This is a genomic window from Bacillus sp. ISL-75 (assembly GCF_018613095.1).
Genome location: NZ_JAGGQX010000045.1, coordinates 1 through 51,622 on the forward strand (window position 1 = coordinate 1; position 51,622 = coordinate 51,622).

Below are 51,622 nucleotides of genomic sequence, written 5' to 3' on the forward strand. Positions count from 1 at the left end.
AGCCGTAGAATCAGTATTGACGTTTAGTGACCATTTTCATTCTCTGTGGTGAAGCGCTGATTTTTGCGCTTCATGGATGGCTAAAGGGTGCGATGCTTTGACAAGGCATCGCCTATTTTTGTTTGATTAACGAAGCAGATTGTGAAGTGTTGTACTTAAAGTAACGGGTTTAGTTCAAGAAAGTAAGGCATCCGATTATTCGGATGCATACTTAATTATTCCATGTAAATAAACTGAGTCTTCTCTCTGTACATATTCTCTTAATTTAATTTTTTCTTCTGTTTCTAATACTCTAACCAATTCTTGAATCTTTTTTTCATCTTCTTTTGTAGTAGGAATCTCTAATGAAAACATATTACCTCGACTACCGTTTAGTAATTTTTTTAATAACTCAACTTTATTCATTGGGTCATCCCCTTTATCTGTTATATTCGACATAAAGGCACTTTTTTTCCTTTGAATATCTTATATTGTTTCAAGTTTTACCGACTTTCCACTAAAACATCTGATTACAGGAACCCTGACAGGAATGGGGTAGTTTTTTTATTAGCTTTTTTTATAACCACCTTCTACCAATCTAATCATATCACGCCCTGATGTCTTTTCTGTTTCATGATAACCTTCTTCATCACGTAAACTCAAGTACCAGCTGCTATTGTCATCTTCATTTAACCTATATAATTTATTGGTAAAAACATTTGTATAAAAATCTCCATTTCTTAGCCTCATACTATCCCCCTCTCTAATGTATATAAACTGTATTATGCCCAAGATACTGACCTGGAGCCATTAAACATATACAGTCCAAAAATCCTGGATATACAGGGGAAAGAAGTGAAAATCAAGCGGTAGGGACAGAGCATGGATAGTTGTTCAAAGTAAGAAGTCGGGCAACGGAATTTTTCCTTATTCAGCTAAAGGGTGCATTACTGGAACAGCGGTAATGCTTTTTTCTTATTCAAGTAACGGGAGTTAGTTCAACAACTATGAGGTAAAGAAGCAAGGCATTGTTTTCTTATTCAAGTAACGAAGCAGGTTAGCATTCCTGTAGATCGTTAAATATCAGGTTTGAAAAAAATAGAGCCCCTCAGTAAGATACGAGTATAGAGTCTAATCTAACTCAGAGTCTTAAGGAGGAAGCCCTAATATGAATTTTAAAATGCAAGACAAACAAAATCAACTAATTGAAAGAATTTCCGATACACATCTTATTGTTGGTGTTGATATTGCTCAACAACTACACGTTGCAAGAGCAGTTAACTTCCGTGGAATTGTAGTTGGAGATCCTCTTATATTTGAAAATAATGAAGAGGGGTTCGTTAAACTATTAAACTGGATTCAAGACTTAAAAAAATTAAAACACTTAAATGCAGCAATAAATATAAATATTATTAAAGTGAATTCCTTTGAGAATGCATCAGCTATAAATGTTGGTCAAAACCTTTTGGCTGAATGGCATAATTCAGACAAGAAAAATATGGGGTTAGGGCAAAATATGGGAGATGGAAGCAACTTTCTTGGTACGAGGAGCAGTATTGATGATCGGGATCAGTTTGATGCCAATTCCTCTTTTGAAACAGCTAATCTGCCTAACCCCTTATGAATGACACCATGACATTTGCGCCGGTTGTACTCAATATTTTAGGTATTAAGATTAATGCCATTGACCATGGAGCAGTTCTCAATCTTGGTCCAAGTCAGCACCTGGATCTATTTGTTTCATACAAACGGAACCAAGGAATTGGGGAACAAAATGGAGGTCTATCCCCTTTAAATTTTCCAAGCGTTGCTTTATTTGATCCTGATGGCAGCGATAGTGCTACCGTTAAAAATAGTGTGGTTTAAGACATTCGAGCCTCCGAAAAAATCAAAAAGTTCTTCCTCAAGATACAAGAATACTAATCTTGTATGTTTTTATTGAATACCCTCTATTAATCTTATCTTCTAAGAAGTGAACAGCACTCTAAGTGTCTGCAGTGCTGATTGTAAATAAGAAATAAATGATACGTAGCTTAAAGTCTCGGGAAAACCCAATTACAAGAATTGTACATTCGATGTTTGACGGATGCAGGGGAAATTAAAGAATGTAGGACTAATAATAATAGCAACTGAGTTAATTCAGTTGCTATTATTATTAGTCATTTTAATGTAAAAACAAGTGTAAAAACAATGTGAATTCAGTTGATAATCAGTGTTTTCTCCCCATAAACTGAACCCCGTTACCTAATTGGCCTTTATTTGACTATTACTTATCCAACCATTCCTTCCTGGAAATGGTACCGGCATATCAGTTCATATGTACCGGGCTGTTTCGGTTTCACAGTAATGTTTTTTTCTTTTCCTGGCTGTACCTCGGCGTCAATTCCGAGCTTTTCCACTGTGAAGGTGTGCTCTTTCTTACCTTTGTTTTTCAATATCAACGTTGTGGTTGTTCCATTCGGAATAGTGATGCCTTTCGGATTAAAGTAATCATCGTTCAACACGACCTCAATCGATTTAACCGTCTCCATAGGCTGAGTTACAACACCGGATTCGGCAAATACGCCGAGTGAGCCTAAAGTTGTCACAACGGACAATCATTTCGGTGATATGTATCACGTTTTATACAAAACTTTCCAGTAACCAATATTCCCAAAATTACATACCGTATATTGCCTTGTGTTTTAAATATGGAAGGAGCAGAGTACGAATGTATATTTACCCATATCACTATCCAGTCTATCCTCCATTGCCTGTTTACCCGCCTCAATTGATGGTGCATACATTCCCAAGGAGTTATCCGCCAGTTGATGTTAAAATATTTGAGGAGTCAGTCAAATCATTTCGGCAATTAATGGCTCAAGGAAGTATTTTACTTGATCGATTAGGAGATTCAGACTTTGCTCGCAAAATGATGACTGCTGCCCAGCAAGGGAAAAAAGCGGATGTTGATCATTTAATTAGTAGCATTGGATTAAGAGTCCCTGTGATAACTACATTTACGCCAAGTGGCGTCATCTTCGAACTCACCACACAACCAAACCAAAATAATCCTGCCAGCTGCTGCACTTTAAAGGTGTCCATGAAATGGGGGAATTAATGGTTGGAAAGAGACCTATACATTCCACGTGGAAAAAACTAATCTCCCCAAAAAAAGTGGTATCCCAAACAAATGAGGATACCACTACTCTTTTCATTTCTAGCTAAACCAACTTCATATTGAAAACATTTACATGGATTTATATTTAGAGTAACAAACATGAATAAAGACACTTCGGCACCGAATCGTCTTTTTCGTATTATTTAGCATTTGTACTATATTTAATTTTTAAAGTTAATATTGTTACAGCTAAAATTAACGTTACAGCGTTTGCAACAATTATTGGAATATCATTTACAAATAGTCCATACAACAGCCACATTAAAACTCCGCTTGTGAACAAGCTGTACATGACTAATGATATTCCTTCTGTATTTTTCTCTTTGATTGTTTTAATTGCCTGTGGCAGGAAAGAAAGGGTGGTTAAAATAGCTGCAACATAGCCAAAAACAGGTATTAGCTCCTGCATTCTTTTGTCTCCTTATCTCCATATATCGTTTAAAGTCCATGAATCTAATTTTATTAAGTTGGCTACTCCTCCCTCACTATATAATTCTACTGAAGTACTTAACGGGTCAGGATAAATACGTGTTGTCATTACTGTTTCTCCATCATTGACAAACAACTCTAACGATGACCTGTCAATAAATAGGTGGAGTTTAATAGAATCATGATTTCCATGCACAACACTTGTTCTAATTCCGCCTTCTCTTTTGCCCGAGTACTTTCGGTCCACATAAATTTTACCATCTTTGACATCATAAATTACAGAAGTTTTTTCTTGCCCATCCAATGAACAGCGAACATGGAGGCCAAACTTTTCAGCAGAACATTCCTTTAAAGAAAACTCTGCAATAATTTCCAGGCATTCCCCGTGGATATGTTCCAAAATTATTTTTTCTGAAATGTTCGTTTGCGGTACAAAAATGTATTCATTCCGTAACTTCTGCAACTCTTCAACAGGGACCATAGATAAGTTGCCATGTTGACAAACGTTGTTGATGATTCTGTTCCATGAATATCCCTCACTTTTTTTATCTACAAAAAAAGAAAAACGATGAAGCCATTTAACACATTGGTTTTCATCGTTCCCTTATACCTATTTATTGACTTTAACTATCAAAAACTATAGTTCTTTCAAATGCCAAACAAAACTTTGAAAGTCTCCCTTTATTTCCACCGGAATAGCGAGTCCAACATAAGAGAGTTCATCCCCGCCAAATACTTGATCAGTACCGTCAACTCGATATTGTTTTGAATGATCAATTCCCTTTAGCCTTAAAACTGCAGTTGGTGCAGCTGGTTCTGCCAAAACCCGGAAATAATAGACGATTGCTTCTGTCTTGTCCTTAGTAGTGAAAAGCCAAGATGTCTCATTTCCTTCAAATGGACTTTGCAATCGATAAAAATCACCAAACTGGATTAATTGACGAATTTCCTTATAGTGAGAAACTTGCTCTTTGACAATTTCTTTTTCATCCTCTGATAGATTCGATAAATCAAGCTCATAGCCTAAATTCCCAGACATCGCTACATCGCCACGCATCTGTATAGATGGACTGCGATGAACCTGATGATTCGGAACAGCAGATACGTGTGAACCCATGGTAACAATCGGGTAAACAAGACTTGTGCCATATTGAATTTTTAACCGTGAGACAGCATCCGTATTGTCACTTGTCCATGTCTGCGGCATGTAATAGAGCATTCCCGGATCAAATCTTCCTCCTCCGCCCGAGCAGCTTTCGAATAGAACATGCGGGAAGGAAGATGTGATAGATTCCATCACCTTATATAATCCAAGCATATAACGGTGCGCTGTCTCTCTTTGTCTTTCAGGAGGAAGAGCAGCCGAACCGATTTCGGTCATATGGCGGTTCATATCCCATTTCACATATGAGATTGGGACACTTGCTAAAATATTACAAACTCTCTTTGTAATTTCATAGCAGACATCCTCCCTTGAGAAATCGAGTATTAATTGATTACGACTCTCCGAACGATTGCGCCCTGGAACATGTAGGCACCAATCTGGATGTTCTCGGTATAGATCACTGTCAACAGAAACCATTTCCGGTTCAAACCATAGTCCAAAATCCAGTCCCAGCTCCTTGACACGAAGAGCGAGATGATTCAAACCTTCGGGAAGTTTCTGGCGGTCAACGAACCAATCTCCCAATGAAGTTTTATCATCATTTCTCTTACCAAACCACCCATCATCTAGGACAAACAATTCGATTCCTAACTCACGTCCTGTTTCTGCAATATCTAAAATCTTGTCCGCATTAAAATCAAAATAAGTTGCTTCCCAGTTGTTCACTAAAATTGGGCGTTCTCTATCCCGGAAATTGCCTCTTACTAAGCGCGTACGGTACAACTCATGAAACGTCCTTGACATACTGCCTACACCTTCTGATGAATATACCATAACAACTTCTGGTGTTTGGAAGGCTTCATTAGGTTCAAGCGTCCAGTTAAAATCAAAGGGATTGATCCCCATAGTGACTCTCGTGTTCCTAAATTGGTCCACTTCCGCCTGCGCCAGGAAATTACCACTGTATACAAAGTTAAAGGCATATACTTCTCCTGAATCTTCTGTTGTGCCTTTCCTTAACAAAGCAATAAATGGATTATGCTGATGACTGCTTGCACCTCTTGTGCTTTCAACTGACTGGATTCCATGACGGAGCGGCAATCGTTCAATATGTCGTTCCTTTACATGGGCACCATGAAGATGTAAAAACTCAAAATCGGCATCCCTGAAATCAACACAGAGACTGTGCGCACTTAACAACTTTAGTGACTGACTCCCCTCATTGATAAATCGTACCGAACGTGTAATGACATTAAACTGCTCGAAAACGGTATAACTTAGGATCACCTTCAGGCCGATTAAGGAATCTTCCATTGTAATTTCAAGTGTTTCCGCCTCGTTGTCACTCTCTGTATACGTTGCAGGCAGCCCCTCCAAAGGAGCTTTCCCCTTAAAAATCGAATGGGTTTGGTATCTTAGGTCAGTTATGGTTGAACCGTTTTCGAGCTGGATTTGATAAGCAGGCTTCCTAAAATCTGTATTCCCATACTGTGGATACTCTTGCGGAAGCGTATCAAGGGAGAAAGTCCTGTCATCTTTATGCTGATAAGGGTTTCCTGAGAAACCGCGGTCTAAAAACTGCAGAAAATTAGAATGACGATAGGTGTTGATTTTTCGGCCCCAATAAAGGTGCACTAAATATCCTTCATGGAGAATTTCCATGACATAACTTGTATCCTTGGCCTGTAAATGAAACGATTTATTTTTTGAATCAAATTGGATTCCCATAAAAACCTCAACTCCTAAAACTGTTATTTAATAGCTCCCTTTACCACACCGCCGATAATCCATTTTTGTGCACAGATGTAGACAATGACCATTGGTGATAGAGCTAATAGGTATGATGCAAATGCTAAATTAAAGTCCGTACCAAACTCAGACTGGAAAATATATTGAACCAAAGGAAGAGTCGCATCTGCAGGATCATTTAAGATGATCAATGGCAGCATAAAGTCGTTCCAAGCCCATAAGCATGTTAGAATTCCAACAGTTGCATTAATCGGGGTTAACAACGGGAAAATCACTTTCCAAAATACTCCCCAAGTACTGCAGCCGTCTACGATGGCCGCTTCCTCCAGTTCCTTTGGAATCGAACGAATGTATCCTGTGTAAATAAAGATATTTAATGCAGCTCCATAAACAATGTATAAAAAGATCAGTCCACCTTGATTATCCATACCAAAAGCGGCTGTCTGTTTTACCAGTGGTAGCATAATAATCGGAAATGGGATAAACAAGGCACTGACAAAATAGTAATATAGACCTTTGAAAAATTTGCGATGCAAATTTCTGGCGATGGCATAAGCAACCAATGAGTTTGTTAAAATCGTAAAAACAACTGTAATTACTGTAATAAATGCACTATTTTTTAATGCTGCAAAAAAGTTAGTAGATTCAATCGCCTTTTTAAAGTTATCGAAATGAAAACCTAAAGGAAGAGAAAGGACAGATTGCGCGAGCTCATCAGGTGTTTTTAACGCAATTGAAACTGCAATATATAATGGGAAAAGTATAAATAATGATCCTAATGCAATTAGAATCGTAACTGGCCAATTCGTCTTTTGTTTCAACATTACATATCCATCTCCCTTCTTTGGAGAACCTTGATTTGAAATACAGAGACGATAACAATTACAATAAAATAGATAACGGAGTTGGCTGATTGGTAAGCAAATTCTCCGCCTTGGAAGCCACCTTTATAAATGAGAAGTGAAATGGACTCCGTGGCACGGCCTGGTCCGCCACCTGTTAAGGCAACTACCTGATCAAAAACCATTAAGAAGCTTTTCATAGAAAGCACCATATTGATTGTGAAGAAAGGAGCAATCATTGGAAATGTTATCTTCCAAAATTCCTGCCATTTATTCGCTCCATCTAGACTTGATGCTTCGTATAATTCTGTTGGAACTGTCTGCAAACCTGATAAATAGAGAATGACATTGAAGGCACATGCTTGCCATACAGCTACAATGACGATTCCTATCCATGCAGTATTTTCACTCCCTAGAATATTAGTCGATAAAAATCCAAGATCCAGTTTATCGCCTATTTGTGGGATTACATTAGAAAATATAAAATTGAAGATAAAACCAACAATTAACACGCCAAGGACATTTGGTAAAAAGTAAGCAGCCCGAAAAAAATTCTTTCCTTTAATTTTTGCATTTAGTCCCATGGCAATCATTAGACTCAAAACGTTAACGAGTATCGTTGAAATAATAGCAAACTTAAAGGTAAATAAATAAGAATTTAAAATGTTAAAGTCCTTAAATAGATTCAAATAATTTTTGAATCCTACAAAGTCGTAAGTGAAACTTAAGCCATCCCAGTTTGTAAATGAATAATAAATGCCTTGAATAGCTGGAGATGTATGAAAAATAGCAAAAAGGAGAAGTGCAGGTACTGTCATTAAATAAAAAGGTAAGTTTTTGAGTTTCATAGTTTTCTTCTTTTCTTTTATCTTAACAGAAGGAATACTACCGTTTTTCAAGGCGAAATCTTCTTTACTCACTTCTTTCACTCCTTTATAAAGATGGAGAAATTAGGATTCCCCCAATTTCTCCATGATTAAATTATTATTTACGGTTTGCTACCTTTTCCCATTCAGTATCTAGAGTTTTCAAGTATTGATTAACATCTTTTTTCTGTGTAAGTACCTGCAATTGTTTTTCAAGGGCAACGGCAGTTGGTACATAGTGGTCAGGGAAGTCAACTACAGCGCCTTTTGCAAAGCTTGCTTTTAATCCTTCTAACTCAGGTGCTTCCTGTACGATACCTGTTTTAGCTGAAAAGGCGTTTTGCTGTGTAAGATATTCTTTCATATTTTCATCACTCAAAAGAAATTCAATAAACTTTTTAGCTTCTTTCGGATGCTCAGTCGTCGCAGATTGAGCAAGTAATAAATCTACACCTGATACAACTTTTGATTCTCCAATTGGGTAAGGGAATACGCCCACCTCAATGTTTGGATTCGCTTTTTTAATTTCTGGAATCGCCCAAATACCTTGTAGATACATAGCAGACTCACCTTTTGCAAAGGCTACGTTTCCATCATTATACGCTTTACCATTCTGATCTTTATGGCCATATTCGAGCAGGGTTAATAGCTTTTCAGCTGCTTCCTTGTGCCCTTCTGCAAATTTCGTATCTCCCTTATCTAACTTTTTAAAGAAGTCATCTCCCTGTGTGTTTGCTGCGAGAACATTGTAAGCAGGTAAGGCTGTCCAAGCATCTTTAAAGGTAAAGTAAAATGGAATTTTCCCTGCAGCTTTAACTTTTTCCGCTGCCGCGATAAATTCTTCCCATGTTGTTGGTACTTCAATGCCTAATTCTTTGAAAATAGTTTTGTTATAAATTACTGCATTGGCATTTGCTGCATAGGGAATTCCATATACTTTGTCCTGTTTTGAAATATCCTTTAACATGTCAATATACGCTGGCTGAATATCATTTAATGTGCTGTCTTTCGAAACATCTTTAAAAGCTCCTGCCTTTGAAATCTCTGCATAGGATACATCCCCGCCCATCCCAATAACATCAGGAAGATCACGTTTGGCTACCCGTGTTTTTAATACGGTTACAGCATCCGGTGGATTAGTAACAACAATATCAATATTGGGGTTTTCTTTTTCAAATTTTTTGGCTAATTCACTAAATGTACCTTTTGCTTCAGATTTGTACTCTAAAAATTCAATTTTCACCTTTCCATTTGAACCACCTGAAGCTTCCTTACTGCCACACCCTGCAAGAACAGAAAGCGCGATCATACCAGTTGCAACTAACGAGATTGATTTTTTCATCGAGAATCCCCCATATTTTGATAGATTTTCATTTTATGAAAACTTTATTTAATGAAAGGATTGGCAGCGATTACAGAATTTGCTGATAATCACTCCCATCTCCCTCCTTGAACCCGTTTTATTGTTTTTTTGCGCTGACACTATCACGTAAAACTAATTCTGTTGGTAGAGTAACCTTCAGTGGTAGGGTTCTCCCTTTCAAACGATCATATAGAAGCTTCACAGCGGTTTTCCCCATTTCATCGCCATGTACTTTCACAGTAGAAAGACGCGGATTCATATAGGCGGCGGCTTCGATATCATCAAAGCTAAAAACCGAAACTTCTTCGGGAACTTTGATCCCTGCTTCATGCAAGGCACGAAGGACACCCAATGCCATTGGATCACTTCCAACAACAATTGCACTTGGCATCTGCCCACTTTCTACTAATTGTTTCGTTAATAAATGACCACTGGATGGGCCCCAATCTGCTTCAAATACTTTAGCCGGGTTATAGTAGCCCTTCTCTTTCATTATTTTTTCGAATGCACTTTTCCTTGTATCCTCTTTTTCAAGTGTTATATTACTATTCACACCATAGACCATTCCTCTTCCGCCTAAATAGGCAATATCAGTATGACCAAGACCAATTAAATGCTCCAAAACTTGATGGGTAGCGCCTTCAAAATCTGAAATTACAACATCCACATTCAAATCTTGGGGAAGATAGTCTACTGCAACGATATTATTATTTTCATAGTAAATTTCTTTTAAATCTTTAATATCAACGTCCCCCATAACAATAAGACCATCTAAACCACTTAAGCTCTCCGCTGTTATGTTGCTTTTACCAACCATAAATGTCGAGGCGATATTAAAGGAATATTGATTACAGGTGTTTTCCACCCCCAGCCGTATTGACTGAAAGTACGGGTCAATAGTTTCATCATTCAACATGATCAGGCCAATATTAAATGTTTCTATTGGTTTATCCGCTTTTCCACTTTTTTTTCTTAATGGTTTATAATTTAGCTCATTGACGATTTCGATGACCCTTTTCCTCGTATCCTCGGATACAGAAAGAGTAGGGTCATTGTTTAGTATTCTAGATACGGTTGCCGTTGAAACACTGGCATGCTCCGCAATATCTCTAATCGTTGCCATATACTCACCTACAACTTTATTTTGTTTAGTTAAGTTAACTAAATTTATATTAACAATATACCATGTTATGCGCTTTCAATCAACTTATATTTTAAAAAAATCAATTTTTTCTAAAAATAATCAGTTTTTCTTTAGTTAACGTAACTTAATAATATCCTCATATTTACTAAAATAGAAAAAAGGTAAAATGACTAGTTCATTTTACCTTTAAAAAATACATAATATTAATTTGTTCTTTGTTTAATTATTTATTCATCATTCATTAAATCCCAATATTTATAGGACTCTCAAAAATGAGAAAAGGGGCAAATGCCCCCATGTTTTACTTCAGTATATATACCCTTGTTTCATAAGGTTTTAATGTGAAATTTTTCGATAATTTCTTACCCACAACTTCATAATTGTTAAGGACCAGTTTAGAAGTGGAATAAGATAAACTACCTGGGACACGAAACCTTGTTGATTTTTCACTAAAATTGTTAATAACAAGTACTTTTTGTTTACCTAATCTGCGCGAATACACAAACAGTTTCGGATGATTCGCAGCTATTAAGCTGTAAGTACCATAAACAAATACGGGATTCTCTTTTCTTAAGCGAATCAATTTTTTATAAAAAGATAAAATCGAGTCAGGATCGTTTAATTGTGATTCAACATTTATTTCTGTGAGGTTTGGATTCACACCCAGCCATGTTTGATTGCCAGTAGTGAATCCTCCCATGTTAGATGAGTCCCATTGCATCGGCGTCCGAGCATTATCCCGGCCCTTTTCCCAAATAACTTTCATAATTTCTTCATGGGAACGTCCTTTGGCGGTTTCAACATGATAATAGTTAATCATGCCAACATCGTTGTAATCATGAATAGACGGGAATTGGACGTTCGTCATCCCAATTTCCTGACCCTGGTAAATAAATGGAGTCCCTTTCATGAGGAAATATAGCGCTCCTAGCATTTTAGCACTCTCTTTCCAAAACTCCCGGTCATTACCCCAGCTAGAAACCCGTCGTGGCTGGTCATGGTTTTCGATAAATAAGGCATTCCATCCTCTGCCTTCTAAACCTGTCTGCCATTTGGTTAAAACCTTTTTTAATTTACGAACGTCAATGGATCCTTCTGCATCCTTATCCCATAAGTCTAAAAATTCGAATTGGAAAATCATATTGAAATAGCCGTTTTCTTCACCCACCCATTGATCAGCTTCATTAAGCCCGACGCCATTTGCTTCCCCAACGGTCATGATGTCATAGTTTTTAAATGTTTTTTGAGAAAATTCTGTGAGGAATTCATCAATTCCATCCACATTCATCATTTTAGGAAAGCATGGCACGTAATCAAGATTTTCTGGGTTAGGCATATCAGGGAATCCTGGTTCTTTTTTTATATGTGAGATCGCATCTACACGGAAACCGTCAATTCCTTTTTCCAGCCACCAGTTTACCATTGTTTCTAGAGCATTTCTTACCTCAGGGTTTTCCCAATTCAAATCAGGCTGACGTGCAGAGAAGATGTGCATGAAATACTGTTCTGTTTCTTTATCATATCTCCAAGCAGGCCCACTGAAAATCGACTCCCAATTGTTCGGCGCTTTTCCATCTTGGCCATCTCTCCAAATGTACCAGTCACGCTTCGGGTTGTCCTTAGAGGAGCGTGACTCAATAAACCAAGGGTGTTCATCGCTCGTATGATTGATGACCAAATCCAGGATTATTTTCATTCCACGCTGATGAACTCCGTCAAGCAACTCATCAAAGTCTGCCATCGTTCCGAATTCTTCCATAATATCCTGGTAATCTGAAATATCATAACCATTGTCGTCATTCGGTGATTTATACATCGGCGACAGCCAAATCACATCAATTCCTAGCTCTTTTAGGTAATCTAATTTGGCTGTTACACCTTTTAAATCACCAATCCCGTCCCCATTGCTGTCCATGAAACTTCGAGGATAGACTTGATAGGCGACACTTTCTTTCCACCACTTTTTGTTCACTTGTGCACCTCAGTTCGTTCAACTTTCTATACCACATTTCAGTTATTTGTTCACAAGATGTGGCAGCTTCGATTTCAAGTAATTGATGCTGATTTCAATACTTTCAAACGGCGTACGGCGGCTCATATCCTGTTCGACCACCCACCACTCTACACCGGCTTCTTCTCCGGTATTAAGTACTGCTTCAAGATCAACGCCACCTGTTCCAAGTTCTGCAAAAAATTGTTCTTCATCCGTGGTCATATCTTTTAAATGAATGAGCGGTGTTCTATTTTTATAACGATTGATCCATTCAACAGGTTTTTCACCGGCTTTAGTCAACCAATAGATATCAAGTTCAGCTTTTACCTGGTCGATGCTTGTATCATCAAAAATGGCTTCTAATGCCATTCTTCCATCCGACAAGCACTCTAGTTCAAAATCATGATTGTGATAACAAAGGGTAATACCTTCTTTTCGGCATATTTCACCCGCATGATTTAATAAAGAAATAAGCGCTTGATAATCCTGTTCACTTCGGCGATCTGGCATCAAGTAAGGGCAGACAATATACTTACTTCCTAATATTTTCATATCCTCAATGACTTGAGACAACTTGGTTTCCAATTGTTCAAGCGGGACGTGGCTTGCTGCAGCGCGAAGGCCAAGCTCATCTAATAACGATTTAACTTCTTTCGCTGTCAATCCACCATAACCAGCGAATTCCACTCCATCAAAACCGAGCTCTGCTACTTTTTTCAATGTTCCCGCAAAATCTTTTTCACTTTCTTCCCGTAAGGTATACATTTGGACGGCAACTGGTATATTCTTCATCATTACACCCACCACATTTGGGAAACTGGTTCCTCAATTAAGATTGATTTTAAATTGGTTACTGCCCGATTGAACCCTTCGTTAATAGACATAATTGGGTCTTCATGTTCGATGCTGACCACATAATCATAGCCATAGGTTCTTAGTGCACTCATCATGTCTGACCATTCTTTGATGCTATGTCCACAGCCAACCGAACGGAAGGACCAAGCCCTCGTTTTCACTTCTCCATATGGCTGCATATCCGTTAATCCATACATATTCACGTTTTCCTGATCAATGTATGTGTCTTTTGCATGAAAATGGTGAATCGCATTTTCTTTTGCTAAAATTTTAATTGCTGCAACTGGATCAATTCCCTGCCACCATAGGTGACTTGGGTCTAAGTTAGCGCCAATGGCATCACAGGTTTCCTCACGCAGCTTCAAAAGTGTATATGGTGTGTGGACTAAAAAACCTCCGTGTAGTTCAAGTCCTATTTTCACGTTGTGCTCCTTAGCAAATTGGCCAACTTCCTTCCAATAAGGAATCAGTTTTTCTTCCCATTGCCACTTTAACACGTCGCCATATTCATTCGGCCAAGGTGTTACAGGCCAATTTGGATATTTCGCCCCTTCATGATCTCCTGCTGTGCCTGAAAAACAGTTAACAACCGGCACTTCGAGAAGCGAAGCAAGTTTAATGGTTTTTAAGAGTGTTTCGTGCGAGTTTTGAGCAAATTCTTTTTCAGGAGAAATCGGGTTTCCATGACAGCTGAATGCACTGATTACCAGACCGCGTTCCTCTACCTTTTGGATATACTCACGTCTAGCTTCTTCACTTTCCAATAACCCATCTAAATCACAGTGGTTGTTTCCAGGATAGCATCCCGTTCCGATTTCAACTGCATGTAGTCCGGCTTCTTTAACTGTATCAAGCATTTCCTCGAATGATTTTTCAGCAAATAATACGGTAAAAACTCCAAGTCTCATAATGAATTCCCCTCTCTATAACTGCTCGCACTTTATACTATTGATCCTTGATAGGTTGTAGACATCAAAAGAGAGATGGCAGCCTGGTAAAGTCCACCACCCTTTATACCTAATGCAAAATTAGGATAGCTCGCTCACTTTAACAATTTGTTTTGTTTCACTTGATTGAAGGGCTGCTAAAATTACCTCTAGCGATTTTTTTCCTTCCTCACCAGGAACAGGTGTCTCTTGATTATGAATAACAGCATCTACAAAATGGTTGATTACATGTGTCGTACGTTGGCCGCCCGCAGCATTCGACTGAATTTTTCCAAGCTGATAATTTACGACTTCACCGTTGGCATATTGAACGACAAGTGAATTAGTTGGATCATCCTCTAACCGTAGAATGGCTTTTTCACCATAAATAATCGTTGAATTATCTTCCTTACTGACATAAGCCCAACTTGCTGCAAGTGTTCCGATAATCCCGCTTTCTGTTTTTAATACACAAACCGCATTGTCATCAACATCAGCAAATTCTTTGGCACTTGTTTCAACGAAAGAACCCACCTCAGTAATTTCTTCACCTAGTACATACCTCAGTAAATCGGTCTTATGGACACCTAAATCGCCCATTGCACCAACGAAGGCTTTTTCTTTTTCAAAAAACCAGCTTTCTTTCCCATCTACACTCCATCCCTCTGGACCGCCATGCCCGAATGCTGTGCGAAAACTATAAATTTTGCCGATTTCCCCGCTTGCAATCAGCTGACGTGCTCTTTGATGGGAAGGGACAAAACGCTGATTATGAGCAATCATTAACTTCTTGCCACTTTCTTTGGCCGCGGCAATCATTGCTTCGGCTTCTTGTTTAGAAGTTGCCATTGGTTTTTCACAAAGAACATGAAGGCCGGCATTTAAGGCGGCAATCGAAATTGGGGCATGAAGATAGTTTGGTGTACAAACGCTGACTGCATCAACCGTTCCGCTGCTTAATAACTCTTCATAGTTTGTGTAAGCAGTGACTTCATATTTCTCTGCTATTTCCTTAACCCGGCTTTCATTGATATCACAAACAGCCACTAGCTCTACATTTTGGTTCGCTTTATATTCAGGTAAATGACGATGCTGGGCAATACTGCCACATCCGATTACTCCAACTTTTAACTTTTTCATTATTTTTGTCCCCCTTTGATTGGTTCTAATGGTTTCGCATTTCCGTAGACAGGACGTTCCCTTTTGACAGGCGCAGCCCATTTTACCGCATTAATAATAACACGTTGAATTTGTTCGTTATGGTAGGTTGGATAGGTTTCGTGGCCCGGTCTGAAATAAAATACTTTCCCATTTCCACGTTTGTATGTACAGCCACTGCGGAATACTTCGCCGCCTTCAAACCAGCTTGTAAAAATAAGCTCATCTGGCTGTGGGATATCAAAATGCTCCCCATACATTTCTTCTTTTTCTAATTCAATATATTCATTGATTCCTTCTGTTATCGGATGGCTTGGACTCACAACCCAAAGTCGTTCTTTTTCATCAGCTTCCCGCCATTTTAAATCACAGCTGGTTCCCATTAATGTTTTAAAGATTTTTGAAAAATGGCCGGAGTGGAGAACAATCAGTCCCATTCCATCTAGAACACGCTGTTGTACTTTCTGTACTACTTCATCTTTCACTTCTCCATGTGCTAGATGTCCCCACCAAACTAATACATCGGTAGCAGCTAGTACTTCATCGGTTAAGCCATGTTCCGGCTCATCAAGAGTAGCCGTTCTTGTTACGATTCCTTCAGACTGAAGGAATTGGGCAATCGCACCATGGATCCCGGTTGGATAAATATCTCGTACGACTGGATTTTTTTGTTCATGACGATTTTCATTCCATACAGTTACTTTCAACATGATGAACGACTCCTTTTAGTTGAATACTTTACAGTTAATTTTAGAGATTAATAGAATTTATGAAACGGCTTACATTGACAGATAGGGTGGAAAATATTGAACCTAATAATCCTTTGACGTTAAATTTAAAAAAATTTAGGTGAGAAAAACCCAGAATAATTAATAGTCCATTTATAATTGGTTTGTGATAGATTCCAAAAGAGCTCAAACTCTATCACTGGAATTTTGATCATACTTATCCCCCACTTTCTTGGAACATTACTTATTTGATTACATCTTATATTGTATATCTACAAATAAACATAGATGATATAATTAAAACATCTACTATTTTGCTATTTTTCTATTTTGTTAGAATAGAGGGAGCTTATGACGACGAACATATTTTTTTGCGGCTATTCCTTTCACACAAATGGATATCATTCACAACATAAATCCGGATACCCTTCGTATCTTTTCAGACTGCAAACAGAAGGTCTCTGCGAAGTAGTCGTGAAGGGGAGAAAAATGGAACTTGCGAAAGGTGACCTACTGCTCATTAAACCTGGGGATCACTATGAACTGCTTGTCAAAGAGGGGCAAAACAGTGGGGATTATCACTTAGTTTGTGAAGGCGCGTGGATGGACGAATGGTGGAGCCGTTCTGAAAAGCCGGATGTTTCCCGAATCGATTTGGATGAAAAGCTGTTGACCTTATGGCGCCAGATCATGATTGAAAAACGCCGTCCATCATCCAGCCAAAACGAAGAGCTCTCCGGCTATTTGCTGCGAGCGCTCTGTTTATCTCTGGAACGGGCTATCAGCGAAACTGGCCGATCCTTCAGTCACCCGTATACGGTGACACGGATGATGCGTTACATTGAGGAGCATGCCACGATCGCCTTTAAAGTGGAGGATGTGGCGCAGCATGCTGGGCTCAGCGTCTCAAGGTCCGTTCATCTATTCAAAAGCAGCGTTGGGAAAACGATGATGGAATACGCGCAGGCAATCCGCTTATCCTCGGCCATTGAGCGGATGAAATACACTACACTGACACTTGAACAGATTGCTGAAGACTGCGGCTTCGGAACTTATCCTTACTTTCATAAGGTATTTAAAAAGAAATACGGCGTTGCTCCTGGTGCGTACAGGCGGATAGAATACTAGATTAAATATTTTCCTATACATGTAATGTTTTAATAAAATTAGAAAAGCTAGAAATCACTGAGTTTCCCACTTCACATCAGTATTTCTAGCTTTTCTATTATTTGATACAATCCACATTTATATATCTAAAATAGGATTTTCCCGTCCATTACCCTATCAAAGTCTTTGATGACTTCGTTTGTCTCTGCTGATTTAAAAATCGTTTCCATCAATTGTAAGACACGCAAAACTTCCTCATTTTTGATGATTGGTTCTGCTTTTCCTTCAACTACAGAAATCACATTGTCATAAAAGCTTTCCATCGTCTTATCTACTTTCGGTAAATCCGATGTACTGACAGCTTTTTCAGACGGAGGTGCCATCGTTTTCGTCAACCCTTGCCCGGCTTTAATCGGTTTCGGAGCTTCTACCTCCACTCCCCGATTTTGTCTCACGATTTTACCGTTAATATCCCAATCATGGATGACTGCCGTTCCTGTTGTTCCTTTTGCGTACCACCGCGGCAGTTGAATGAAGTTTGTTGTTCCCACTTCCACTAAAGAGGTGGTGCCGTTTTCAAACGTGATAAACACTTGAAAACCATCGTCTACTTCGTTCCCTAAAATATAACTTAAATTGGCATAGACACTCGTAATCTTACTGTCGATCATAAATAGAAGTTGATCTAATAAATGGACACCCCAGTCCAGCAGCATCCCCCCGCCATAAGCCTTCTGATGGCGCCAGTCTCCCGGAATCCCGTTTGCTCCTTGTACCCGTGATTCAATATGAAAGACATCTCCGATAATCAGTTCATCGTATACTTTTTTTATCGTTAGAAAGTCTTCATCCCATCTGCGGTTTTGGTGCACAATAAACGCTCTATCATTCATTTTTGCAGCCTGCATAATTTCGATTAACTCTTCACTGTATATAGTGACCGGCTTTTCACAAATTACATGCTTTTTGGCGTTTAAGGCTGCGACTGCGATTTCTTTATGCACATCGTTAGGAGTGGCGATAAGAACAAAATCAACAGAATCGTCGGTTAAAACAGCAGTTAAACTTTCATATACCTTGTATCCATCAGCCAAGGAAGCGGCTCTTCTTTCCTCCAGAATATCATAGGTTCCAACGACATTTATGTTTTGGTTTTCTTTGAGCAGCTTTCCATGATAGCTTCCCATACCACCGTAACCAACTATAACTAAATGATAGTTTCTATTCGTCATTTTTATATCTCCTTTTTTTGCCATCATTTTCTCTATAGGCTTTCTTTAATTCTCACTTCTGCTTTTTCAAAACATTACTTATTTGATTACATCTTATATCTTGGATATGCAAATAAACATAGATAATATAATTGAAATATCTATTATTTTGCTATTTTTCATTCTTCCTTCAAAGTTCAATTAACGTGTTAAATGACCTTTCGCCCATTTTTCGCAAGAATAAGGAAAAGCACTCGGTGCAAATCACATCGAATGCTTCGAATCGCTTATAGGAATTTGGTGACTGCATGATTGACGTTCAACCAATTTATGAGGAATGATAATGCGCTTGGTTGGTTCTGTCCGATCTTCGATTAGTTGAATCAAACTCCTCGATGCTTGATATCCAAGCTCAAAAATATGAATATCCACTGAAGTTAACGGTGGTTTGGACATTTCTGCTAAGAGGACGTTATTAAAACTAACGACTGAGATTTCTTCCGGAACCCTGATTCCCAGCTCATCTAATGTACTAAGAACACCTAGTGCCATTAAGTCATCCACCACTACGAGTGAAGTTGGGCGTTGCTCAAGTGCCATTAACTCACTCACCGCCTCTTGACCGCCTTCCCTTAGGAATTCCTCATGAAGGATATATTCATTTTTTATAGGAATGTTTGCCTTTTTTAAAGCCTGCCTATACCCATTCAAACGGTCAACCGTAACCATTAGTTCTGGGTTCCCTCCAATAAAAGCAATTTTCCGATGGCCATGGTCTATTAAGTATTCAGTAGCTTCTCTCATGGCACGAACATTATCATTATCAACATGTGTGATTTCTTCTGCATCTTTAGAAGGTTTTCCAATAACAACAAAAGGAAAATCCCTTTCTCTTAAGTACGAAATGACTTTATCCTCCACCTTGGAGTTAAGAAGAATCATGCCATCTACTCTTTTCCCTTGTACCATATTAATAACTGCTTCAAGTGTTTCCTTTTCTAATTTCCCTGTTGTCATTTGCAAAGCATATTTTTTTTCACGGGCCCCCTCACTTATTCCCTGTAAAATAGAAGGGAAAAACGGATTCTGAAAAACGACATCTCCAGAACTCGGCATGACAAGCCCTATTGTTTGGGTTGATTGACTGGCAAGACTTCTGGCATTTTGGTTAGGATGATACCCTAGCTGCTCCATTGCCTTTTTAACTTTTCGTTTCGTCGCTTCACTTATTCGTGAATTATTGGCAATGACTCTTGAAACAGTGGATGGGGCGACATCTGCAAGCTTTGCCACATCCTTAATGGTAACAGCCATTTCTTCTCCCCTCTCATTCGAAGTTAATTGATACTACTACTAATTTTAATATAATAGAAACGGTCATTTTTGCATATTCCATCGTCTTTACAGCACTTACATTTACGAAATCGGTTGCACAATCCTCCCTTTATTATAAAGGCTTTACAACCAGTTATACAGCTAAAAAAAGGACTTCCCGATTTTGGTAACGATGTATCAGAAAATTTAGATTTTTTCTAGTTTTCTATTGAATTGTGCTGAGAAAAAGATATAATAAATTTTGAAAGTGCTTGCGCAAACGTTTGCACAATAATGCAGTCCTCTAAGGATCTTACATACGGTTTTTTGTGCACTTTTATGCAAACGGTTTCCTAGATTAATAGAGTAAGGGAAGGGAGATTTTTCATGAAGAGAAAGCAGAGAAAATTGCTGTCGCTTGTTACCGTAGTTGGACTAATTCTTCAATTATTTTCTGGACTTGTGACAAGTCAAACAGCCAAAGCGGCAGAAACAACACCAAAGCAGGTTGTACTTGTTGGCAGTCTGCAGACAGTTTTAGGAAATTCAGGAGATTGGGATCCATCTTCTTCCAAAACGCAAATGGATTACCAAGGAAATGGTTTGTATAGCCTTACTGGCACACTGCCGGCAGGGACATATGAATACAAAATCGCCATTGGAGGAGGCTGGTCCGAAAATTACGGAGACGGCGGCGCGTCTGATGGAAACAACATTAAACTAACTCTGACCGAACAAAAAAAAGTCACCTTCTACTACAATGACAATACCCATGCCATTGCTGATAGTACCCATTACACACTTTTAAATGAGGACAAAAAGCCCCGCTTAGTAGGAACCATTCAACCTGCCATTCACGCAGGGACTGCATGGAGTCCGGCAGACTCAACAGCATTAATGGAGGACACCCATTTTGATAACGTCTATTCCTTTACTGCAAAGGTACCTAGAGGCAGCTACGAATACAAGATTGTATTGGGCAAGGAGTGGACGGAATCCTATCCTGGTTCAAATGAGAAGCTGAATGTACTCTCTGATACGACAATCACATTTTCCTATAACAACCAAACAAAAGAAGTTTATACAGATTATAAACCTATTGGATCTGATGGCATGATAGATAAGAATGCTCTTTATCATGATTCATGGGACCAAGTATACCGGACGCCGTTTGGGGCAATTCCAGCAGGGAAACCTGTCACCTTCCGGGTATCGGCTAAAAAGGGTGACCTGACCAGAGCCAGCCTGTATGTGAAAAACTATAATACAGGCACAACAAAGGTTCTTTCGATGAAGAATACAGGCTGGTCAGACACAAAAGACAAAGGGGCCATTGAGTTCTGGGAAGCCACCTTTACACCGTCTGACAAAGGAGTTCACGGCTATAAATTCATTGCCGGGGATCAGGATACAACAGTGGAATACGGAGAAGACACACAGGAAGGGCATACCGGTAAAGCGGAGGATAAAAATGCAGGACTCTTCCAATTGACCGTTTTCGACCCGGGCTATCAAACACCGGATTGGATGAAGGAAGCTGTTGTTTATCAAATATATCCGGACCGTTTTTATAACGGCAACAAAGCAAATGACCATGTAAAGGATCAGATTGGAGCCCGAGGCAGCCAGCCAATCGAACATCCCGACTCCTGGTCTTCCTTGCCGGATAATCCATATGAACAAGGCACTGGCTCCTACACAGGGGACGGAGAATTTACAAACGACTTCTTTGGCGGCGACATTGCTGGTATTAAGGCGAAGCTTGATTACCTTCAATCACTTGGCGTCAATACCCTATATTTAAACCCAATTGCACTTGCACCGTCCAACCATAAATATGATGCAACAGACTATAAACAGGTGGATCCGATGTTTGGCTCGGAAAAAGAATTCGAGGATTTCGCCAAGGAATTGTCTAAACGGAACATGCACCTGATTTTGGACGGGGTATTTAATCATGTGGCTGATGATTCCATCTATTTTGACCGCTACCACAAATATAAAACAGTGGGTGCCTATGAATACTGGTCTCGTATTTACGATTTAATGAATAACGAAAAATTGTCTGAAACTGCAGCTAAGGATAAGGCCAAACAGCAACTTCTTGCTGAAGGACAAACCTTTAGCCCATACGGCTTTGAAAGCTGGTTCCATATTGAAAATGTTAAAGTTCCAAATGAAAAAGTCAACGGTGTTTCGACGGGTGAGCATTATAAGTATGAAGGCTGGTGGGGATACGACAGTCTTCCTGTATTCGAATCCGTTAACGGCACAAAGGTTGACCATCCAAGTGAACTTAACAACACAGCAATGGCAAATTATATTTTTTATGACAAGGACTCAGTAGGAAAAACTTGGATTGATCGAGGTTCATCTGGCTGGCGCCTGGATGTAGCTAATGAAGTGGACAGTTCCTTCTGGCAGGAATTCCGCAAGCAAATGAAGTCCAAGACTATGATAGGAGCCGGAAAAACACTTCAAAAAGAAGAAGAGCCACTTATTCTAGGTGAAATTTGGGATGATGCATCCAAGTACTTCTTAGGGGATCAATATGACTCAGTCATGAACTATCGTTTCCGCGGAGCCATTTTGGATTACTTAAAGAACGGTAATGCCGCTAATGCACAAAACACCCTTCTCGCTATACAGGAGGACTATCCAAAGGAAGCTTTTTATGCCCTCATGAACCTGATGGGATCCCATGATACAGCTCGGGCAATCTTCCTTTTAGGCAATGGAACGGATACGTATTTCAGAGCGGAACAAGATCCGAACTACAAATACGATGAAGGTGTGAAGCGATTGAAGCTGGCTTCTATCCTGCAAATGGGTTACCCTGGAGCACCAACCATTTATTACGGAGATGAAGCGGGTCAAACAGGATCCAAAGACCCAGATGACCGACGCACCTATCCGTGGGGGAACGAAAACAAAGACCTCATTGCACACTATCAAAAGATTGGTCAAATCCGCAAGGAAAATGCTGACCTATTCGCTCACGGCGATCTGCACCATTTATTCGCAAAGGGTGATGTGTTAGCCTATGTCCGGACAAAAGAAACAAAATCTGGCCTTGTCATTATTAACAGAGGGAAAACCACACAAACGGTTGATATCGATACAAAAGTGCTGCTCGCGAATGGTCTTCGTTTTGTGGACCAATTGGACCCTAAATATCTGACTACAACGAAGGATGGCAAGCTGTCATTAACAGTTCCAGCAGAGTCCGGAAGAATGTTAATAACGGTTAATGATGTTAAACAACCACAGCCTGTTAAAGAAGTTACCGGCACAGCTGGTTCTAAGGAGGTTACTTTAAGCTGGACAGGAACAGGGACAGGTACAAAATACAATGTCTATCAATCTACAGTTTCAGGTGGATTATGGACAAAAGTGAAGGAAACTACAGGTACTTCTGTGAACATTTCCGATTTAAATAATGGTCGTACCTACTATTTTACTGTGACGGCCTTGAATGAAAGTGGTAATGAATCTGTACCTGCTGCCTCATCCGGCCTTGTGCCTCATTACGATGCTGCAAAGGCTAGTATTAAGGACCTGACTACTTTAGACAACGGGGAACTGAATCTGGCACAGACCACCAATGTTAAAGCAGCTTTTTACCTTCCAGGTGCGACAGAAACTGGTGCAGCAGAAGGAATCACGGCCGATCTCCAAGTAAGAATGAAAGGCCAAACCGCTTGGACATCTTACCAAGCCTTGTATAATGGCCAAGCTCAGGGAGACCAGGCAAATGAGTTTCAGGGAAGCTTTACAGCGTATGAGGCGGGCAAATATGAATACCGAATAGCCTTTACGCCGGATTTAGGGAATACATGGGTTTACTCAATTACTGGTGAAGTGACCTTTTCACACAGCACGTCTGATACTACCCCGCCTGCTAATGATGTTACTTTGGACACTCCGATCAAGGAATCTGGTCAGGTCAACTTGAACTGGAAACTCACGCAGCCGGATCAGCCATTTAAAACGGTCATTTACCGTGACGGCCAAATTCTTTCAACATTGGACGGCAGCGCCGCCACCTTCCGTGATTATCAGGTGGCAAATGGAACTGCCTACCAATATCAAGTGCGTGTCTATGACCAGGCTGGGAACTATGTGGAATCCAACAAGGTAAGTGTAACCCCTGAAATAGTTATGGTACAAGTAACCTTTAAGGTTCATGCACCGGATTATACACCTTTAGCAGCGCAGGTCAATATACCAGGCAGCTTGAATGGTTGGAATACTAGTGCCTGGACTATGAGCCGTAATGGCGCTGTGACGCCTGATTGGGAATACACAGTGGAGCTTGAAGAAGGAACTGAGCTTACGTATAAATATACGAGGGACAATACTTGGGATCATGAAGGGTTAGCAGATCATACGCCATCCGATCATTCGGATGACGATATCAGTAACTACGGCTATGGTGCCGCAGGAACCGATATGAAAATTGTGGTCACCAACCAAGGGAACAACAAAATGGTTGTACAGGATACCATTCTGCGCTGGATTGATATGCCGCTGGCAGTCAGCCAAATCGATGTCAATGGATCAACTATGACTATAAAGGGGAATGCAATTAAGGGAGCTGACCTCACTATCAATGGGGAAAAAATGACAGTCGGAAATGATATGAATTTCACTCAATCCTTTACCCTTCAAGCAGGTCAGACACAAGTACCTGTTCACATTGAACCAAATGATACAACCAAGTCCACCATCTTTAAAGGGGACGGCGGTTCCATCACCAAGAATACAAAGAATTATGTAATCGATGTCAATACAAAAACGATTAGCGAGACCAAATAAGTTGGAATCGAAAAGGTTTGCCATGATTATGGCAGACCTTTTTTGCCGAAAGTTAAGAAAAGCGACTTGGTATTGACATCAGCTTTCACATCTGTTGTTTCCGCATAACAGCTCGATTATAGAATCTTTGAATATGCATGGAAATATACATTAACTCTGCATCAGGATATTTTACACGGTATTTCCCCTCCACAAATTGGCCAACTTCTTTTGCACAGGAAAATGCTTCTTTAAAATTTTCCTTGATCATCGAAGCCATTTTTTGATCATAATCATGGTTCGTCCCATTTGATAATAGACTTTTGAACGAAAATCGCAAATGGGAAATTAATCGTTCATATGACATCGTATCTTCCACAATATTTATATTTAAGCAACTTTCAATTATTCTTGTAATTTCTTGAATAGTCGTAGTGATATCAATCGTTTCCTGCATATCTCCTGCATTCATCCTAGCTGTATGGATATGCATTGCAATATTACCAACTTCGTCTTCAGGAATTTCTACTCCTAAGTTTTCTTTGATTAACGCCCTTGCCCAAAGTCCTATTTGAAACTCCTTTACATAAAGAATTTTAATTTGATCAAGTAGCGCATTTTTAATGGAAATGCCATTTGTTAATCGTTCAATTGCAAATGATAAGTGATCACAAAAAGCGACATGGATATGCTCGTTTATCATGACACCCAATTCCTTTTCTGCATAAGTGATGATCTCTTCTGCGATTTTTATATGTTCTTCCGGTAATAATTGTAATATTTCTTCGAATTTTTTATGCTCATTTGAATCCTTTATGACAAAAACTTTATCAATTTTAGCTTGATTCACCAGATCATTCTTTCTTTTCTGGAATCCTATTCCTTCTCCCATCACGATCTTTTCTCCGTCTATGTCTTTCACTACAACCGCACTATTATTTAAGATTTTATTAATTCTCATATCTTTCACCTTCCTCTTTTGCTCTTGCATTAACTGTGATTTTAATCTTGACTACAATATTAGGTTTGCAATACCCGTCATTTGATTCGGCTTCATTTCATCGTGTCCTGCTGTGTAAAATAGAACGGGTCCCCCCTTTTCGTCATATGTGGCACTTCCGGACCAAACGCCATCCCTGGCTGCTGTTCCCTCTGTTGGACTTAAAGCAATAGGACTATCTTCCCAATGAATCATGTCTTTACTTGTAGCATGTCCCCAATGAATCTGATACCAAAAAGGACCAGCTGGATTAAACTGATAAAATAAATGGTATTTTCCGTTATAGTAAATCGGTGCATGTGGTTCATTCATCCAATGCTGTGGAGCAGTAAAATGATAATTAGGACGATAGCGGTCTCCTTTATAAACCGTTCGATCAAATGAAGTATCCGGTATCGGCAGTTTATTGTTCCAGCCGTTAATGGCTTCTTCATAGTGTCGTTTAATTGATTCATTACTGAATGCTTTGTTGTATAGGGAAACATTGTCCATTAATCCATTAAACATATTAACTTGGAAAACCTCAGACACAGCGACTGCCTGATTATGTTTTCCAACAAGTAACGGCGTATGAGCTGCTGGTGTAAACTCACTATTCGGAGGCACTGCTTTTTCTTGAATGAGTACACCGTTTAAATAAAGTGAGACTTTAGTTGTTTCTTTATCAAATTGTGCAACAACATGAGACCATTGATCTTTCGGCAAAATTTTCCCTTCTGGCGACCAAATTTCCTGCCATTCCCCGTTTATGGCAAGCTGAAACGTGATATATCCATGCCGTCCCATTCATAGGCTCTCGGGGCAACCCATGCTTCAATGGAAAAAGACCCAGCTGGGTTATGAACCTTTTCTGAAGGGATTTCCAGCCAATTAGAATATCCATCAAATAATAATGCTTTACCACTAATGCCGGTTTTCCATTCCGGACCCGATTTTAACGCATAATGAAGAACTGACGATACGGATTGAGCATGATCACGAGTTATGTTTCCGGACCCTTCATCAAATCCCCACTGATGGAGAGCACGATTACTAAGCACCAGGTCTAAAGGTTGATCCTTCTTATGATTGATATTGGTTGTTTCTAATCTGGTGTTCACCTGTTTTTTAATTAAAACTCCTGTAATCGTCAGAAAGCATACTGCTAAAACAAGCAGCCCCAGCCAGATAGTCTTCTTCTTTTTCATTTTAAAAACTCCTTATCTAGTACAGTGTATTCAACCTTAATAACAAAAAAAGACCTAAAATGGGTAAGGACATATACACAAGGTATATTCTATCCTTCTCTCATTTTAGGTCTTGCCTGCTAACCAGTCGCAATCCTGCAATATTGAATTTCACATGATTATTCTAGGTTATTTGATTCTATCTATCAAGGTAAGATTTTACCTTTTTATGGCCACAGGTACATTTACATCATCAATATTAATATGTCCCCATCCGCCAGTTTCATAGTCTACAACTTTGATGTATAACTCTTCTCCTATATAATCCGAAGCATCCCAGTTAACTCTTCGGTAGGCTTCCCAGTTGCCACCCGTTTCCTTCATTAACTCTTTGCCGTCTGAAGCTCGTACCAGTGCTAGATAAAGTCTATCGATATTAGCTCCTCCGCCAATTAAGAAATCGATTTTTCCGTTTCCGCCCAACACAAAGTTCTCAGACTTTAAGACTCCTGTCAATGAATCTCCTCCTTTTTCGCCATTAAACCCCCATAGATGGTATCGTTCCGGGTCGATTCGGTCTGAGGCTTGGTTAAACGGTCCTCCCCATCCCCAATCGTTTGCCTTGGATACGTGTTCATTACTAAAAGCTTTCCCTTCTACAACAGTCCATCCTGTTAAATCACCTGATTGGAAATCATGATTTGGCAATTCTGTACTTTCTGGAATTGGATCTCCGCCGCCATTCGATTCAGGCCAATAGGCAGGAACCGTTTCCCCGTATGCGGAACCCATTTCCCATACCTTCATCGATACCACTTTCGCCTTTCCGCCACTACTCCATAACTCAAGGCCCAGTGCATCTGAAAGGGTTGGATATACACGTGATGTGATGCTTTTTTCACCATTTGCATAAGCCTCAATCATTGACCGGTCCAGATAAATATGAAGCTTGAGATTTTCTTTACCAATCTTAAGCTCTCCGCCCTGTATTCCTTTTTGGATATCCGGATCGAGACTGGATTTGTTTCGATCAATGTTTAGTGATTGTTTTTCAACATCAAAGAATAGTAATGTTTCTTCCTCGCCATTTGCTGACTTTCTAGCTTTTAGACCTACTTGTTTTGCAGAGGCTGGATTGATTTCCAGTTGAATTTCCAACTGATCACCCTTAACATTCTTTACTAATTCATTGGTTTTATCTGTATTCTCATTCTTTATTGAAACTAGTTCCTTTTTCCTTAAGGAATTTAATTCAGTAATTGGTTTAATTCCCAAACCGCCTTCTGAGTTTAATGAAAGCTCAAGCGGCAGCCCTGCATTGTGAGCCCAGCCAGCATCGTAATGCTGCTGCTCCGTCCTTCGGTCCTGGGCAATACTAAACAGAATCGAACGTCCTTTTCCATCCACCATCCCGCTTGGTCCTGTAAAGTGTTCACCGTAATCAAATTGTTTTGGGTCTTTGTGGTCAGGAACAAACTCTAATTTTTCTTTATCCCATGATCCAATCCAATACCAAACATATTTTACATTGTGTGGACTGTACCCATCAAACCAAGGGTTGAAAAAGAAGACATATTTTTCAATACCTTTTGCATCTTTTCCTAATGGCAGGAATACTGGCAATTCCCACACTTGGCCTGTTTTCGGGTTTTGCTTATAATTGCCAACAATCAGCGGCTTTTTGTATTCCCAATCTTTTAGGTTCTTAGAGGTATAAAGAAGCGCTGTCCCCCCTGCGCCTTTAATACCTGAACCAACAAGCTGGTACCATGTATCTCCATCTTTCCAAACATACGGATCACGGAATTGACCGTACCATACCTCCCCTTCTTTTGCCGGCAGGTTTGGTGCTTGAACCGTAACTGGTTTCTCGTACATAGACCATTCTTTCAAATCCGGGTCCCCGGGATCTTTACTCGTTGCAAGACCCGTCATTTGATTAGAAACCTTTTTATCATCACCTGCTGTAAAAAATAATACCGGATTCCCATTGGCATCAACAGTTGATCCACCTGACCAAACACCATCAGGCGCAACGGAGTTCCCATCAGGAGCAAGTGCTATCGGTGCATCTTTCCAATGAACCATATCCTCACTTACAGAATGCCCCCAATGAATTTGATGCCAATATGGGCCTTGGGGATTATTTTGATAGAATAGATGATATTTCCCATTATAGTAGAACGGTGCATGAGGCTCGTTCATCCAATGCTCCGGTGCAATAAAATGATATTGCGGCCGGTACCGGTCGCCATCATATCTGCTCCGATCTGGTGCCAAATCAGGTATTGGAAGTTTATGATTCTCAAAACTACTTAAATACGAATCATAATTTTCTTTAATTTTTTCCCCTGATAGCGAAAGGTTATGCATTTTTAATTCGTCTATCATTCCATTAAACATATTGGCAGTGAAAGCTCCATTAATCAGAGCAGCGCTATTATGTTTTCCGATTAATAAGTCATTTGATGATGGTGTGATGGTTCCTTTTGGTGTGGCCGTCTCTCCGACTAATTCACCATTTAAATAAAGCTTCATTTTTTGTTCAGCCTTATCAAAGGTGGCAACAATATACGACCATTTATTTTTTTCAAGAGGTTTGTTTTCGGCAGCCCAAACTTCCTTCCATTCCCCGTTAATACTTGCCTGAAACGACCATTTCCCGTGCCGTCCCAAGCCAAGGATATAACCTTCGCTTGCCGTTTTATTGTGTTGATTGACGATCGCTGATAATTGGCCGAGATCGCCCCATTCGTAAGATCTTGGAGCAACCCAAGCTTCTATCGTGAGAGCATCCGTCGGCTTAATCACCTGGTCAGAAGGCCTCGTAATCCAAGTGGAATATCCGTCGAACAATAAAGCCTTGTTGCGGATTCCATCCCTCCATAAAGGATCTGTCGATGGCTTGTATAAAGCCTTGGTAAACACATAGGAAATAGGATCTTTCGTTCCTCTTACGATGTCTTTTGTTTTGGTCCCACTGCCTTCATCCAACGGCCAGTTGGCTATAATGCCAGTATTTTTCACATGAAAGTCATCTACATTAATATGGCCCCATCCTTCTTTTGACTGGTCCACCACTTTGATGTAGACTTTTTCCCCCAGGTAATTGGCTGCATCCCACTTGACCCGAGTATAAGCTTCGCTGTCCTTCCAATTGGTATTCGTCGCTTTGAGAAGTTCTTTATCATCGGAGGCTCTAACTAAGGCCACATATAATTTGTCTATGTCATTACCGCCGCCGATTAGGAAATTAATTTCACCAGTACCTGCCAGGGTAAAGTTTGATGATTTTAAAATTCCAGTTTGTCCGTCTCCACCATCTTTAGCTCCCCATAGATGGTATTGGTTATGGTGATTAAACGGTCCGCCCCAACCCCAATCCTTATCAGCTGTAACATCCTGATTGCTGAAGGCATCGCCTTCCACAATTGTCCATCCTGTTAAATCACCAGTCTCAAAATCTGGATTTTGGATAACATCGGTATTCACCGGGTCATTATTAAAAACATGAAAATCATCGACATTGATGTGCCCGAATCCGCCAGAATGATAGTCAACTACTTTGATATACATTGCTTCCCCGATATATTCCGATGCATCCCAACTGACTCTTCGGTAGGCTTCTGTGTTGGATCCCGTTGCTTTAAAAAGCTCTTTTCCATCTGAAGCACGAACCAAGGCAACATATAGTTTCGTAATATCCTGGCCCCCGCCAACAAGGAAATCAATCTTTCCATTCCCGCCAAGTTTGAAGACCGATGATTTCATTACACCTGTACGGAAATCAGAGTTTGCATCATTCGCTGCCCCGGCAAATCCCCAAACATGGTACGTTCCTTGCTGCTGAAAAGGACCGCCCCAAAAACTAGTAACATTTGATACTGGACGATCAAATGCTGAGCCTGCCTCTGTCCATCCTGATAGATTGCCAGTCTCAAAATCTGGATTTTCAATCTCATTTGGCAGACTGACTCCATCAACGGCCACTTGATCTATTTTTGAAACAAAGGTTGCGCTGTCCAAATCATATACCTTTAATGATTTTAGGGATACTTCTCCACCGGTTGTGTAAAGTGCAAGAGATTGATTTTTAGGATCAGGGAAGAATTGATCCGTCATCACAACACGACCGTCTTGACCAAATACTTCAACAGATGCCTTGTCAACAATCAGATGGAGTTTAACGGTTTGATTACTGGCATTTAACGGTGCTTCATGTTTTGCAGCAAAATTGCCATTGAAACTTGATTCACCAGCATTGGAACGGTCAACAAACAATTTTTTATTGCCAATATCGTAACCAATCTTTGTTTCCCCGCTATCTCCCTTTCGAACTTTAAAACCAAACTCCGTTGCTGTCGCTGATTTCAAATCAAATTCAGCCATAATCTCAAAGGTATCTCCTGATACGTTCGAAAGCAGATTTTCTCCCGGAGTTAGCACTTTATTTTCAAATACCTGTGGCGTTCCCCTCAGACTTTCTAACTCTTTTACAGGTTTCTGTGTAAGACGAATTCCTTCCCCATCAACCGTTGATAAGCCAAGTTCACGCGGAATCGACATCGATCCCCTGAATGATGATGTAGGAATGTCCTGACCATATTTCCAATTATTCATCCACCCGAGCAATAAGCGGCGTCCATCAGAAACATCACTCCATGTAACAGCTGCATAAAAATCAGCACCATAATCGGCCGAGAGAACTTTACTCGGGTCATTGGCATTGGTAAAATTTTTCCCATCAAAATCACCGATAAAATATTGCATCCCCGAACCGCCTGAAGGAGCACCTTCACTGATACTGACAGCTAATACCCACTTTTTCTTAGTTGGATCCCCATCAACCGGAAGGGCAAATAAATCCGGGCATTCCCATGTTCCCGTATGGGAGCCGTCATTGTTGCCAAATTCACTTACCTTCGTCCAACTTTTCAGATCCGGTGAGTTATAAAAATAAACACGATCACCAGCTGAAATGACCATAATCCACTTTTTTGTTTCATCATGCCAAAATACCTTTGGGTCCCGGAAAACATCAATCCCCTCTGGCATAGGGATAATCGGATTGCCATCATACTTCGTCCAAGTACGGCCCTTATCGTTGCTGTAAGCTAAACTTTGAACTTGATGACCGCCTTTTTCCTGAGTAAATACAGCAACCATCGGCGGTTTAGAGTCTTTTCCGAACCCAGTCGTATTGTTCCAATCCACAACTGCACTCCCTGACCAGATAAAACCTGTTTCATCTGGATAAAGAGCGATCGGCAGGTATTCCCAATTGACCAAGTCTTTACTTACCGCATGTCCCCAATACATCGGTCCCCACTTTGATTCAGTAGGATTATGCTGATAAAACAGATGATACTCCCCATCGTAATACACCATACCGTTTGGGTCATTCATCCAGTTTTTTTCCGGAGAAAAGTGGAATTTGGATCGAAAAGGTTCATTTTCTCCGCCAACAGATGAAACCGTTGTTTCACCAGTTTCAGCTTTACTGGAGATTGTTGGCATAAACATCGAAATCATTAAAGAAAAAATGACCACAATCGATATTCCTTTATTTTTCAATTTTTGCTTCAACCCTGTTCCCCTCCAACATTTATTTGTCTTTTATATTCAAACAATAAGAATGCGCTTACATAACAACTTAAAAGAATGGATGCTAGCAGTAAAAAGCACCCATTTGTGATACATATTCCCCTTCAGTTCGTTCCCTTCATGTATAGCAACTGGTTAAACCATAGTTGGCATAAATAGTAAACCGCATAGGCTGCATAACTGCCGATGATGAAAATCGTAACGGGATATAAATAGAACAGAGAAGTCCCCGCCCCAACAATAATTAATAAAAGAATCGTTAAGACCGGGTTCATAAGGGAAAAGAGAAAGGCATTTCGAATAACGTGCTTAAAGCTTAGTTCAAAATGGACCATAATCGGAAATAGATAAATGGAGATCGAACTAAACAACAAAATGCCAATGACTAAGATGATATACAGAATGAGGTGACCAACAGAACTGCTTGGATCTATAAGCCTATAATCAAAATATAAGAAACAGGCAAGTACCGACCACATAATCGAGATAATAAAGCTTTGTTTGAAATTTCCTTTAAAAATTTTTAAAAAGCTTTTTAAAATACTTTCTGTTTCCTTTTGTAAAATTCGTTTGCGGATAACGCCAAACATGGCTGCTGTTGCAGGAAAAAAGGTTATTAAGGGGAGCGAAGTAATGACCCATAGTAAATTTAAAAGAAATAAATCTACCATTGTATTCAAGGTATTAAATAATCTGTTGTTTAAACCGTTCATTAATTTCATTCCCCCTATTACCTTTTCACTACATTATCGCCAAGTAGATTTTAACGAATAAAGCTCTAACGAGTGTAACTTAATTTCTCCATTTTTTACATAGAGCTCCAATTGCTTATTTTCTTGATTTGGGAAGATCAAGTCCGTTATGACGGACTTTCCATTATTTCCAAACAATTCTACAGACGACTGGTCAACAAAAACATGTAGAGTGATCTTATTATTTTCTGGAAGTAGATAGCACTCATGTTTTCCTGCGAAGGCCTCATGGAAAGCAGCCTCTCCCGAATTAGTTCGATCTATAAATAATGTTTGGTTTTCTACATCAAATCCAATAATTGTTTCTTTATTGGCTCCCTTACAAACCTTGAACCCAAATTCCGTTGCGGTTCCAATTTCAAACTCGGCAATGATTTCGAATGTGTTACTATTCACATTTTCCAAAAGATTTTTACCGGGTACAACCACTTCGTTTTGAATTAATATTTTTTCATCACGAATACCTTGTAACTCACGAACCGGTTTTTGTACAAGCCGAATCCCTTCTTCGGTTTTCTTTAGCTCAAGTACTCTAGGAATCGTCATCGCACTTCGCCATTCTTTTGTAGGAGTAACATTTGCATATTGCCAGTTGCTCATCCAGCCAATATAAATCCTTCTTCCGTCTTCAGCTGGAACATCGGACCAGCTAACGCCCGCATAATTATCGCGTCCATGATCAATCCAAAGGGTCGTTTCTGGTTTGTAATTATTGAAAAATGTTTTACCATCAAAATCGCCAATAAAATATTGCGTTCTGGATCCTTCTTCATATTTTGGATCATTGCCAATGCTGACAAATAGCGCCCATTTTTTCTGATTGGAATCCCCATCAACAGGTAATTCAAAAAGGTCGGGACACTCCCAGACACCCTGATGTGAGCCATGTCCTTCTCCAAACTCACTGGCAAACTCCCATGAAGTTAAATTTTGGGAAGTATAAATTCTAACCGTTTGACCTGCGGCTAATACCATGACCCATTGGTTAGTTTCACGATGCCAGAACACTTTTGGATCACGAAAATCTGTTATACTTTCTTCTTGCAGAACAGGGTTCCCCTTATATTTTATCCATGTACGCCCATTGTCTTTGCTATAGGCAAGACTCTGCCTTTGTCGTGGACGATCAGAATCAGGGTATGTATCGGCATGGGTGAAAATTGCCACTAACCCTGATTTCCCTTCAAAGAAACCGCTAGTGTCGTTCCAATCTACGACTGCACTTCCGGAAAAAATCGTTCCATGCTCATCGGGAGCCAAACCAATCGGGAGGTGTTCCCAGTGAACAAGATCTTTACTTACCGCATGTCCCCAATGCATCGGACCCCATGTTGTTCCATTGGGATGATATTGATAAAATAAGTGATATTCCCCGTTATAAAACACCATCCCATTCGGGTCATTCATCCAGTTTCTCTCTGGCGAGAAGTGGTACTGCGGACGGTATTTTTCTGTAAAATATTGTTGTTTTTCCAGTACGTTGTTATTCATTTCTTACACTCTTCCTTTCTCAGGAACTCTTTTTTTAGGCTTTGTTAAGGTTTGCTGTTGATTATTTCAGTTAAACTATTTACTATGAGTAATATTTACAGGCTCAATCTTGTTTTCATCATAATAAAGAGTCTTTGCTGTTGATATAGATTGAGAATGGTATATGATTTTTTGCAACATCATGATTTTTCCATCTAATTGCTGACTAATTTTTATTACACGTGGATCAGAAATGCCCTTCTTCTTTGCTAATTCGTACATACTCTGGCGAAATTCATCTATAGTCTCCCGTAAAGCTGATACAGTCCCCAAAACCATTGATTTTATTTCCTTTCCACAGTTCATCGAATATTGTTAATATATAAAAACTAATCTTTCTATATAAAACCAGCACAGACTTTTACCCTCCACCCAAAATCAACACTAGCCTTTAACAAAGCCTTTTTTAAAAACCTTTCAACCTGATCGATGGTTGGAATACTGGGAATTCCACCTTTTCCGAATGACCGGAGGGTGTGAAATCAATTAAAACTTCTCCTAAAGCCGTGACATCAAACATGTACATCATCCTATTTCTTATTTTTTGAAAAGAAAAGCCAGACGAGAAAGAATATCTGGCTTTATATTGGGATTATTGTTTGTTATAGCGGTCTAATCCTTTTTGGTAAACTTTCATTAATTTATCAAGACCCATATCATTTAATTGCTTCACATACGCATCCCATTCCTTCTCAATTCCTCCCTCGATCAACCATTGAGCTTCTTTTTGCTTCACAAAGGCTTTAATTTCCGGCTCAATCGTATTAATCACTTCAAGCTCTTCAGGGCTAAAGAAGATGGATGGATAGCTTTCTTGTTCCATATGTGGTTTATAATACTGTTCAAGAATTTGTAATCTTTCCTTTGCTCTTGGCTCCATGTCTACAACTTTGCCAAAGTGCTCCTTTAAGACTACAAACGGACCGCCCGGAGCAACCTTTTGACGTAATTCACCCATTGCTACGCCTGCTGGAAGCTCTTTATTCACTAACATGCCATTCGCATCTTCCTCGTAAATTTCACCAATTGGGCCCCAGTTAATTTGTGCTGACATTTTTGGCTCATATAATTGGTCAACCCAGCGCATCGTAATCTCAGGGTTTTTGTTAGCTGAGGTAATCACAAAGGCATCTCTTCCATATTCGGAATAGTTGGAACGTCCAATCACAATTTTGCCATCTTTCCCTTTTAATGGCGGTAATACGACATAATCTTTAACTCGATCCGGTCCAACTACTTCCGTATTTTCCCACCAAATGAACGAGCCTAGTGTTGGATTCTGTGTTTTCCCTTTGGCAAACAGCTGCTCCGTCTTTTGGGTTACGACCTCAGGGTCAATTAAACCTTCTTTTACCCAGCCGTTATAATACTTAATGGCTTCTTTAAACTCTGGCTGAACCGCTGCATAAAGGACTTTTCCATCTCTTACAATACGGTGGTCAGCTTCAAATGGAGCATCTGGCATTCCGAATAAACCAATTAAATCTCCTTCATTACCGCACCAGCCGTTATACCAGAAAGTCAACCCAATTTCATCTTTCTTACCGTTTCCGTTCGGATCCTTCTCTTTAAATGCTTTTAACACATCATGGTATTCCTCTAATGTTGTCGGCATTTTTAGGCCAAGCTTATCTAACCATGCTTTGTTGATGAACATAATATTTGGCATACCGATTAGATCCATTTCCTCAGCACGCGGAAGGGAATAAATATGCCCATCTGGTGCGGTTACAACCTTTTTCAACTCTGGTCTCTCTTCAAATAGTTTCTTTAAATTTGGTGCATATTTGTCGATTAAATCCTCTAATGGGATAATGGTGCCGTTCTGACCATATTGGGCGAGATCATGATCAGAAAAGCCTGATGAATAGAACGCATCTGGCAGGTCACCGCTTGCCAACATTAAATTTTTCTTTTCTTGATATCCATCTCCAGGGATATTATTCCATTTAATTTGAACGTTCGTTGCTTTTTGAAGTCGGTCAAAAATCACCATTTTCGAATAGTCAGGTGCCAGAGCTGCTTTTGGTGAAACAATGTTTAACGTAACCTGTTTGTCGACAATCGGTAAACCTGTTTTATGAAAGGCAGCATCTGCTTTTTTCTCGGAACTGGCAGAATCACTGTTTGAACAGCCAGTTAATACGAATGAAGCACTTAATCCTAAAACCAATGCCATTGCTATGCTCTTTTTCTTGTTTTTCTGAACATTTTTCTTGATTGATTTCAACATTTGTTTTTCCCCCTATTAGTTCGATTAAATGGATGGCAAACTATAAATGATGTCGACCACCACCCCTTATTACAAATCATTTCGATTAACCTTTAATTCCACCGATCATAACACCCTTGACAAAGTATTTTTGAACAAATGGATAGACGATTAAAAGCGGGATGGAAGCAACAATAATCACACCGTATTTAATTAGCTCAGACACTCTTTGTTTTGCGGCCAAGGAGTCCAAATCACTGATCATCATTGTGGATGCCTGATTTTGAATTAAAATGTTTCGTAAAATCAATTGCAACGGATATAAATTTTCATTATTTAAATAGATTAAAGCATCAAAATAGGAGTTCCAGTGTCCAACGGCATAGAATAACACCATGACAGCGACAATCGGTTTTGATAACGGCAGAACAATCTTCCAGAAAAATTTCGCATCGGAACATCCATCTATTTTGGCTGCTTCTAATAACTCACCAGGAATAGAAGACTCAAAAAACGTTTTAGCTACTATCACGTTCCAGACAGCTACAGCTTTCGGCAGGATCAACGCCCACATTGTATTTAGCAAACCCAGATTCTTAACAACCAGGTATGTAGGAATGAGTCCGCCTGAGAAAAACATCGTCATGAGGAATAAAAACATAATCACATTTCTTCCATATAAATCTTTTCTTGATAATGCATAGGCAGCCATTAAGGTAAAAGAAACGTTTACAATCGTACCAACCACCGTATACATGATGGAGTTCTTATAGCCTAGCCAAATCTTGCTGTCTCCAAAGATTCGCTGATACCCTTCAAGGGTCAGCTCTTTCGGCAATAGCCATACCTTTCCTTCGTAAATCATGTTTGGGTCACTGATAGAGGCAATTACAATAAAGTACAATGGATAGACTACCAATAGTAAGATGATCGCGACCAGAAAAAAGTTAATAATATCAAAGACCTTATCTTCCTTCGATTTTCTTGTCATTCTCTTATTCTTTAAAGCTAATAAACTCATTTATGCTGCACCTCCTGTTACCATAGTCCTGTTCCGGATAATTTTTTAGCGGACTTATTTACTGCTATTAGTAAAGCTAAGTTAATCACAGAATTAAATAATCCTACTGCGGCAGCAAAACTATATTGCGCCTGCTGTAACCCCATCTTATAAACATAGGTTGGGATAATCTCTGCTGCCGGCTGGTTCATTGGTGTTTGTAACAGGTAGGCCTTTTCAAAACCAATATTCATAATGTTACCAACGTTTAGAATTAATAGAATAACAGCCGTTGGCATAATCGCCGGAATATCCACATGAAAAATCCGCTGCCACTTATTTGCTCCATCCATTACCGCAGCCTCATGCAGTTCAGGGCTGACTCCTGCAAGCGCTGCTAGATATATAATCGCGGCCCATCCGGTTTCTTGCCAAACGCCTGAGGCAATATATAATGGTTTAAACCAATCAGGTTTTGCCATAAACGAAATCGGATCGCCACCAAAAATCAGGATTAAGTTATTAATAAGCCCATTGTTTGAAAAGAAGACATAAATCATACCCGCTAAAACAACTACTGATATAAAATGCGGCGCATAAACAACTGTTTGAATAAAACGTTTGTACTTATCACTTCTAATTTGGTTCATCATGAGAGCTAGAAAAATTGGAAGCGGAAAACCAACGATTAGTTGTATAACGCTAAGACCAAGCGTGTTTTTGATAAGGGTCCAAAATTGATAGGATTCAAAAAATCGCTCAAAGTGTTTAAATCCAACCCACGGACTTCCCATAATTCCTTTTGTTGCCACAAAATCTTTAAAAGCAATTAATATTCCATACATCGGGACATAATGGAAAACAATAAAATAAACTAAAGCGGGTAAAAGAAACAAATAGAGCTGATAATTACTCAAGATTTTTTTTAGTTTTGATGCTTTTCTTACTTGGATGGGTGAATCGATGATCGGATTTGCCTTCCTTGCCACTTCCATATTCTTGCCTCACTTTCAATTTAGTTATATTAATTGAAACGTTTCCAATTGAAGTTAAAAAAATTATTTTGCTAAGTAGTTTTTACTTGATAAAGGATTTGGTAAAATCTTTTACTCAATTGTTTTTATTGAAACGTTTCCAATAAAGACTAAAAAACGGTACTTAACTGAGCCGTTTCTCTCAATCTTACATCATTGAGATTCAATAAAACGTTTCCAATGATGAGCTAAAAAATTTGACACAGCTAAGTGGTTTCCCCTTCTCTGTACATAACAGGCAGTCTGTAAATCTGTTGCTCCAATGTTTCACCTTCAATTTTTCTTAATAGAAGTTGAACAGACATTCTTGCCATTTCTTCAACCGGCTGCCGGATCGTTGACAGAATTGGATGAAACAGCTTATTATCCTGAATTCCATCATAACCAATTACTTTTACATCCTCTGGAGTACGCAAGCCATATTGTTTAGCTTTATCGATATATTTGGCGGCAAGCAGATCGGTATTGGCAAATATCCCGTCCACATCCTGATGTTCTTTTATTTTAAAGAAATTTTCGAAGTATTTTTCATCATTAAAAACAGCATCAAGCTCCTCGTAGATGATATATTCGATACCTTGAGCCTCTGCTTCATCGATGAATCCTTTTTTCCGAAGTTCAACCTCACTATAAACATCACTATAGGTTGCAAGATATGCGGCTTTTTTAGTTCCCGCTTTCACAAGCTCTCTTACGGCAATGCGGCCGCCAGTGTAGTTATCCGAGGTTACGCATGTGATTTTTTTTCCAAAATGGCGGTCAATGCTGATAATCGGAATATCAGTACTCACACTATCTTCGATGTCATTGTAAGTGATTCCAATAATGCCTGCTACTTTATTCTGATTGAGCATATCTAAATAATAAAGCTCTTTGTCGGGTCTGCCCCCACTATTGCAAAGCATCAATTTATACCCTTCTCGGTCAAGCTCATCTTCGATATAATAGGCGAGTTCTGAGAAAAATGGATGCCATACACTCGGAATCAACAGCGCAACCATTGTTGATTTTTGCATTTTAAAATTTCTTGCTACTTCGTTTGGAATATAATTTAATTGTTTGATCGCAGCATTCACTTTCTCCCGTGTTTCGTTCCTTACATTCGGATGATTGTTAATGACTCGTGAAACAGTGCCAACTCCAACTCCTGCCAGGTCTGCAACATCTTTTAAACTTGGCACTACAACTACCTCCAATATTAAAGCGATTTCATAAACTTATGATATCTCTACTTTGGAAACGTTTCAACGTTTCCATGAACCTATGATATCACCATCTTGGAAACGTTTCAACGTTTTTTTTTTAATAAATTAATTTTTCTGATTTTTTAAGATAGAATGTATTTTTTAATGCCTCTGCTACACCGTCCTCATCATTGGAAAGTGTGATATCATTAGCAATTTGTTTCACTTGTTCCGGTGCATTTCCCATGGCAATTCCAAGTCCCGCAAATTCGATCATATTCATATCGTTAAAGTTGTCGCCTATTGCGATAATCTCGTTTTTTAGGATATCAAACTCTTTGCATAAAAATTCAATGGCAGAAGTTTTGGTTGTATGTTTCGGCATTATTTCTAAGTAGGTAGGTTTTGAAGGGTATATATTTAAATAGCTAGAGAGATAATCATTTATTTTTACATCCAATTGATGTATCTTATGGGATTCGGCCATACATAAAATTTTATTAGGTCCAGTACTTTCTTGCTCCCAAATAGTAAATAGGTTACTAAAATCGGAAATAGCAGGAGTAATACTGGTTATTTCACTCTCTTGTTTTGCCCATTCATCCATTTCTTCTATATACCATTAATCATCCTTGTATAAACTGATATGGATGCTTAAGTTTTTGACAATAGTATACACCTTCTTTACATCTGAAACTGGTATCGTAATGTTCAATTGCAGATCACCATGATTCCAAATAAGAGCACCGCTGTAACAAATAATCGGCTGAACAATATTTAGCTCTTTCTGTAAGGACAACATACCTTTTGGCATTCTTGCAGAAACTAAGATGACTGGAATATATTTTTGATTTGCAACATTCTGAATGACTTGTTTCGTTTTGTCAGAAATCTCATGCCTGGAATTCAGCAATGTTCCATCAATATCCAAACATACCATTTTGAAATTACCCATATGAATCCCCCTAGTCCTTAATAAAATGTTTTTAGTCGGAATTTATAACAAGTGTCTAAATTTTTAGTAAGCTATTATATCAATTATATCGTCGATTTGAAGATCATGAATATATTGTCAATAAAAATTGGTTTTCTTCTTTAAGTTAACTAATTTTGTCCTTTTACCTTTATGAACTGACACATCTCATTACCGCGCTGTGAATGGTATAGCTTCAAGATACTCCTTACGCCTAATTAATTCGTCATGGAATCCCTCCTCTATGATTCTACCTTTTTCAATGAAAGTAGCCGCGGTCGAACACATACATGCATTCCTTGTCATCAACCAGCACTTCCAGTTGGCCGCGATCGTGTTCCTTGGCGTTCGTCAAGACCGCCTGATCGGGGTAGGAACAGCCATTTTCCATGAACACGAGCCGCAGATGAAGCTTGATGCCGGACTTGGTTTGCCGGAACGCCGCCCATCGGTGGTATGGAGCTGGACCTGTTCCGTAAATAATTCATTGGAAATCGGCGATGCCCATTGCTCAAATGCAGTTTTTCGTGTATCTTATCCATGGGTTTGTCCTTTATTTTGGATTTGGATGGATTACTGCCTCCAATCCATTATTAAAGGATTTTTTTATGGAAAAGACAGATAGAGGCTTACAGTACCTTTCTTCTGAACTCCGTCAATTACAAGACCATTTAGCCATCGTTCCATCTTATTCAAAGCTCGCTTATCCCTGGGATAATGCAGTAAAGTAATAGAACCTTTTTTCAAATATATGAAGAAAGAAGAACTGAACCGTAAAAAATTTACTTCGTTAAAAGAAGTAAAACTGGCTTGTTTCGAATATATTGAAGGGTTTTATAATCCTAGAAGACCTCATTCTGCCATTGTCATGCTTTCTCCAAACTTAAAAGAAGACATTTTCTGGCAGTCTTCCTAAAGAAACATTCCTTTTTTCTGTCTACTTTATTGGCATTTATCCAAATATGGGAAACACTATAAAAAGAGGCACTTCCATCGCTAGGAAGCACCCCAAAAATTAAATGACAAACGAAATAATTCAAGTGTCCGACTTGCAATTGGAAACTTTGGAACAAAAACTACCACAAAAACATAGTTGAATATATTATTTATGCTCCTGGCGTTGGAGTGGCTCTGAATGCATTTACAGTTTTGTCCATAACAACCTGTGCATCACTTCCCGAATCAAGAATCGTATTTTGAAGCGATTCTTTTTCTACCAATACTGTTGTTACGGTAAGCGGCTCTGATGCTTCGGTAGTCAACAAAGCGTCTACTTGCGCAGAGAAACAAGAATCACTTATCTTGGCATGAACCTCCGTGGCAACAACATGATTATTAGAAATATAATTTCCATTACCCGAAACAATACGTATGATTACAGGTGTTGCACCTACAGGCTTGATGTTCTGAGTATTAATTACTTCAGAAAAGTGATTAGCAATTACAGAATTATTATTGCCACTGATATAGAGGAGACCATACAAATCATCTAAACCATTGTCTATTCCCACAAAAGGAGTCCAAGGTTCATGGTCACGTAAAAAGTGATTTGAAGAAACCAAGTTTTCCGAACAATTTTCCCTGAATACCACCATTCCTGGATAAAATGAATGAAGTCTATTATTTGTGATACTGGAACGTGTCACACCATCAAAATAGATACTGCTCGCACCTCGTGGAAAAACATTATTCGCTGTAATCAAAAGTCCACCAAAATTTTGAGCGTAAATTGAATATCCTTTAAAACCGGCTCCTATCAAGTTATCGGTTATTTTTGAAGCCTGTCCCCAACCTCGTAGTTCTATACAGTTACCACATTCAGCTATGAAATTATCATGTATAGTCAGTGCATCTGCATGATAAATAGTAATTCCATGCTCTAAATACACAAACCCCATGCCTGTAATCCGGAATGAGTCACAAGCACTTGCAACAAAAATACCCGTTTTCCCGTTAGTGTATGTGTTTTCCGGATTTGTTTCTCCTGAACCATCTTCAATAAAATGCAAACCATCAATACAAAAGTCAGAAAACTCTACCGAACTTATTCGGGGATTTCCACTTCGTTCAACATAAAATGCAGCTCCTTTATATTCCTCGTCATTTACTTCTAGGGGAATATCTACGAGTATGCGACTTCCTCCCGGCCACAATTCATGCAAATCCGCCCATTTATTCTCAGAAGTATTAAAACGAATACTCGAAGATGTAAACCCGTGTCCAGAACCCATAATTTTAAGATAACTGATGTCTATAACTACTTGACTGCCAAGATGATAATCTCCCGGTGGAATATAGATAACCGCACCCGGCTTTCCGCCTTTATTCACATCAGTGTCTGTTTGCCTACTTTTAATATCTGCTATAATGCTATTGATTACCTCACCAATATCCTCATACGGATTACCGACAGGCCACTCTGTTACGTCGTAATAATTTTTACTAGCCATAAATAAATTCTCCTATCAATTTAGTGTGTTTGTTCATAAACTACTTTTTCCTTGATATAGCTGGAAGTAAAGCCTTACGAATTCGTGCTTTTCCTGCAGCTTTTCTGAGATTCTCCTATACCTTTTGAAGCACCCGTTAAAATAAAATAATTCACTGTTCCATCTCCCATTTTCCAAAAGATATAGTTATATTCTCTGAATTTATATAAAATTCCTTTTATAATATATATCCAGTGTTTTTGAGAATTTTATTCAATTAAATGGCCCTTTAACGGAACAACTCTATTTTCAATCAACAGTTCATTAATCCGCTTTTTAACTCCAACCCTTTTTCTTGTTTTTAAATAGATTCGTATGCATCTTTATTACCTTCTTTAGCCCTATGCTGTCGTTTATATACGAATTTTGATAAACTGACACTGCCTTCATATAAGAGTAATAAAGGTATACTTACAAGGATATCTGATAGAAAATCTGGTGGCGTAATCAAAATTGAAACGACGATTAATATGAAGTAGGCATATTTTCGGATTTTTTGCAGACGGTACGGATTGATAATTCCTAAGCTTGTTAAAAACATAATGACAACGGGTAGTTCAAACAGAAATCCAAAAGGCAATGTCATGTGAAGCAAAAATTGAAAATATTTCTCTGTTGTAAAAAACGTATTAAACATGTCGTTTGATAACAACATTAAAAAATTTAGTACAAGAGGTAATAGAATATAGTAACCAAAACTAATTCCTAATACGAATAAGATGAATAGTGCTGGGATATAAGCGATTGTAACTTTACGCTCTTTTGGTGTTAATCCCGGACGTACAAACAGCCATGTTTGGTACGCACCAACTGGTATAGTAGCTGCAATGGCAACGACGCTGGCTATCATTAAATAAACGACTAAGATATCACTTGGTCCTAGCAGCGCTAGCTTGAATGGCAAATCTTTGACTAATACATGGTAAATATCTTGAACATATACAAATACCATCACTAAAAACAGCAGAAAGACGAGGAAAGTAATGATAATACGTTTGCGCAGCTCTTCCAAGTGTTGAACTATGTGCATGTCTCGATCTTCCAACATACTCACTCCATAAAAAAAGAGATGTAAGACGGATCTACATCTCCTCTTAATTTATTTATCTCATTTTTCTTTTTTATTAGATGTCTCTTCATTTAGATCATCTGTCACAATCTCTCTAGTAGACTTTTTAAATTCCCTTAAAGTTGAGCCAAATGCTCTTCCGATTTCCGGTAATTTAGAAGGGCCGAAAATGATAAGCGCGATTGTTAAGATAAGTATTAACCCTGGAATTCCGATATTTTGCATCATATTTTCCTCCTAGTAGTTTAAATCTTGTAATTCTTTTTTAGACATTTATTGTTCTTTTCAGAATGGTTTATTTCTGCTCCAATTCCTAAGAATAAAGCGCCCAAAATTGGGGAGAAGATTTATAGATCTTTTGTACTCTTTGGATAGTTTATGATATTGGTAAGATGAATGCATTCGATTTAAAAAAACTTCATCCAAACACGAGCGAGGTTGTGATTCCACGAAAGACGTATTTTATAGGTATGCTCTGCTATTGTGAAATAGAGTAATAGCAGAGCAATAAATTACCAAACGACTGTTGCATTTGAATCAGCTTTATCTATCTCAGACAATGGCGCAGAATGAACAATACGTGTATCCATACATGTACCATTGACTACAACTTTTCGCTGCGAAGAAACACCACAAATCTTGGTATTAGTCACCCAGTTTCTATTACCACCCATAATTAAGATACGAGTGTGATCTTCTGGTTGGTCAGAATAGACAGTTGACGCAGTGATATGATTATCATCTCCATCAACATGAATCAGTCCATAAAGATTATCACGCCTCATAGGGTCCGGTGCCCAGACATATACATCATCTTTTTTGACTTTGCACGCTTGCACTCTCCCAGAAAACAAATTTCCATATCCTTTAATAATAACAGCACCATTGTAGAAGCTTTGGATATTATTTCCTAAAAACGTACAGTTTTCGGCGTCTATAGCTTCTAAACATGTATATCCATCAGGATAGATGTTGTTACCTACAATATTTGCCCACTTAGGATTTTGTAAAGATACACTTTTTCCTTCCGGTTGTGCTCCAAAGTGGTTATTGGCTACTAATAATTGCTGAGAAGAACTCTTCACAAGAAGTCCATTACGAACTTCTGAAATCCAACAGCCTCTTACAATGCATGCGTCAGGTCCAGTTAATCTTAAACCTGTATCTACGCTCATAGTTGAAATACCAATAATATGAACTGCATCATTATCTTGGTCGATACTAACAGCAGTTTGACCTCTTTCTGTTCCAAGACCTTTAATAAAAAAGTTTTCCAGTTGAATCGCAGATACTCGTGGTCTTCCAGTGGCGCTTCTTTCAGAAAGGATACCTATTGTACATCCCTCACCTAATAAAAGTTTACTTCCTCCACCTGGAGACTCGGGATCGACAACCGAACGTGTACCTGGATTAACGCCTCTGATTGTCACATAAGAGCGATTAATTTTAATTGAGTCTGAGAGCCACATGTCTCCTGCTGGTAATTCAATGACTCCTCCAGATGGAGGCATTGAATTAATAAGATCATTAATAATTTCTGCGTTGCGAGTAAAACTGGGGTCATTTAACTTTGCTCCATAATCTACTGGGTTAAGTGTCATAGTTTGAGGGGTGAGAGCGCTTACTTCTTTTGCCTTAAAAGGAAAACCGCTTAAAAATGCTAATGACCAAACAGATAATCCTACTACAAAGTTCCGTCGTTCTTTTGAATATGGCTTTTGAATAGATTTATTTGTTTCCATATTGTCCTCCCATTAATTTGATAAAAATCAATAATTTTCCTGTTAGGGCTTGTAAATTTTCAAAACTTATTTTTATGCCATTAGTTGCTCCATATTTTGGTTCTGGTGCAAATATGATTTGTTAGAAACATAGGACCTCAATATCCTTTTCATCTTACAGGCTATCAAATGAATCGATAGCCTGTACAGGTGCCTCATTGCTATTATTGTTTTTTAGAATTGTAGTTAATCTGATTGAACACAGTTGTAGAGTGCCATACATTTAATCCAGCATAGCCTTCTTTAAATGCATTGTCCGCTGCCTCAATGACAAGCTTGTCATCCAGATAAACTTTAATACTTTCACCTTTTGTAACAACTTTCAGGTGATAATCTGTGTTTGCTTTTAATTGTAGTTTTCCATTGTCATTGTAAACAGCGAGATCGTTGCCTCTTCCATCGGCAAACTTAACTAGTTTTACCGTGTTGTTGAGAACATCAACATTTGCAACATAGGCATTTTTCGCATCTGCATCAGAGCGGAATACTAACGCGCCGGCACCGATTGGATTTCCAACTGTATCTTTGGATGGATCGCTTGGGTGGGAATCAGTATCAAGTACTTTAATTTTCGCTTCATACGTAAAATCACTGCCTTTTTCGTTTGAAAGAATAAACGCATCTCCTTGACTTTGGCCTTGCTTTCCGGCAATCGTATCGGCCCAAAGACCATTAACTGTTGTCCATCCTGACATTTTTGTATGAACAGGGCTCTTTCCCCAAATGGACTTCAATGGGTAAATATTAAGCGATTTTAATTTGACTTCTCCGCCCTTACTATAAAGCTCTAAACCGTTGCTTGACGGCAGCGGAAACAGTTGATTAGTAATAACGCTTACACCATTGTTTCCAAACACTTCAACAGAGGAGCGATCTAAGAAAATATGCATTTTTACCGTTCCATCTGTTGAACTCAGTGGGGCAGTGTGCTTTCCTTTTACATTCTGTCCAAAGTTAAAGCCTCCGGAATTCGTTCGGTCAACAAATAGTTTCTGGCTACTTACATCATAACCGATTGTAGCTTGTTCCGTACTTCCTTTACGAACCTGGAGTCCAAACTCCGTTGCTTTTGTACCGGAAACATCAAATTCCGCAATGATTTCAAAAGTATCTCCGGTAATTCCTGAAAGAAGATTACTATTTCCGGAAATTGTCTTATTCTCAAACGCTGTTTTCTCTTGATGCTTGCGGATTCCTTGCAAAGAAATTGGTGTTTGTTTTAAACGAAGCCCTTCTGTCGTTTTCGTTAACTCTAATTCCCTAGGTAGCGATGTAGAACTTCTCCATGTCGTAGTTGGTGTATTGTTTGCATACTGCCAGTTGCTCATCCAGCCAAGCCAATACTTCTCCCCGTTTTTACCTTCAATCCCGCTCCATTCTACCCCTGCATAAAAATCTGCACCGTAGTCAGACCACAATGTCTGCTGAGGCGGGTTTTCACTTTTAAATGTTTTTCCATCGAAATCACCGACAAAGTATTGCATACCTGAGCCGCCAGCTGGTGCACCATCATTGATACTTACTTGTAACACCCATTTTTTGTTGTTCGGATTTCCGTCCACCGGAAGTTGAAATAATGCAGGGCACTCCCATATACCATTGTTACTTCCGTAAGTAGACGCTACCCAGTCACCTGTCACTGTATTCCAGTCAGTTAACTTTCCGTTATCTCTTTGTTCTGCAACCTGAGATTCTTGTTCTTGTGCTACATTGTCAACTTGTGCAGGCATGTTACCTGTATTATACACGTTAACATCATCAATATTAATATGGCCCCAGCCCCCTGTAGCATTATCGACCACTTTAATATACACTACTTCTCCTACATACTTGGACGCGTCCCACACATAACGGCGATACTGTTCATTAGCAAATTTTGTATTTGCTTGATGAATTAATTCTTTGTCATCGGAAGCTCTTACTAAGGAAACATAGCGATTAGTAATGTCATTCCCGCCGCCAATTAATAGATTTATTTCACCTGAACCGCTTAGCTTAAAGTAAGAAGAATGCATTTCTCCTGTTGCATCGTCTCCTTTATGCTTATCAGAAAACCCCCAATAATGGTATTTTCCTTGTTGATCAAAGGAACCACCCCAATATGATGTCGTGTCGCTCACATGATCGTTTGTAAACGCATCTCCTCTTACCGCTTTCCAGCCAGTCAAATCTCCTGTTTCAAAATCGTGATTTTCAATTTCCTTTGCGTCTGTCACAATATATTTGCCTGTATTAACATTTTGGAACAATGCAGAAGAGTTCCCAACATGCAAACCGAACAAACCGCTTGAAAAGGTTGCATCATTTACATCATGAATAAGATTATCGTCTACATATACTTTGATTTGATCACCAGCTGCTTTTACCTTCAGTCGATATTTTTGATCCGTATCGATCTTAGTATTTTTTTCCGCAATTACAGTGGCAGTTCCATTTTCAAGCTTCATTAGCTTGATTGTATCAGTTAAGGCATCCATGCTAGCAACATATCCATTCTTAGCATCTGCATCAGCGCGGAATACAAGAGCACCTGAACCACCCTTATCACCTACAATGGTGATTTCTGTCTCGTAACTAAATTGATCTCCCTGATCTTCACTCATAATAAATCCATCACTGTCAGCGCTTCCACTTTTACCATCATTTGTATCATTCCATGTACCATTTACTGTTTTCCATCCAGACAAGTTCGTCACAAAGTTGGTTTTGTTCATAAATTCCACATTACGAAACGCAGCGGTAGAATTCCATGCCGTTAATCCAAACTGCCCATTTTCAAAGGATGAATCTGTTCCTTCAACAGCTTGTTTACCATTGAGGGAGACTATTAAATGGCTTGCCTCTGCCTCCACCTTTACATGATAAGTTTGGGAAGTTTCGAGAGTCATTGACTTTGAAGCAATATCAGTTACCTTTCCCTGATCGATTTTACTTAGCGTTACGAGATCTTTTTCAGCATCCACTTTTGCCATATATGCGCTGGTTGCGTCTTTATTTGAGCGAAAAACAACCCCTCCTGCTCCTTCTCGACCATTTTTTTCAACAAGAGTGATATCCCCTTCTAGCGTAAAAGATCCGCCCTTTTGAGGTGACAAGGTATACGAGTAAGCACCATGCTGTCCATTTGCTTGAATACCGCCGTCAGGACCAAACTCGCTTGCATATTTCCAATGTTTCAAATCTGGAGAAGTATAGAACATCACTCTATCCTTCGCAGCTAGAGACATCACCCATTGATTTGTCTCATCGTGCCAAAAAACTTTTGGGTCGCGCCAGTCAGGAATCGGGGCATCCGGCATAACAGGATTACCCTCATACTTTTTCCATGTTCTTCCTTTATCATTGCTGTACGCAATACTTTGAACTTGTCCCTTTTCCCCAGAATGAGTAAAGATTGCAACCATTGCTTCTTTACCAAATCCCGCCGTATTGTTCCAATCAATAACCGCACTTCCCGAGAAGATATCCCCATTTTCATCAGGAGATAAGGAAATAGGAAGATGTTCCCAGTTTACTAAATCAGTACTAACGGCATGACCCCAATGCATCGGTCCCCACGTTGTTCCATAAGGATAGTACTGGTAAAAAAGATGATATTCCCCATCATAGTAAACCATTCCATTTGGGTCGTTCATCCAGTTAGCTTCTGGAGAAAAATGAAATTGGTTACGAAACGGCTCATTATAATAACCTGGATCCTCTGCAAATGCGTTAGTTGTTAATGGCAAACATAAGACCGTCAAACAGATTAATAGAATACTAAACTTTTTCTTCAGTTTAAATCACACCCCATTTAATAGATTTGAAATTCATATGTGATGTTCCTTGATGAGAATTAAGCTGCACTATTTCCACGTAAACGATCTAATAAAACTGCGGCAACAATTACTCCACCTTTGACTACAAGCTGCCAATAATAGTTAACGTCCATTAGAGTTAAGCCATTACTAATCACGCCCATAATTAATACCCCAATGATCGTTGCTTGTATCTTTCCTTTACCGCCTGTTAGACTAGTTCCACCCAAAATAACCGCGGCAATTGCATCTAACTCATACATTTGTCCTGCAGTTGGTTGACCAGAATACAACCTGCCAGCTAAAACGACCCCACCTAAACCTGCTAATAATCCACTGATGGAATACACATTAATTAATGACTTCTCCACCTTAATCCCTGTTAATCGTGCTGCTTCTTCATTTCCACCAATGGCATAGATATGGCGGCCAAACATGGTATACTTTAAAACATAAAACATAACGATATAAACAAAAACCATGATATAGATAGGAGTTGGTATTCCGAAAATAGCTCCGCCCCCAATGAATTTGAACGTTTCATTTTGTAAGACAATCGGATAACCACCACTAATGACATAAGCAAGACCTCGAACATAGGTGAAACTACCTAATGTAACAATAAATGCTGGTAATTTTGTTTTAGCAGTGAAAAATCCATTTATTAGTCCTACTGCATACCCTACAGCCACACCTGATATCATGGCAATGACGGGGTTAACTCCTGCTGAAGAGACCATAACTGAAATAACACCGGATAAAGCAACTGTTGACCCGACCGACAAATCAATTCCACCAGTTAATATCACAATTGTCATTCCAGCAGCTAGCACAGCAATGATGGAAACCTGCTTTAATACATTTAACATATTAGCCGTTTCTAAGAAATTAGGCGCGGTAAAAGAAAGGACCACACATAATAAGATTAAAATCATGATCATACCTAATCGATTCCATAATCCGTGAAGTACCTTCCCAACATGAAGGCTTTCTCTTTGTGATATTGTTTGAGTATTTCCCCTCATTTTCTTTACTCCCCCCTAGTAGCTAAGTACATAATTTTTTCCTGTGTGGCTTCTTCTCTCGAAAGTTCTCCTGTTAACCTTCCTTCGCACATGACGAGGATTCGATCACTTACTCCTAAAACTTCTGGAAGCTCAGATGAAATCATTAAAACTGCCAAGCCATTTTCGGCAAGCTTCGAAACAATTTTATGTATTTCAGTCTTTGCCCCAATATCCACACCTCTCGTGGGTTCATCAAGCAGTAATACTTTAGGTGCGATGGACAGCCATCTAGCGATCA

40 protein-coding genes and 4 pseudogenes are annotated in these 51,622 nt (G+C 39.1%); 7 read left to right on the plus strand and 37 right to left on the minus strand.

The window, feature by feature from the left end; translation table 11 throughout:
• Window positions 1-195: 195 nt before the first annotated feature.
• Window positions 196-405 (minus strand): hypothetical protein, encoded by a 210-nt coding sequence (locus J7E63_RS18325; protein WP_215014903.1) that lies wholly within the window; start codon window positions 403-405, stop codon window positions 196-198.
• A 141-nt stretch (window positions 406-546) separates the two neighbouring features.
• Window positions 547-729: a hypothetical protein gene (locus J7E63_RS18330; RefSeq protein ID WP_215014905.1), complete on the minus strand. Its 183-nt coding sequence runs from the start codon at window positions 727-729 to the stop codon at window positions 547-549.
• A 418-nt stretch (window positions 730-1,147) separates the two neighbouring features.
• Between J7E63_RS18330 and J7E63_RS29720 the strand changes: the two are divergent.
• From J7E63_RS29720 to J7E63_RS18340, 3 genes and pseudogenes are all read left to right on the plus strand, one after another.
• Window positions 1,148-1,378, plus strand: a pseudogene (locus J7E63_RS29720) (IS110 family RNA-guided transposase); the annotation flags it as partial.
• Window positions 1,376-1,603 (plus strand): hypothetical protein, encoded by a 228-nt coding sequence (locus J7E63_RS18335; protein ID WP_308161976.1) that lies wholly within the window; start codon window positions 1,376-1,378, stop codon window positions 1,601-1,603. The pseudogene J7E63_RS29720 and the gene J7E63_RS18335, both read left to right, overlap by 3 nt.
• Before the next feature lie 8 nt (window positions 1,604-1,611).
• Window positions 1,612-1,845 carry a hypothetical protein gene (locus tag J7E63_RS18340; RefSeq protein ID WP_215014907.1) on the plus strand — a complete coding sequence of 78 codons (234 nt, stop codon included), beginning with the start codon at window positions 1,612-1,614 and terminating at the stop codon, window positions 1,843-1,845.
• A gap of 404 nt (window positions 1,846-2,249) precedes the next feature.
• On the opposite strand, the gene J7E63_RS18345 is transcribed toward J7E63_RS18340, so the two are convergent.
• A complete protein-coding gene (locus J7E63_RS18345) occupies window positions 2,250-2,576 on the minus strand; it encodes a cupredoxin domain-containing protein (protein WP_215014909.1) in 327 nt (108 codons plus the stop codon).
• 113 nt (window positions 2,577-2,689) lie between these two features.
• Here J7E63_RS18345 and J7E63_RS18350 point away from each other — a divergent pair, with 113 nt between their 5' ends.
• Window positions 2,690-3,079 carry a YuzC family spore coat inner layer protein gene (locus J7E63_RS18350; RefSeq protein WP_215014911.1) on the plus strand — a complete coding sequence of 130 codons (390 nt, stop codon included), beginning with the start codon at window positions 2,690-2,692 and terminating at the stop codon, window positions 3,077-3,079.
• Between the two features lie 199 nt (window positions 3,080-3,278).
• On the opposite strand, the gene J7E63_RS18355 is transcribed toward J7E63_RS18350, so the two are convergent.
• The 12 genes from J7E63_RS18355 to J7E63_RS18410 all read right to left on the minus strand — a co-directional run bounded on the left by J7E63_RS18355 (window position 3,279) and on the right by J7E63_RS18410 (window position 16,279).
• Complete coding sequence (locus J7E63_RS18355) at window positions 3,279-3,548, minus strand: SemiSWEET transporter (RefSeq protein WP_215014913.1); 270 nt, start codon at window positions 3,546-3,548, stop codon at window positions 3,279-3,281.
• Between the two features lie 12 nt (window positions 3,549-3,560).
• Entirely contained in the window at window positions 3,561-4,049 is a 489-nt protein-coding gene (locus tag J7E63_RS18360) for a GH32 C-terminal domain-containing protein (RefSeq protein WP_215014915.1), read from the minus strand.
• Between the two features lie 156 nt (window positions 4,050-4,205).
• Window positions 4,206-6,401 carry an alpha-galactosidase gene (locus tag J7E63_RS18365; protein ID WP_215014916.1) on the minus strand — a complete coding sequence of 732 codons (2,196 nt, stop codon included), beginning with the start codon at window positions 6,399-6,401 and terminating at the stop codon, window positions 4,206-4,208.
• Window positions 6,402-6,424: 23 nt separating this feature from the next.
• Entirely contained in the window at window positions 6,425-7,246 is an 822-nt protein-coding gene (locus J7E63_RS18370; RefSeq protein WP_215014918.1) for a carbohydrate ABC transporter permease, read from the minus strand.
• Entirely contained in the window at window positions 7,246-8,112 is an 867-nt protein-coding gene (locus J7E63_RS18375) for a carbohydrate ABC transporter permease (RefSeq protein ID WP_215014996.1), read from the minus strand. Before J7E63_RS18375 ends, J7E63_RS18370 begins: the two co-directional genes overlap by 1 nt.
• 136 nt (window positions 8,113-8,248) lie before the next feature.
• Window positions 8,249-9,472 carry an ABC transporter substrate-binding protein gene (locus tag J7E63_RS18380; protein WP_215014920.1) on the minus strand — a complete coding sequence of 408 codons (1,224 nt, stop codon included), beginning with the start codon at window positions 9,470-9,472 and terminating at the stop codon, window positions 8,249-8,251.
• Window positions 9,473-9,590: 118 nt separating this feature from the next.
• Window positions 9,591-10,616 carry a LacI family DNA-binding transcriptional regulator gene (locus J7E63_RS18385; RefSeq protein ID WP_215014922.1) on the minus strand — a complete coding sequence of 342 codons (1,026 nt, stop codon included), beginning with the start codon at window positions 10,614-10,616 and terminating at the stop codon, window positions 9,591-9,593.
• A gap of 322 nt (window positions 10,617-10,938) precedes the next feature.
• Window positions 10,939-12,609: a glycoside hydrolase family 13 protein gene (locus J7E63_RS18390; RefSeq protein WP_215014924.1), complete on the minus strand. Its 1,671-nt coding sequence runs from the start codon at window positions 12,607-12,609 to the stop codon at window positions 10,939-10,941.
• A 42-nt stretch (window positions 12,610-12,651) separates the two neighbouring features.
• Entirely contained in the window at window positions 12,652-13,422 is a 771-nt protein-coding gene (locus J7E63_RS18395) for a sugar phosphate isomerase/epimerase family protein (protein WP_215014999.1), read from the minus strand.
• A gap of 2 nt (window positions 13,423-13,424) precedes the next feature.
• The gene (locus J7E63_RS18400; RefSeq protein ID WP_215014926.1) at window positions 13,425-14,393 is read right to left on the minus strand and encodes a sugar phosphate isomerase/epimerase family protein; all 969 of its coding nucleotides are present in this window, start codon (window positions 14,391-14,393) and stop codon (window positions 13,425-13,427) included.
• Window positions 14,394-14,513: 120 nt separating this feature from the next.
• Window positions 14,514-15,551 carry a Gfo/Idh/MocA family protein gene (locus J7E63_RS18405; protein ID WP_215014929.1) on the minus strand — a complete coding sequence of 346 codons (1,038 nt, stop codon included), beginning with the start codon at window positions 15,549-15,551 and terminating at the stop codon, window positions 14,514-14,516.
• The gene (locus J7E63_RS18410) at window positions 15,551-16,279 is read right to left on the minus strand and encodes a ThuA domain-containing protein (RefSeq protein ID WP_215014936.1); all 729 of its coding nucleotides are present in this window, start codon (window positions 16,277-16,279) and stop codon (window positions 15,551-15,553) included. The genes J7E63_RS18405 and J7E63_RS18410 overlap by 1 nt, the downstream gene beginning before the upstream one ends.
• Before the next feature lie 369 nt (window positions 16,280-16,648).
• Between J7E63_RS18410 and J7E63_RS18415 the strand changes: the two genes are divergently transcribed.
• Window positions 16,649-17,425, plus strand: coding sequence for an AraC family transcriptional regulator (locus tag J7E63_RS18415; RefSeq protein WP_214715162.1), 777 nt, complete (start codon window positions 16,649-16,651; stop codon window positions 17,423-17,425).
• A gap of 125 nt (window positions 17,426-17,550) precedes the next feature.
• On the opposite strand, the gene J7E63_RS18420 is transcribed toward J7E63_RS18415, so the two are convergent.
• Both J7E63_RS18420 and J7E63_RS18425 read right to left on the minus strand, forming a co-directional pair.
• Window positions 17,551-18,636 (minus strand): Gfo/Idh/MocA family protein, encoded by a 1,086-nt coding sequence (locus tag J7E63_RS18420; protein ID WP_215014938.1) that lies wholly within the window; start codon window positions 18,634-18,636, stop codon window positions 17,551-17,553.
• 243 nt (window positions 18,637-18,879) lie between these two features.
• On the minus strand, window positions 18,880-19,929 hold the full coding sequence (locus tag J7E63_RS18425) for a LacI family DNA-binding transcriptional regulator (protein ID WP_215014939.1): 1,050 nt from the start codon (window positions 19,927-19,929) through the stop codon (window positions 18,880-18,882).
• A 387-nt stretch (window positions 19,930-20,316) separates the two neighbouring features.
• Here J7E63_RS18425 and J7E63_RS18430 point away from each other — a divergent pair, with 387 nt between their 5' ends.
• Window positions 20,317-24,747 carry a pullulanase X25 domain-containing protein gene (locus J7E63_RS18430; protein ID WP_215014943.1) on the plus strand — a complete coding sequence of 1,477 codons (4,431 nt, stop codon included), beginning with the start codon at window positions 20,317-20,319 and terminating at the stop codon, window positions 24,745-24,747.
• 85 nt (window positions 24,748-24,832) lie between these two features.
• On the opposite strand, the gene J7E63_RS18435 is transcribed toward J7E63_RS18430, so the two are convergent.
• The 13 genes and pseudogenes from J7E63_RS18435 to J7E63_RS18505 form a co-directional block, all read right to left on the minus strand.
• Window positions 24,833-25,687: a PRD domain-containing protein gene (locus tag J7E63_RS18435; RefSeq protein ID WP_215014951.1), complete on the minus strand. Its 855-nt coding sequence runs from the start codon at window positions 25,685-25,687 to the stop codon at window positions 24,833-24,835.
• Window positions 25,688-25,738: 51 nt separating this feature from the next.
• On the minus strand, window positions 25,739-26,512 hold the full coding sequence (locus J7E63_RS18440) for a LamG-like jellyroll fold domain-containing protein (protein WP_215014953.1): 774 nt from the start codon (window positions 26,510-26,512) through the stop codon (window positions 25,739-25,741).
• Window positions 26,473-26,913, minus strand: coding sequence for a hypothetical protein (locus J7E63_RS18445; RefSeq protein WP_215014956.1), 441 nt, complete (start codon window positions 26,911-26,913; stop codon window positions 26,473-26,475). The genes J7E63_RS18440 and J7E63_RS18445 overlap by 40 nt, the downstream gene beginning before the upstream one ends.
• Window positions 26,914-27,111: 198 nt before the next feature.
• Window positions 27,112-32,478 carry a GH32 C-terminal domain-containing protein gene (locus tag J7E63_RS29725; RefSeq protein ID WP_251033605.1) on the minus strand — a complete coding sequence of 1,789 codons (5,367 nt, stop codon included), beginning with the start codon at window positions 32,476-32,478 and terminating at the stop codon, window positions 27,112-27,114.
• A 122-nt stretch (window positions 32,479-32,600) separates the two neighbouring features.
• Window positions 32,601-33,209 carry a YesL family protein gene (locus tag J7E63_RS18460; protein ID WP_215014958.1) on the minus strand — a complete coding sequence of 203 codons (609 nt, stop codon included), beginning with the start codon at window positions 33,207-33,209 and terminating at the stop codon, window positions 32,601-32,603.
• Between the two features lie 33 nt (window positions 33,210-33,242).
• Window positions 33,243-34,739, minus strand: a complete 1,497-nt coding sequence (locus J7E63_RS18465) for a glycoside hydrolase family 32 protein (protein WP_215014961.1) — start codon at window positions 34,737-34,739, stop codon at window positions 33,243-33,245.
• Between the two features lie 75 nt (window positions 34,740-34,814).
• Complete coding sequence (locus J7E63_RS18470) at window positions 34,815-35,057, minus strand: aspartyl-phosphate phosphatase Spo0E family protein (protein WP_215014963.1); 243 nt, start codon at window positions 35,055-35,057, stop codon at window positions 34,815-34,817.
• 313 nt (window positions 35,058-35,370) lie between these two features.
• Window positions 35,371-37,011, minus strand: a complete 1,641-nt coding sequence (locus J7E63_RS18475; protein ID WP_251033606.1) for an ABC transporter substrate-binding protein — start codon at window positions 37,009-37,011, stop codon at window positions 35,371-35,373.
• Window positions 37,012-37,096: 85 nt separating this feature from the next.
• Window positions 37,097-38,011, minus strand: a complete 915-nt coding sequence (locus J7E63_RS18480; protein WP_251033607.1) for a carbohydrate ABC transporter permease — start codon at window positions 38,009-38,011, stop codon at window positions 37,097-37,099.
• A gap of 17 nt (window positions 38,012-38,028) precedes the next feature.
• Complete coding sequence (locus J7E63_RS18485; protein WP_215014966.1) at window positions 38,029-38,985, minus strand: ABC transporter permease; 957 nt, start codon at window positions 38,983-38,985, stop codon at window positions 38,029-38,031.
• Window positions 38,986-39,230: 245 nt separating this feature from the next.
• Window positions 39,231-40,205, minus strand: a complete 975-nt coding sequence (locus J7E63_RS18490; protein ID WP_215014969.1) for a LacI family DNA-binding transcriptional regulator — start codon at window positions 40,203-40,205, stop codon at window positions 39,231-39,233.
• 121 nt (window positions 40,206-40,326) lie between these two features.
• Window positions 40,327-41,163: pseudogene (locus J7E63_RS29730) on the minus strand (Cof-type HAD-IIB family hydrolase).
• A gap of 286 nt (window positions 41,164-41,449) precedes the next feature.
• Window positions 41,450-41,635 (minus strand): annotated as a pseudogene (locus tag J7E63_RS18505) (IS4 family transposase); the annotation flags it as partial.
• Window positions 41,636-41,911: 276 nt separating this feature from the next.
• Between J7E63_RS18505 and J7E63_RS30570 the strand changes: the two are divergent.
• Window positions 41,912-42,097, plus strand: coding sequence for an IS3 family transposase (locus J7E63_RS30570; RefSeq protein WP_374193758.1), 186 nt, complete (start codon window positions 41,912-41,914; stop codon window positions 42,095-42,097).
• 190 nt (window positions 42,098-42,287) lie between these two features.
• On the opposite strand, the gene J7E63_RS18515 is transcribed toward J7E63_RS30570, so the two are convergent.
• From J7E63_RS18515 to J7E63_RS18545, 7 genes and pseudogenes are all read right to left on the minus strand, one after another.
• Window positions 42,288-43,631, minus strand: a complete 1,344-nt coding sequence (locus J7E63_RS18515; protein ID WP_215014977.1) for a NosD domain-containing protein — start codon at window positions 43,629-43,631, stop codon at window positions 42,288-42,290.
• Window positions 43,632-43,971: 340 nt separating this feature from the next.
• The gene (gene tatC / locus J7E63_RS18520) at window positions 43,972-44,700 is read right to left on the minus strand and encodes a twin-arginine translocase subunit TatC (RefSeq protein ID WP_251033608.1); all 729 of its coding nucleotides are present in this window, start codon (window positions 44,698-44,700) and stop codon (window positions 43,972-43,974) included.
• 78 nt (window positions 44,701-44,778) lie between these two features.
• The gene (locus J7E63_RS18525; protein ID WP_215014987.1) at window positions 44,779-44,967 is read right to left on the minus strand and encodes a twin-arginine translocase TatA/TatE family subunit; all 189 of its coding nucleotides are present in this window, start codon (window positions 44,965-44,967) and stop codon (window positions 44,779-44,781) included.
• A gap of 284 nt (window positions 44,968-45,251) precedes the next feature.
• A complete protein-coding gene (locus J7E63_RS18530) occupies window positions 45,252-46,481 on the minus strand; it encodes a NosD domain-containing protein (RefSeq protein WP_215014989.1) in 1,230 nt (409 codons plus the stop codon).
• Between the two features lie 203 nt (window positions 46,482-46,684).
• Window positions 46,685-50,248 carry a GH32 C-terminal domain-containing protein gene (locus J7E63_RS18535; protein ID WP_285289951.1) on the minus strand — a complete coding sequence of 1,188 codons (3,564 nt, stop codon included), beginning with the start codon at window positions 50,246-50,248 and terminating at the stop codon, window positions 46,685-46,687.
• 107 nt (window positions 50,249-50,355) lie between these two features.
• Window positions 50,356-51,258, minus strand: coding sequence for an ABC transporter permease (locus tag J7E63_RS18540; RefSeq protein ID WP_374193759.1), 903 nt, complete (start codon window positions 51,256-51,258; stop codon window positions 50,356-50,358).
• Window positions 51,259-51,347: 89 nt separating this feature from the next.
• Window positions 51,348-51,622, minus strand: a pseudogene (locus tag J7E63_RS18545) (D-xylose ABC transporter ATP-binding protein); the annotation flags it as partial.

Excerpts from the sequence above, each read along its gene's own strand:
- J7E63_RS18380 (WP_215014920.1), bottom strand. The coding sequence starts at position 9,472 with ATGAAAAAATCAATCTCGTTAGTTGCAACTGGTATGATCGCGCTTTCT.
- J7E63_RS18470 (WP_215014963.1), bottom strand. The coding sequence starts at position 35,057 with ATGGTTTTGGGGACTGTATCAGCTTTACGGGAGACTATAGATGAATTT.
- J7E63_RS18460 (WP_215014958.1), bottom strand. The coding sequence starts at position 33,209 with ATGAACGGTTTAAACAACAGATTATTTAATACCTTGAATACAATGGTA.
- J7E63_RS18475 (WP_251033606.1), bottom strand. The coding sequence starts at position 37,011 with ATGTTGAAATCAATCAAGAAAAATGTTCAGAAAAACAAGAAAAAGAGC.
- J7E63_RS18420 (WP_215014938.1), bottom strand. The coding sequence starts at position 18,636 with ATGACGAATAGAAACTATCATTTAGTTATAGTTGGTTACGGTGGTATG.
- J7E63_RS18355 (WP_215014913.1), bottom strand. The coding sequence starts at position 3,548 with ATGCAGGAGCTAATACCTGTTTTTGGCTATGTTGCAGCTATTTTAACC.
- J7E63_RS18400 (WP_215014926.1), bottom strand. The coding sequence starts at position 14,393 with ATGAGACTTGGAGTTTTTACCGTATTATTTGCTGAAAAATCATTCGAG.
- J7E63_RS18440 (WP_215014953.1), bottom strand. The coding sequence starts at position 26,512 with ATGGGACGGCATGGATATATCACGTTTCAGCTTGCCATAAACGGGGAA.
- J7E63_RS18330 (WP_215014905.1), bottom strand. The coding sequence starts at position 729 with ATGAGGCTAAGAAATGGAGATTTTTATACAAATGTTTTTACCAATAAA.
- tatC (WP_251033608.1), bottom strand. The coding sequence starts at position 44,700 with ATGCACATAGTTCAACACTTGGAAGAGCTGCGCAAACGTATTATCATT.
- J7E63_RS18435 (WP_215014951.1), bottom strand. The coding sequence starts at position 25,687 with ATGAGAATTAATAAAATCTTAAATAATAGTGCGGTTGTAGTGAAAGAC.
- J7E63_RS18410 (WP_215014936.1), bottom strand. The coding sequence starts at position 16,279 with ATGTTGAAAGTAACTGTATGGAATGAAAATCGTCATGAACAAAAAAAT.
- J7E63_RS18360 (WP_215014915.1), bottom strand. The coding sequence starts at position 4,049 with ATGGTCCCTGTTGAAGAGTTGCAGAAGTTACGGAATGAATACATTTTT.
- J7E63_RS18445 (WP_215014956.1), bottom strand. The coding sequence starts at position 26,913 with ATGAAAAAGAAGAAGACTATCTGGCTGGGGCTGCTTGTTTTAGCAGTA.
- J7E63_RS18405 (WP_215014929.1), bottom strand. The coding sequence starts at position 15,551 with ATGAAAAAGTTAAAAGTTGGAGTAATCGGATGTGGCAGTATTGCCCAG.
- J7E63_RS18415 (WP_214715162.1), top strand. The coding sequence starts at position 16,649 with ATGACGACGAACATATTTTTTTGCGGCTATTCCTTTCACACAAATGGA.
- J7E63_RS18325 (WP_215014903.1), bottom strand. The coding sequence starts at position 405 with ATGAATAAAGTTGAGTTATTAAAAAAATTACTAAACGGTAGTCGAGGT.
- J7E63_RS18515 (WP_215014977.1), bottom strand. The coding sequence starts at position 43,631 with ATGGCTAGTAAAAATTATTACGACGTAACAGAGTGGCCTGTCGGTAAT.
- J7E63_RS18395 (WP_215014999.1), bottom strand. The coding sequence starts at position 13,422 with ATGAAGAATATACCAGTTGCCGTCCAAATGTATACCTTACGGGAAGAA.
- J7E63_RS18480 (WP_251033607.1), bottom strand. The coding sequence starts at position 38,011 with ATGAGTTTATTAGCTTTAAAGAATAAGAGAATGACAAGAAAATCGAAG.
- J7E63_RS18340 (WP_215014907.1), top strand. The coding sequence starts at position 1,612 with ATGACATTTGCGCCGGTTGTACTCAATATTTTAGGTATTAAGATTAAT.
- J7E63_RS18540 (WP_374193759.1), bottom strand. The coding sequence starts at position 51,258 with ATGATCATGATTTTAATCTTATTATGTGTGGTCCTTTCTTTTACCGCG.
- J7E63_RS18385 (WP_215014922.1), bottom strand. The coding sequence starts at position 10,616 with ATGGCAACGATTAGAGATATTGCGGAGCATGCCAGTGTTTCAACGGCA.
- J7E63_RS18425 (WP_215014939.1), bottom strand. The coding sequence starts at position 19,929 with ATGGCTGTTACCATTAAGGATGTGGCAAAGCTTGCAGATGTCGCCCCA.
- J7E63_RS18430 (WP_215014943.1), top strand. The coding sequence starts at position 20,317 with ATGAAGAGAAAGCAGAGAAAATTGCTGTCGCTTGTTACCGTAGTTGGA.
- J7E63_RS18525 (WP_215014987.1), bottom strand. The coding sequence starts at position 44,967 with ATGATGCAAAATATCGGAATTCCAGGGTTAATACTTATCTTAACAATC.
- J7E63_RS18350 (WP_215014911.1), top strand. The coding sequence starts at position 2,690 with ATGTATATTTACCCATATCACTATCCAGTCTATCCTCCATTGCCTGTT.
- J7E63_RS18375 (WP_215014996.1), bottom strand. The coding sequence starts at position 8,112 with ATGAAACTCAAAAACTTACCTTTTTATTTAATGACAGTACCTGCACTT.
- J7E63_RS18370 (WP_215014918.1), bottom strand. The coding sequence starts at position 7,246 with ATGTTGAAACAAAAGACGAATTGGCCAGTTACGATTCTAATTGCATTA.
- J7E63_RS18465 (WP_215014961.1), bottom strand. The coding sequence starts at position 34,739 with ATGAATAACAACGTACTGGAAAAACAACAATATTTTACAGAAAAATAC.
- J7E63_RS18530 (WP_215014989.1), bottom strand. The coding sequence starts at position 46,481 with ATGGAAACAAATAAATCTATTCAAAAGCCATATTCAAAAGAACGACGG.
- J7E63_RS18485 (WP_215014966.1), bottom strand. The coding sequence starts at position 38,985 with ATGGAAGTGGCAAGGAAGGCAAATCCGATCATCGATTCACCCATCCAA.
- J7E63_RS18365 (WP_215014916.1), bottom strand. The coding sequence starts at position 6,401 with ATGGGAATCCAATTTGATTCAAAAAATAAATCGTTTCATTTACAGGCC.